Raw genomic sequence first — 52,787 nt, forward strand, 5'->3', positions numbered from 1 at the left:
CGTCCCGGGCGATGCGCTCCTCGGCGAGGATCACGAGGTCGCCGTTCATGCTGGAGCCGTCCTCGAACACGATGCCGGATGCCGGCAGGACCGACCCGGCGAGGGTGGGAACGACGGCGGCGGGCCGGACGGTGGTGCGGACGGGACGGACGCCGCGGGACCGGAGCACGGCCTCGGCCTGGCCGGCGGCGGAGCCGGTGCCGACCAGGATGCCCAGGGGGCGCCGGCCCAGGACCCGGGTGACGTCCTTGACGGCGTCGCCCAGCCGGGCGGCGTCGTCGATCGTGGAGTAGCTCAGGCACCGGGCGGCGCCTTCCACCGGGGCCTCGGCCGGGGCGGACCCGGTGGCGATGACGAGTTCGTCGTAGCTGAATTCCATGCCGTCGGCGGTGGTCACGAGGCGGTTTCCGGCATCGATGTAGCTGGCCGGCTGGCCGAAGCGGACGGACACCTGCGGCAGGACGGCGAGCTCCAGCAGTTCCTCGGGCGCGTCATCGCGGTTGCTGAGCACCGTGATGGCACCGGCAAACGGGGTCCGGGTGAGCTGGCGGACCAGGGCCAGGGCGGCCGGGCCGGCGCCGGCGATGACGATCCTGGGCCGGGCGGCCGTGCTGGCTGTCGTCGGAGAATCGGCGGTGGATGCAGCGGCTGCCTTCGAGGAAGACGTGCCGGAGGTGGGAGACAATGCCGGAGCGGACATGTGCTGGCCCTTTCGCTGGGGTGGCCATCGTGTGGCCGGTGTGCTTGATGAACCCCAGCCTAGGCGCCCGATTTTTCCGGGGTGTTTCCCGGGTGTTGCCTCTTCTGCCCTGTCCGTTCGCCAGTATTTACCGGCCGGTAATGCCGTGCGTCACACCCCGGCGGCGAGCCCTCCGCAGAGACGCCTCCGCCGCCGGCATTAGACCCGGATCCGGTAGCCGCGCTTCACCACGGTTTCGACCAGACGCGTGTCCGGCAGCGCCGACCGCAGCCTGCTGACGGTCATGTCCAGGGCGTGCACGGAGCCGCGCAGTTCCAGCAGGTCCGAGAGCGCTTCGCGGGACAGCACGGCCCCGCCGGCGCCGATCAGCGCGCGCAGCAGCAGCAGGGGCGCGGGCGCCATGTCGACGGGTTCGCCGTTGATCCGCAGCGAGCGGCCGCGCAGCTCCACGCTGCCGGAGACGGTGTCCAGCCGGCGGACGTGGTTGAGGGCGAGGTGCTCGCACACCAGCCGAATCAGGGCGCCCATCCGGAACCGTTCCGGGATCAGCGGTTGCAGGCCGGCGTCGATCAGCGGCTGTGCGGTGATGGGACCGACGACGGCGGTTGCCACAGTGGTCTTCAGGCTCTCCACGAGCTGCTTGTAGACGCCCATCTCGTGCGCCGTGCTCCACATCGCATCCACGGCGGGGGCGCTCGTGAAGGTCAGGACATCCAGGTTGCCGCTGCACGCGGCCTCGATGAGCTTGGGCAACCGGTCGGCGCCGTCGGGCTTGACCCAGCGGTACGGGGTGACCGTCAGGACGGTGGCGCCGGACATGCGCAGGCGCTCGAGCTGGCGGACGTCGGTGTAGCCGTGCAGCTGTACCGCGACAGTTTTGCCCCGCACGCCCTCGGCAAGGAGCATGTCCACCAGTGTGGAGGTGGTTTCGTCGCTGCTGATCCCGACGTCGGCGAGCCCGGCCGCACGGACGGCGCCGCGCGCCTTGGGTCCGCGGACGAACATGCGGGTGGAGGACAGGGTTTCCAGCAGCTGTTCGCCAATGCCGAAGGTGTCCGCCGCCTCGCACCAGCGGCGCATGCCGTAGGCGGTGGTGGCGATGCAGAGGTCGGGCCGGGCGGCGATGATCGCCCGGGTGTCCTCGACCAGGCTCTGGTCCTCCCGGACCGGGGCGATCTTCAGCGCCGGGGCGTGGAGCACCTCGGCACCGCGGCGCTCCAGGGCCTCGATGAGGTCCTGGGAGCGGCGGTGCGAGGTGACGCCGATCCGGAAGCCGTCCAGCGGAAGGTCCTTCTCGGACCCATCCTCGGCGATGGCGTTCAGTGCGGTCATGAAAATCCCTACGCTTCCATCAGTGATGCGGCCAGGCGGTCGAGCTCTGCCGCGGCCTCGGCGCAGCCCCGGTTGGCCTCGGCCACCCGGACGACCTCACCGATCACCAGGACGGCGGGGTTGCTGCAGCCGGCGGCCGCGGAGGTAATGGTGCCCAGCTCGGCGATCGTCGTGCGCTGGCCGGGGCGGTACCCGCGCTCGACGACGGCCATCGGCATATCGGCCCGCATCCCGGCCCGGCGGAGCCCGGCGGCGAGGTGGTGCAGGGTGCCGATGCCCATCAGGACCACAATGGTGCCGCCGAGCCCGGCGAGGTGCTTGAGCTCGTTCTCGGTCAGCGGGGCGTGGCCCGACACCACGGTGAACATGTGGCTGACTTCGCGGTGGGTGACGGGGATGCCGGCGGCGGCCGGCACCGAGATGGCGCTCGTGACCCCGGAGACCACGCGGACCGGAACTCCGGCAGCGACGCAGGACGCGACTTCCTCGCCGCCGCGGCCGAAGACATAGGGATCCCCGCCCTTGAGGCGGACCACATTGTTGCCGGCCAGCGCGCTTTCCACCATGAGCTTTTCGATGTCGGCCTGGCTGACCTTGTGGTGGCCGGGTTTCTTGCCCACGTCCACCAGCTCGGCCGAGGTCAGGGACGGCAGTTCCTGGTAGGGGGCGAGCCGGTCGTAGAAGACGACGTCGGCATCGCGCAGCGCCGCCACGGCGGCGACGGTCAGCAGCTCGGTGGTCCCGGGGCCGCCGCCGACCAGCGTCACATGTCCCGCCGGGCCGGCCGCCGGCTCGGCCGCGACCGGAATGCCCGCGGCACGGCAGCGGTCCAGGAGGGGCTCCCAGCCGGGCTGGCCGTCGTCGACCGCTGCCACCAGGAACGGGCGCTCGGGCAGCGGGCCGTCGTTGCCGGCACCCTGCGGGGTGCTGAGGCGGTACACGACGGCGCCGGCGGCTTGATAGCGCCGCACGGCCTGCCGCGCGGCGTGCTCGGAGCCGGTGACGAGGACTTCGCGTCCGGTGAGATCAATGCTGAGCTGCATGACTATACCTCGTTCTCATCAAGCTGTCCCGGGGTGGTGGCACGGACCGGAATGGACGCGCCGATCAGCACTTTCCCTTTTTCCTCTGCCGTGGCGGGGCGCATCTGGCCGCGCGCGTCGGGGACGAAGGTGATGGAATCGTCCTTCTGGTCGGGGGCGTTGACGAAGGAGCGGAAGCGGCGCAGGCGCTCGGGGTCTTTCAGGGTGTCGGCCCATTCGTCGACGTAGGTGTCGACGTGCTTGGCCATGGCGGCCTCGAGGTCTTCGGCGATGCCCAGGGTGTCGTGCACCACCACGTCCTCGACGTGCTTGATGCCGCCGTCGAGATCTTCCTGCCAGCGCGCGGTGCGCTGCAGGCGGTCTGCGGTGCGGATGTAGTACATGAAGTAGCGGTCGATGTACTTGATCAGGGTTTCGTCGTCGAGGTCCTTGGCGAGCAGCTGGGCGTGCGCCGGGGTGGCGCCGCCGTTGCCGCCGACATACAGGTTCCAGCCGTCCGCGGTGGCGATGACGCCGACATCCTTGCCCCGGGCCTCGGCACATTCGCGGGCGCAGCCGGAGACACCCATCTTCAGCTTGTGCGGGCTGCGGAGGCCCCGGTAGCGCAGTTCAAGCTGGATGGCCATGGCCACCGAGTCCTGGACCCCGAAGCGGCACCAGGTGGAGCCGACGCAGGACTTCACGGTGCGCAGGCTCTTGCCGTAGGCCTGGCCGGATTCGAAGCCGGCGTCCACGAGTTCCTTCCAGATTTCCGGGAGCTGCTCCAGCCGGGCGCCGAACATGTCGATCCGCTGGCCGCCGGTGATCTTGGTGTAAAGGCCGTATTTGTCGGCGACGGCGGCGATCACGCCGAGCTTCTTCGGGGTGATCTCGCCGCCGGCGATGCGGGGGACCACCGAGTAGGTGCCATCCTTCTGCATGTTGGCCAGGGCGCGGTCGTTGGTGTCCTGCAGGGTTCCGCGGCCCGCGTCCAGGACGTAGGCGCTGTTCTGGCTGGCCAGGATGTTGGCGATGGTCGGCTTGCAGATGTCGCAGCCCGCGCCGGCGCCGTACTTGGCCATGATCTCCTCGAAAGAAGTCAGCTCCAGGACGCGGATGGCATCGAACAGTTCCTGGCGGGACAGCTCGATGTGCTCGCACAGTGCCTTCGAGACTTCGACGCCGGACTTCGTGAGTTCGCTTTCCAGCAGCTTCTTGAGCATCGGCACGCAGGAACCGCAGCTGGTGCCGGCGCGGGTGCAGCCCTTCAGCTCGCCCAGTTCCTGGACGGGCGCGTTGCCGTCGCAGGCACCGCAGCCGTTGACGGTGTCACGGATGGTTCCGGCCGTCACGTTGTTGCAGGAACAGAGAATGGCATCGTCCGGCAGCTCGGTCTCCGGGGCCTCGCCTCCGCCGGCCGCGGTGAGGTAGGCGCCGGGCTCGGCGGACAGCTCGCGTCCCAGCATGGGGCGCAGGGACGTATAAGGGGCGGCGTCGCCGACGAAGATGCCGCCGAGGAGGGTCTTGGCGTCGTCCGTCGTGACGATTTTCTGGTAGACGCCGCGGGCGGGGTCGGCATAGACGATTTCGAGGGAATGTTCCGTGCGGGCGAAGGCGTCGCCGAAGCTCGCCACGTCGACGCCGGAGAGCTTGAGTTTGGTGGCCGTGTCGAAGCCGGGGAAGGTTGCGTCGCCGCCGTGCAGCCGGTCCGCGACGATTTCGGCCATCGTGTTGGCCGGGGCCACGAGGCCCAGGCACATGCCGCCGAAGTTGGCGACCTCGCCGATCGCCCAGATGCCGGGAACTTCCGTGGAGCAGTCGTCGGAGATGACGACGCCGCCGCGCTGGCCGAGCTGGAACTGCTGCGCTTCGCCCTCAGCGGCGCGGAACAGCTCGTCGCGGGGCCGCACGCCGATCGCGACGATCACGATGTCGGCGTCGATGATCCGGCCGTCGGCCATGAGGACCCCGGTGACCTGGCCGTCGTCGTCGGAGAGGACCTCGGAGGGGAACACGCCGCCGTGGACGGTGAAGCCCTTGGCTTCGATGAGCCGGCCGAGCGCTTGTCCGGCGCCCTCGTCCAGCTGGGTGTTCATGAGCCATGGGGAGCCGTTGATGACGATCGGGGTGGCGCCGAGCTGTTCGGTGCCTGCCGCTGATTCGAGGCCCAGAAGACCGCCGCCGATGGTGACCGCGTTGACCTTGCGGCCGAGCTTCTCGGTGAGGTCCGCGATCGCCTTGTTGATGGACCAGACGTCCTCGAGGGTGCGGTACACGTGGGTGAGTTCGGCGCCCGGGATGGGAAGACGGGCCGCGTCCGAGCCCGTCGCGACGACGAGCTCGTCATAGGGGTAGACGGTTCCGGCCGCGGTCCTGACCGTCTTGCCGGCGGCGTCGATGCTGGTGACGCGCTCGCCGGTCTTGAGGTTGAGGGCCGAGTGGTCCCACATGGAGGCGCTGCCCAGGGTGAGGTCGACGTCGCTGTCCGTGAGTGCCTTGCTCAGTGCGACGCGGTCGTAGGGGAGGTGGGCTTCCTCGGTGAGGACTGTTACGTGCCAGCCATCGAGTCCGCGGGCGTGCATGGCGTCGGCGAAACGGTGAGCCGCGGGGCCGCCGCCGGCCACCACAATACGGCGCGGGGCGGCGCTGGCAGCGCCCTGGTTCGGGTGGCTTGAGGGGTGTCCGGTCACGGTGGGCCTTTCGCATGGGCCGCAGACGGTGCTCTGCAGCTTGTCGTTCCAGACTAGGCAACGGGAATTTCGCTTCAGTTTCCCTTATGTTTCGTGATCTTAACTTCTGCATCACGAATGGATTTCCGGCCGGGTGAGCTCTCTTTTACGCGTTGGACACATCGGGCGCGCCCGGATGAAACACCGCGGGCCTAGCTTGAATATGTGGCCGCAGCAGCGGTTGAGCCCGTAAGGGATGTATCAGAGAGGGGCCGGGATGACCGCCGTACTTGAAACCGCAGTACACGACCTTGAGGGTCAGACCGCAGAGCAGGATGTTGTGTCCGTAGCCGGCTGGCACCGGGTATGCGCCGTGGCGGACCTGGAACCCGCGTGGGGCGAGGCCGCATTGATTTCCGGTCGCCAGGTCGCAATGTTCCGGACCGTGTCCGGTGAGGTTTTTGCCGTCGCCAACGAGGATCCGGCCACCGGGGCGAATGTCATGGCCCGCGGCATCACGGGCTCACGCGGGGACCGCCCGACGGTGGCTTCGCCGTTGCACAAAGAGGTCTACGACCTCGTTACGGGCGAGTGCCTCGGCAGCCCGGAACTGCGCATCGCAACCTTCGGTACCCGGATTGTGGGCGGGTACATTGAGGTTGAGCTCTAGACGCCCAGAGCTCTAGAGGCCCAGGGCCTCACGGACGTCCGCGAGGACGCTGTCCAGCGCGGCGCGGGCCTCGTTCCGTGCCGCCGGTAGTTCGGCGGCCGAGCCGACGCTGCGGATGACTTCGAGGTAGCACTTGAGCTTCGGTTCGGTGCCGCTGGGCCGGATGATGACGCGGCTGAGGTCCTTTGTCAGGTACAGCAGGCCCTCGGTTGGCGGCAGTTGCTCGCTGCCCGCGGCCAGGTCCGTGACGGACTCGACGCCTGAGCCGCCGAACGATTCCGGCGGGCTGACGCGCAGCCGGTTCATCATGGCGTCCAGCAGGCCAAGGTCCGCCACCCGGATGCTCAGCTGGTCGCTCGCGTGGAGCCCGTGCACCAGATAGAGCTCGTCCAGGGTGTCGAAGATGGTCTTGCCCCCGGCCTTTGCCGCCGCCGCGAGTTCGGCGATCAGCACCGCGGCCGAAATTCCGTCCTTGTCGCGCACCAGCGACGGGGCAACGCAATAGCCCAGGGCTTCCTCGTAGCCGTAGACCAGGCCCGGGACGCGCGCAATCCACTTGAAGCCGGTCAGGGTTTCCTCATGGGCGTAGCCTGCCGCGGCCGCGATCCGCGCCAGCAGCCGGGAGGACACGATCGAGTTGGCGAATACGCCGGCCGGTGCCTTGCCGGCGGCGGCCTGCCGCGCCACGATGTGGGCCCCCAGCAGGGCGCCGACCTCATCGCCGCGCAGCATGCGCCACGCGCCGGTGGCCGGGTCCTTCGCCGCCACAGCCGCCCGGTCGGCGTCGGGGTCGTTGGCGATCACGATATCCGCGTCCACGCGCGCCGCCGTCTCCAGGGCCAGGTCAAGGGCTCCGGGCTCTTCCGGGTTGGGGAAGTTCACCGTGGGGAAATCCGGGTCCGGCTGCGCCTGTTCCGTGACGAGCGTGACGTCGGTGAAGCCGGCGGCGTTCAGCACAGCCACCGCCGTTTCCCCGCCCACGCCATGCATGGGGGTCAGGACGATCTTCAGCCCGCGGGCCGGGAAATGCTCCGGGGCCGCAAGGGCCGCGACGGCGGCCTCGTAGTCGGCGGCTATGGAGGACTCCAGCACGGTCCAGCCGTCCGCGGCCAGGGCGATGGTATCCATGGCCCCGACGGCGTCGATCTTCGCCGCAATCAGGGCATCGTAGGGCGCCACGATCTGAGCGCCGCGGCCGCTGTCCTCGACCGTGTGACGGCCCAGATACACCTTGTACCCGTTGTCTTGAGGCGGGTTGTGGCTGGCGGTGACCATGACGCCGCCGTCGCAGTCCAGCGCCCGCACCGCGTAGGCGAGCAGCGGGGTGGGCAGGGCGGCCGGCATGAGGAAGGTTTCGACTCCGGCAGCGGTGAGGATCGCGGCGGTTTCTTCGGCGAAAACATCGGAGTTGTAGCGGGCGTCGAAGCCGACGACGGCGCGCGGCCGGGTGCCGGGGGAGGCCTCCTCGACGGCGCTGGTGAGGAAATCGGTGAAGCCCGCCGCGGCGCGGCGCACCACCACCCGGTTCATCCGGTTCGGGCCGGGGCCGAGTGCCGCCCGGAGTCCGGCGGTGCCAAACTGCAGAGTGCCGCTGAAGCTGTCGGCCAGTTCCTGGCCGGCCACCGCGACGCCCTCGTCGGCGAGGCGGACCAGCTCGGTCAGGGCTGCGGCAGTGGCGGGGTCCGGGTCCTGGTCGGCCCAGTCGCGGGCGTCGCTCAGGAGTCGGGCGAGTTCGGCATCAGAAGACGTCATAGGAACCAAACTATCGCCAATCGTGTGCGTTTCCTCCCCTGACAATCGGGAGTTGGGGTTTCAGTTGCATCACGCCCGGCGCGGAGAGCAGGCAGGACGGCCGGGTCCGGCCGGCCCGGGCGCACTGGCAACGGCCCTTGACACCCAAATTTCCGGACACGTAGCGTCTGGAATATGAAGATGGGCCGTGGAGTGGAGTGGGCGGTGCACAGTTGCGTCAACATGGCATGGACACCGCCGGGCGAGCCCGTGAACAGTGCACGCCTCGCCGAGTTCTATAAGCTCCCCGCCGCCTACCTGAACAAGCAGTTCCAGTCGCTGGTCCGGGCCGGGGTGCTGGACTCGGTCTCGGGACCCCGCGGCGGATTCCTGTTGGCGCGCCGGCCGGAAAACATCACTGTACTGGACATCGTCCTGGCCCTGGAAGGCGCGGACCCAGCCTTCCGGTGTGAAGCGATCCTGGGGAACGTCCCGGAGCCGGCCCTGCAGGAGAACTTCGCGCGGACGTGCCTCATTTCCCAGACCATGCGCCAGGCCGAGCTCGCCTGGCGGCAGGCGCTGGCGCGCCAGAGTATCGCCGGGATAGCGGACTCGATGGAGCGCCGGTTCCCGGCGGACAAGGTGAAGGTCCTGGACTACCTGGCGGCGGAGTAGCCTCGGCTGACAGTCCAGGACCGTGGAGAGGCACGGTCCGTCACCGGAACCGTGCCGCGAACACACGGATCAGAGTTTGGCGATGATCTCCGCCAGGAGCTTGGAAATGCGCGGTCCGGCGGCCTGGCCGGCCTCAAGGACTTCCTCGTGGCTCAGGGGCACGGGGCTGATCCCGGCGGCGAGGTTGGTCACGAGTGAGATCCCGAAGACCTCCATGCCCGCGTGACGGCCGGCAATGGCTTCGAGCGCGGTGGACATGCCGACCAGGGACGCGCCGATCCGCTTGGCGTACTGCACCTCGGCAGGGGTTTCGTAGTGCGGTCCCGTGAACTGCGCATACACGCCCTCGTCCAGCGAGGGGTCAACCTCGCGCGCCAGGCTGCGGATCCGGGAGGAGTACAGGTCCGTCAGGTCCACGAACGTGGCGCCTTCCAGCGGTGAGGTGGCCGTGAGGTTGATGTGGTCGCTGATCAGCACGGGCGTGCCGGGAGCCCAGTCCTCGTTCAGGCCGCCGCAGCCGTTGGTGAGCACGAGGGTCTTGCAGCCGGTGGCCGCGGCGGTGCGCACGCCGTGAACCACCGAGCGGACGCCCTTGCCCTCGTAGTAGTGTGTTCGAGCGCCCAGGACGAGGGCCCGCTTGCCCTCCTTGGTCAGCACCGAGCGGATGGTGCCCACGTGCCCCTCCACCGACGGTGCGGTGAAACCGGGGATTTCGCTGGCGGACAGGGTGGCGGTGGTCTCGCCGATCAGTTCGGCGGCGTCGCCCCAGCCCGATCCGAGGACCAGCGCGACGTCGTGGGAATCGACACCCGTCTCTTCGGCGATGTAGGCGGCGGCGTCTCGCGCGGCGTCGAAGGGGTCCGCGTTCAGGAATTCTGTATAGCTCACTGGTACAAGCTATCGCGTGCCGGGCCCGCTGCCCAGCACCCGCGCCGCCCGGGCGCCATAGCGGGCGGCCGCACCCGCGGCGCCCCGGATTCTTGGTGGCTCCGGTTCGGATGGTGGACAATGGTTGATTGTGACTACGCATCCTGACTTCAGCTCACCCCGTATTGCAATTCTCGGCGGAGGGCCTGGCGGCTACGAAGCCGCCATGGTCGCCGCCTCGCTGGGGGCGCAGGTCACCATCATCGAGCGTGCGGGACTCGGCGGATCCGCGGTGCTGACCGACGTCGTTCCTTCCAAGACCCTCATTGCGACGGCGGACCTGATGACCCGCGTCGGCGAGGCCGGCGAGCTCGGCGTTAAATTCGACCTCGACGGCGGCGACTGCAGCCCGACGATGCGCGCTGACCTCAAGCACATCAACGACCGCCTGCTGCGGCTGGCCCGGAAGCAGTCGGAGGACATCCAGTCCGGGCTGGAACACCAGAACGTCCGCATCCTGATCGGTTCCGGCCGGCTGCTGGACAACCACACCATCGAGGTCCTGACCGCCGACAGCACCGAAACGGTGGAAGCCGACACCATCCTGCTCGCTGTCGGAGCCCACCCCCGCGAGCTGCCCACCGCCCGTCCGGACGGTGAGCGCATCCTGAACTGGGCCCAGATCTACAACATGGACGAACTCCCCGAAGAACTCATCGTGGTCGGTTCAGGTGTGACGGGCGCGGAGTTTGCCTCCGCCTACAACGGGCTGGGCTCCAAGGTCACCCTGATTTCCAGCCGCGACCGGGTGCTCCCGGGCTCGGACACGGACGCCGCCGAGGTCCTCGAGGGCGTCTTTGAACGCCGCGGGCTGAAGGTTCTTTCCCGTGCCCGCGCCGAGACCGTCGAACGCACGGACGACGGCGTCGTGGTCACCCTCGGCGACGGTTCGAAGGTGACCGGCAGCCATTGCCTCGTCTGCGTCGGCTCCATCCCGAACACGGCCGGCATCGGCCTGGAGGAAGCCGGCGTCGCGCTCACCGAGAGCGGCCACATCAAGGTCGACGGCGTCTCGCGCACCACGGCGCCGAACATCTACGCCGCCGGTGACTGCACCGGCGTCCTCGCGCTGGCGTCCGTGGCCGCCATGCAGGGACGCATCGCGATCGCGCACTTCCTGGGCGACAGCGTCATGCCGCTCAAGCTGCACCAGGTGGCGTCCAACATTTTCACCTCGCCCGAGATCGCGAACGTGGGCGTCTCCGAGGCTGAGATCGACTCCGGCAAGTACCAGGCCGACGTCATCAAGCTGTCCCTGCGCAGCAACGCCCGCGCCAAGATGCGCAACCACCGCGACGGCTTCGTCAAGATCTTCGCCCGCAAGGGCTCCGGCACAGTGATCGGTGGGGTCGTCGTAGGCCCGAACGCCTCGGAGCTCATCTTCGCGATCTCCCTTGCGGTCACCCAAAAACTGCACGTCGACGACGTCGCCAGCACCTTCACCGTGTACCCGTCGCTGAGCGGCTCCATCTCCGAAGCGGCGCGCCGGCTCCACGTTCACATGTAGCAAAACGGAGGCCGTAGCCATGCAAAGTCCTCGCACCGCTGTTGAGTCCGCGGAACAGAACCCCGGGCTGCCGTCCGGCCCTCAAGAACGGTTTGCCGGCTACGGCGTGATGGGCGTTCCTTTCAGCTCCGGCTACATCCTGGCCCTGCGGCATTTTCCTGCCTCCTCCGTCGGCCCGGGCTACAACTCGGTCTGGATCCGCGATCCTGCCGGCGTCTGGACGATGCACAGCACCACCAATCCCGGGTCCTCATGCCCCCGCTACTTCGGCAGCGCCCTCGGATCGGCGTCGACGGGCGGGATCTCCATCCGGTGGCGTGACGACTACTCTTTCCGCGTGGAAGTCGGAGACGAGGTGGACCTGGGCTGGGACGTGACGCTGGCTGCAACGCCCATCACGCGGCTCATGTCGGCGGTGGCCGGGTCGGTCCCGGAGCAACTGTGGCGCAACCGGACGTTCCTGCGCGCCATGGGGGCTGTTGCCGGCCCGGTGCTCGGGGCCGGGCACATCGGGCTGACGGGCAAGGTGCCCAACGGCCAGGCCTTTGGGGCGCGCCCGCGGCAGATGTGGTTTGTCCGCGAGAGCGAAGCGCACCTGCAGGGGCATAATCTGGGGCAGGCTTCAGCACTGCCCGTCCAGGACAGGCTCGGGGACTTCTGGATCCCGCAGCGAGGCATCTTCATGATCGGCTCGTCAGTGTTCGAGCCGTTCGACCCCGCCACGCACCTCGCCGCGGGGCACTGAACCTTTCTCCTCTAGAACGGGTACGGTGCGATATCCGGCCGAACGGTCAGCCACTGGATTTCCGTGAAGGATTCCATGTTGGCGTGATGCCCGCCGATCCGCGAGCCGTTGCCGGAGTTCTTGACCCCGCCGAAGGGCGAGTTGGCCTCGTCGGATACGGTCTGTTCGTTGATGTGGACCTTGCCGGAGTCGAGCCGGTCGGCGATCGTCATGGCCATGCCGACGTCGCCGAGAATCCCGATGGAGAGCCCGTACTCGTTGTCGTTGGCCAGGGCCACGGCCTCGTCCACGGTGGAGAACTTCATCACCGGCGCCACGGGGCCGAAGATTTCGTCCTTCCACGCCGGGCTGGCGAGATCGAGGTCCGCGAGCACGGTGGGCCGGTAGAAGCGGCCGTCGTGGCTGCCGCCGGCGGCCAGCCGCGCGCCGCCCTGCACCGCATCCTGGACGATCGTGTCCACGCGGTGCAGCTGCTTCTCATCGATCACCGGGCCCAGCGCCACCGTTCCGCTCTTGGGATCGCCCACCGGCAAATGACTGGCCTTCTCGGCAAGGGCGCTGACGTAGTCCTCGTAGATGTCCTCGTGCACAATGTGCCGGCCGGACGCCATGCAGATCTGTCCCTGGTGCATGAAGGAGCCAAATGCGGCGGCCGAGACCGCCTTGGGAAGGTCGACGCCGGGCAGAACGATCATCGCGTTGTTCCCGCCGAGTTCCAGATGGGCGCGCTTGAGCAGCCGGCCGGCGGCTTCGCCCACCTTGCGTCCTGCCGCCGTCGACCCCGTGAAGGCGATGACGCGGACCTCGGGCGCCTCGACGACGGCTGCGCCGATCTCGGCGCCGCCCGGCAGCAGCGACAGCAGGCCGGGCGGAAGGCCGGCTTCCTCGAACACCCGGACCAGGGTGACGCCGCCGCAGACCGCCGTGCGCGGGTCAGGCTTGAGCAGCACGGCGTTGCCGAGGGCCAGGGCCGGGGCGACGGCGCGGATTGAGAGGATGAGCGGGAAGTTGAACGGCGCGATCACCGAGACGACACCGACGGGGCGTCGTCGGGCGAAGGACCAGCGGTTCTCGTTCGAGGTCAGCACGTCGCCGGCCGGGAGCGAGGGCAGCGCCGAGGCGTCGTAGCATTCGTTGGCCGCGATGTGGGTTTCCAGCCCGGCCTTGGGCGGGATGCCGCCCGATTCGCGGACGATCCAGTCCCCGATTTCCGCGGCGTGTTCTTCCCAGAGCTGTCCCGCGCGGCGCAGCACAGCGGCGCGGTCCTCCGGGTTGCGGGCGGCCCAGTCCTTCTGCGCTGTCGCGGCGACGGCAGCGGCTTCGCGGACATCCTCCACGGAGGCCACGCCATAGTGGCCCAGCGTCTCGCCGGTTGCGGGTTCGACGGCGTCGCCGATTCCGCCCCGTCCGGGCCGCCAGCCGTTGAGGTGGATCTTGCCCTCCCAGAGGGCGGAGTCGAGCAGGGACATGTCCTGTCCTTTCGTCGTGGGGTCATGCTTCTGGACCGGCCGGTCGAATCCGAACCGGACCGTGCCTTCGTCCATCTCATGTCGGCGGGCCGCTGCCGTCAAGGGTTCGGGCGTCAAGAGTGCTGGAGTTGGGAGTCCCGTCGCCAAGAGTGCGTGTGCGCCCGGCCCCGGGGGACCTTCGGCCGTATCGCGACGCGGCCCGGCGCGGACACCATGGAACATGGCCAAGATCTATATCCCGTACGGGACCGTTGAAGGACAGACAGCACAGATCGCCGACTACATGGCCGAACTGATCCGGGCGCACGGGCACCAGGCAGAGACGGCGGACCTCAAACATTCCGGCGACACCCTTCCGGGCGGCTACGACGGCGTGATCGTGGCGGCCTCGGTTCACATGGGCAAGCACGAGGGGCACGTCAAGGACTTCGTCAAGAAGAACCGCGCCGAGCTCGAACGGTTGCCCTCCGCCCTGGTTTCGGTGAGCCTGGCCGCCCACGGGGACGAGGAGAACGCGGAGAGCTACGTGGCGAAGTTCGAGGAGGACACGGGCTGGCGGCCCTCGCACGTCGGATTGTTCGCCGGCGCGCTGCTCTACAGCCACTACGGGTTCATCAAGAAGCACATGATGAAGAAGATCGCCAGCGACAAAGGCTCCCCGGACACGGACACCACCCGTGACTACGTCTACACGGAATGGGACGGCGTCCAGCGCTTCACCGAGGACTACCTGGCATGGCTGGCCAAGCTGGGCAGTCAGAAGTAGGACTTTGTTAAGGCGTAGGGCTCAGGAGCGGGCGTAGGGCGGAACAGCGTCGCCGGGCGCGAAGGGCCTGAACCACCGATCGAACGCCAGACTACCGGTGTCGGCGTCGGCACGGTCCTGGCTGTCGGCGTCGTCGTCGGGGTAGAGCGCGTCGCTGTCCGCGTCCTCCAGGAGGACTTCCTCGACGTCGGCCCGCCAGCCCTCCGGAAGGTCCAGTTCGTAGATGTCCTCGGTGATTTCAGCCTGGTCGAGGAGGCAGCGGACGGCGAGTTCCGCGGCGAGGCAGCCCGGCGCGGTCCAGCCCCGGACCAGGGATGCGGTGACATCCGCGGCGACGACGATGAATTTCTGGGTGAACTTCGCGTCGTAGCTGCCCGCGAACTGCGGCGGCAGCGAGGACAGGACCGAGGTCCCGGCGATATCGGCAGGCGTGACAACGTCCAGGGTGCCGAGCGTTCCGAGATCGCGGAACAGTTGGTCAATGAGGATGCTCGACGAATTCCACAGGAGTCCGGCCAGCAGGCGGGTCTGGCGCACGGATTTCTGACGGTCCTCCGGCGGGACGGCGGCCATTTCCTCCAGGTCTTCGGGATCGAATTGGAGCCGCTGTTCGGCCGTCATGTCGTCCGGGTGCGGATCGAGTCCGAGCAGTTCCAGGCTCAGCCCGGTGAGTTTTTCGGCGTCGGCCAGTAGTTCTTCGGTGATGTCGTCGTCGTCGGCGCTCATGCCCCCGATGCTACCTGCCGTTTGTTCCTGGCCCGATTCGCGTTACGCGGCAGGGGCTTGCCGGGTTCTAGGCGGCGGCTGCCCGGGGATGCTCTGACGTCGAGCTTTCCATCCGGACCGCGGCAAGGTAGCTGATTCCCGCGATCAGGGGGACCACGCTGGCCGCGGTGAGCGATGCCAGCGGCCCGGACCGCGCGATGAGCGTGATCAGGAGCGGCAGCACGCCCAGGGCCACGAGCAGCCAGCCGGCCAGCGCGGTGCGTTTCAGGCCGAGCACGGCGGCCGGGAACGCCAGCGCGACGACGCTGACGGCTATGACAGGTCCGTTGTCACTGAGGAAGCTGCGCAGGGCCGCCGGGTCGAAGGCGAGCCAGATGCAGGCGGCGATGAAGGCGGAGGACAGGGCGAGCAGCAGGGGAGAGGTCACCGCCGGCCAGAACCACGCCGCGACCGCGAGGATGAGCATCGGCGCCACCCAGGCGAGCGTTATCAGCGTTCCCGCTGTTCCGCCAGGATCCTGCATGGCGTCGCCACCGATGAAGATTCCCGCGAGGACCGTGAACACGGCCATGACGGCCGCCCCAGTCCGTGTCAGCGCCGTGGCGCGCCGCTGTGGATCCTTTTCACGTGCAAACACAACACCCATCACGACGGCGACCACAACAATCGCGCCGAGCGCCAAAATGACCGGAACGTTCATGGGATGCCTCCTGCAGACGAACGGGGCTTACGTCCATTGGATTCCTGCCCCAGCGGCTGTGCCAAGGGGAGAAAGGCCCGTTTCGCTGGGGCCCGGTTGCTCCGGACTGGTCGCACTGAAGTTCGGGCTGCCAGAGTTTTATTCGATCCACGCAAACTCGGCGCACCGTGGAGCGCGTTCTAGCAGACATGCATGCTGAGCACTCGTGTTGCCAGTGTTACCCGTGTGGTTATACTCATGCTTGGGGGCGCCTTAGCCGGTGTATGTCGGAAGCGTTCAGCAGTCACAAAACTATCTGCCAACGAACCGACAGGAGGTACGGGGAACCGTGCCAGCATTGAAACGATCAATCTTCCGTAAAGCGGCGGCCGCTGCCGTCCTATCCGTTGCCCTGGGAGCCGGAACGCTCGCCGCGGCGGCCCCGGCCAGCGCCGCAACCTGTGGATCGGAATTCATTTTCTGCCCCTCGTCATGTGCTGAAACTACCGCGAGTTGCACAGCCGGCGTGTCCACCGTGTATGTCGCTCCAGGAACAATCCTGGGGGCGAACACGTATGGCTGGCCCAAGGGCACCAAGCTGGAATACCGCTGGTTCCTGAACGGCGAAGTCTTTGCGGGCGGCTGGAATGCAACCACTAAGGTCTGGGGGCCGCCGGGCAGGGACAGCAAAGGCGACAAGTACGTCGTGCGCGTCAAGGGCACGTTGGCGGGCAAGGTCAGCTATCGGTTCAGCAGGACGTACGTCGTCCGCTACTAACCACCACGCGCAGAAGACCCCGTCAGTCATCACGACTGGCGGGTTTCTGCGTTCTGGTCAGGCCGCGCCCAACGCCTCAAAGGCACGCTTGCAAGGCCCGCAGACAATGTAGACGCCGTGTGTCGTCTGGGCAACGGAGCGGCGACCTTGCTAATGCTGCTCAATGTAGTTCGACGGTATCGGCCACTCTCCGGGTGCCGAGTCTTTAGGGCGCTGCGGCGGCCGCCTTGAACGGTGTCTGAGCAATTTCCGGGCTGGCCGATTTGAAGGCAAAAGCGCCCCCGGCAACTGCCGGGGCGCCCGCGTTTGTCGGGGGTTACGGCGCCAACAAGCGGCAGACGTCGGTCACAGTGCCCGTGCCGGAGAACAAAGTCTTTTGGACGCACTGTACCGGGCGTGGAGTGGGATGTACCTCGTCCGCAGGGTGATCCGTGGGTTCATGAATGCGCTTCACAGCATCCGGGGGCATTCATGTTCCTCTTCGGGGGAATGGCGACAGCCAGCTCCAAGTAGGCCGGCCGGCTCTACAGACGGTTAAACTCCTGCTGCCACAGTGCCTTATCCCATCTCTCCTGCAGCTTTCGGTCCATGGTCCATTTACTCTCCCATGTGTCGAAGTTGGCTTTGAAGGTGGGCACGTAGTAATTGGAGCCCTTGCGGCGGGTTCTCTTCTTGAGTCTCAGCAAGAGGCCGAGCAGGATCCACACTGCGGTGAGAATTACGACCAGGAAGAATATCGTCTCCACGGGCAACCAGTCCTCGAAGGGGTTTAGTGCCTCCAGTTTAATCCAACTAGTGACGGATAACGAAGCGTGCCCCTTCCCACCGGCAGTGCCACTGCCCGTACCGCTGTCGCACAGACAAGAGTTCTGTTTGCCGGTAGGGAATGATTGCCGGAAATGGCTCCTGAGGCGGAGAATCCTCTCTTGGCCGGATGCTTAGCGCATCCACCTTGCAGAGCGAGCGCCTCATTGCGCCGGTACTGCAGTGTGTCTGAACAATGCCGGGGCTTCCGTGCCGTGGCCGACAACTCCCATGCGGGTGATCAGGGAGTAAAACCCCTTTCTCCGGGCGTGTCGCGCGTGTAATAGTGTCGTTATGTTCATTTTCGTGCTATTGGCGATCGTGCTACTGGTCTTGTTTTGGCAATACATCTTGGCGGGGCTCGGCCTCTGGGTGCTCGTGCTCCTTATGCGCGCCGTGATCAACTGGACGGTGGCCGACCCGACGCCGGGCTACCGCCGGAAGCCCGTTCAGACCCGGCCCGTGGCCAAGCCTGTCCAGACCCGGCCTATGCCCGCGCTGAAGCCTGCCCGCGAGCTGCCCGCGCCGGACTATCTGCCCAGGTGGACTGCCAGCCGCCGGCTGGACGCCGGCCGCGAGCATGCCCAGTGGCAGAAGATGTTCGACAACACGGCGCGCTAGAACCTCGCCGAACCGGTCTCCGGGGCTTCAGAACCTCGGTCCCGTCCAGCGATGCCTCGCGGGTACCGCTGGCGGAAAACGCGCGGCTAAAGTTCGCCGCCATGCTAGCCTTTTGCGCGTTCAAAGCGTGACGTCGTCCCCGCGGTCAGGCAACCGCCCCCTGAAAGTGGGCCTCGATGATTCCTTTGATGTCGTCGTGGCAGCCGCCGCAGCCCGTGCCGGCACGGGTCGCCGCGGAAACCTCGGGCACTGTGGAGCAGCCGTCGGAGGCCGCGGCGGCAATGGCCGTTCCGCTGACGCCGGCGCACCGGCAGACCGTCCGGGCAGGGTCGGCGGCTCCGGGCGAGGCGAGCTGGTCCGGCCCGTCCAGGCGCAGCAGCAGCGAGCGGTCAGCGGGGAGTTCGGCGCCGCGCTCGAACAGCTGCACGAGCTCGGCCGAAGTGCGGGGCATACCTACGGCCACGAGACCCTCAAGGACGCCGGCGCGGGTGGTCATCTTCACGTAGCGGCCGTGCTCCGGATCGGCCCACTGGGCAATCTGCAGCCGGGCGCGGCCGTTCACTGCTCCCGCGGTGAGGGCTTCCTCGTCCCACGGTTCGGCGGACACATCCCCGGCCACGGCCATGTTCATGCCGCGGGCCTTGAGCACGATCACGCCCGGCAACTCCGCGGCAAGCGCCGGCAATGATTCCGCCTCGGCAGGAGCGCCGGACGCCAGCAGGGTCAGATACTCGGCGAGCCATTCGGCCTGCCGCCAGCCCGGGCCCACCAACCCGGACGGACCGCGCGCGGTCCGGCACTCCACGCATTCGGGGTCCGGGCAACGGACTTCCGCGCAGTCGCCGATCGCAAAAATGTGGGGCTCATGGTGGGCGCGGAGCTTGTGGTCCACCAGGATTCCGGCGGCCGTGGAGAGGCCGCAGCCTTGGGCCAGTTCGGTCCGCGGCCGGACGCCGCAGGAGAGGACCAGGAGGTCGCCGTCGATCGCGGAACCGTCATCCAAAAGCAGCGCGGAGAAACCGCCGTCGGGGGCGTTGTGCTCGACGCCGGTGGAGCGGGCATTGCCGGCCACCCGCACGCCGCAGTTCCGCAGCGAAGCCGCGAGCACGGCGCCACCGCCGCGGTCGATGTTCCGGCCCAGGGGATGCGGGCCGTTGTGCACTACGGTGACCGTGGCGCCTTCCTCGGCCGCAGCCAGTGCGGTCTCCAGGCCCAGGACGCCGCCGCCCAGGACCACCACGCGCTTGCCGCCGGCCACCGCCGAGTGGAGCACGGACGCGTCGCGGAGATCGCGCAGGGCCGTCACGCCCGGCGGCAGCACCGGGGCGGCCGGGTCCGGGTTGAGCCCGGTGAGGTTCGGGATGACCGGCCGGGAACCGGTGGCGAAGACCAGCCGGTCGTAGCCCGGGGTGGATCCGTCGGTGAGGACAACCTGCTGGCGGGCGCGGTCCACGCGCCGGACGCGGACGCCCAGACGGACGTCGACGCCGTCGGCCACCAGCGCGGCCGGGTCCGCGAGGGCCAGGGCGGCCTGCGTGGTCCGTCCGACGCCGAGATCCGCCACGAGGACCCGGTTGTACGCGGCCTCGGACTCTTCGCCGATTACCGTCAGGTGCGCGATACCGCTGCGCACGGCAGGCAGCAGCTCGTCGATCAGCCGCGCGGCGACAGGCCCGAAGCCCACCACTACAATCCGCTCAGTCATGAGGTCTCCTCTGCTTGAAGAACGCGGGCTTGAACACCGCTGTGATCACCGGCCGGGACGTCCCCGGACACTGCCGGGCGAATCCACACTTTGCTGGTCTTGAACTCAGGCATCCCGGAAATGGGGTCCGTGGCCGCCTCGGTGAGCCGGTTGGCGCTCTCGAGTTCCGGGAAGTGGAACGGCAGGAACACCGTCTCCGGGCGGATGTCCGTGCTGAGCTCGGCACGGCAGCTGACCTCGCCGCGCTCGTTGGAAATCGAGACGTAGTCGCCGTCTGCGATGCCCTGGGCGGCGGCCGCGGCGGGGTGCAGCTGCAGCCGCGCCTCCGGCCGGGCCTCGACCAGCGCGGCCACCCGGCGGGTCTGCGCCCCTGACTGGTAGTGCTCCATGAGACGGCCGGTGATCAGCGTCATCGGCTTGCCCAAATGATCAGCGCTGCCGCGCTCCGCCGCGGAAGCGGGCGTGGATCCCCGAGAAACAGAACGACGCCGGGGCATCACCGCCGTAAAGACGGCTCGCCCGTCCGCATGGGCAAAAGCGTCCAGGAAGAGTCGCGGCGTGCCGGTGCTACCCGACGGGTACGGCCAGTAGGCGGCCTCGCCGCGGTCCAGCATGGCGTAGTCGATTCCGGAGTAGTCGGCCAGGCCGCCGGAGGACGCGAGCCGGAGTTCCTCGAACACCGTCTCCGGGTCCTCGCTGAAGGTGGAGGGTGCGTGCAGGAGCTCGGCCAGCCGGGTCATGATCCACAGCTCGCTGCGGACACCGGGCGGGGGAGTGAGGGCCCGGCGGCGGCGGAGCACTCGGCCTTCGAGGTTGGTGAGGGTTCCCTCTTCCTCGGCCCACTGGGTCACGGGCAGGACCAGGTCCGCCTCGGCGGCGGTCTCAGAGAGGAAGAAGTCGCACACCACGAGGAAGTCCAGGCTGCGCAGGCCCTCGATCACGGCGTTGGCGTCCGGGGCGGACACCGCCACGTTTGCGCCGTGCACGAAGAGGCACCGGACGCCGTCGGGCTGTCCCAGGGACTTCAGGAGCTGGACGGCGGGGAGGCCGGGACCGGGGATCAGGGTTTCGGGCACACCCCAGACCTTTGCCATGTAGGCGCGGGCGGCGGGGTCGGTGATTTTCCGGTAGCCGGGGAGCTGGTCGGCCTTCTGGCCGTGTTCCCGGCCGCCCTGGCCGTTGCCCTGGCCGGTGAGCGTGCCGTAGCCGCTGCGCGCGGAGCCCGGCAGGCCCAGCAGTAGCGAGAGGTTGATGGCGGCCGTGGCGGTATCAGTGCCGTCGATGTGCTGTTCGACGCCGCGGCCGGTGAGGATGTAGCTGCCGCCCTTGCGGGCGCCGTCGGCCAGCCGGCGGGCGGTGTCGCGGATCAGTCCGGCCGGGACGCCGGTGATCGACTGGACCCGTTCCGGCCAGAAGCTTCCGACGCTGCGGGCCACGGCGTCGTAGCCGGCGGTCCGTTCCACGATGAACGCGGTGTCGGCCAGGCCCTCGTGGATCACCACGTGGGAGATGCCCAGGAGGAGGGCGAGGTCGGTGCCCGGCAGGGGCTGCAGGTGCAGGCCGCCGCCGTCGGAGGTAAACGCGGCGGTGGCGGAGCGCCGGGGGTCGACGACGATCAGCCCGCCGGCGTCGCGTGCGCCTTGCAGGTGCTGGACGAAGGGCGGCATGGTCTCGGCGACGTTGGAGCCGAGCATCAGGATAGTGCTGGCGGCGTCGAGGTCCGCGAGCGGGAACGGCAGCCCGCGGTCCAGGCCGAAGGCGCGCATGCCGGCCGCGGCCGCGGAGGACATGCAGAACCGTCCGTTGTAGTCGATCCGCGAGGTGCCCAGGGCCAGCCGGGCGAATTTGCCGAGCTGGTAGGCCTTCTCATTGGTGAGGCCGCCGCCGCCGAAGACTCCGACGGCGTCCGCTCCGTGTTCGGCGCGGGCCTTCTTCACGGCGGAGACGATCCGCATGAGGGCTTCGTCCCAGCTGACCGGGCGGTGGACGCCGTCGTCGTCCTTCAGCAACGGTTCCGTGACGCGGCCCGGGTGGTCCAGCAGTGACGCGGAGGTCCAGCCCTTGCGGCACAGGCCGCCGCGGTTGGTGGGGAAGTCCCGGCCGGTCACAGTGAGGAGAGGCCCGTTTGCGGGTGACACAGCGGCGGCGGGTGCCGGCGCCGGTGCGGCGTCAACGGGGTCTGACCCCGGCTGGGGAGCCGGGGTCAGAGCCGCTGGAGAGGTGAGCGTCATGGCGCACTGCAGGGCGCAGTAGGGGCAGTGCGTGTCGGCGCCGGTGGTCATGTTAGACGTGTCCCATCGCGTTTCGGTTGGCGTTGCGGATGTAGCAGAACCAGCAGACGGCCAGCATCAGGACGTAGGCCCCGACGAATCCGTAGAAGGCCGAGGTGTAGGAGCCGCTGGCGGTGTTGGAGGCGTTGAGCACCTGCGGGATGATGAATCCGCCGTAGGCACCGATGGCCGAGATCAGGCCGAGGGCCGAGGACGCGAGCCGCTGGGTGGTGTGCGTGCTCGCCCCGGAGCGGGCGGCCCGGCTGGAGGTGGCGAAGATGATCGGGATCATGCGGTAGGTGGCGCCGTTCCCGAAACCGCTCGCGGTGAACAGGAGCAGGAACAGGAACAGGAAGAGCCAGAAGTTCTTCATGGGCAGCGTCCAGAGCATGGTCAGGGTGATGACGGCCATGGCGGCGAAGGCTGCGACGGTCATGCGGGCCCCGCCCATCCGGTCCGCCATGCGTCCGCCGTAGGGGCGGGCCAGGGAACCGACCAGCGGGCCGAGGAAGGCCAGGGACAGGGCCACGGTGCCGACGGAGATCGAGGAGAATGCCGGGAAGTAGTCCTTGATGAGCTTGGGGAAGACGCCGGCGAAGCCGATGAACGAGCCGAAGGTGCCGATGTACAGCAGCGCCATGATCCACAGGTGCGGTTCCTTGAGCGCGGCCAGCGAACCCGCGACGTCGCCCTTGGCGCTGGTGAGGTTGTTCATGTACTTCCAGGCGCCGAAGGCGGCCAGCAGGATCAGAGGAACCCACATGAACCCGGCGACGGGCAGGTTCACGGTGCCGGCTGCCAGCAGGGTGATAGCGATCGGCACGGCCAGCTGTGCGACGGCGGCGCCGAGGTTTCCTCCGGCGGCGTTCAGGCCCAGGGCCCAGCCCTTTTCCCGGGCCGGGTAGAAGAAGGTGATGTTCGCCATCGAGCTGGCGAAGTTGCCGCCGCCGAATCCGGCCAGGGCTGCCACGAAGAGCATGACGCCGAACGGGGTGGCCGGGTTGGCGACGCACAGGCCCAGTCCGATCGTCGGGATCAGCAGCAACAGTGCGGAGACGATGGTCCAGTTGCGGCCGCCGAAGCGCGGCACCATGAAGGTGTAGGGGATCCGCAGCGTGGCGCCCACGAGGCTTGGCATGGAGATCAGCCAGAAGATCTCGTTGGTGGAGAACTTGAAGCCTGCGGCGGGAAGCTGGACCACCACGATCGACCACAGCTGCCAGACCACGAATCCCAGGAACTCGGCGAAGATGGACCAGTTCAGGTTGCGACGGGCGATCGAGCGGCCGGCCGATTCCCACTGTTCCTTGTTTTCCGCATCCCAGTTGGCGATCCAGCGGCCGGGCCGGTGCTCGAGGGTAAGGGTGTCGGCAGTGCGGGCGGCGCCGGCATCTGCGGTGCCGATTTCGGCGGTGCGTTCAGCAGTCACTTAGGAGACCTCCTTGGGGGGTGTTGTCCTTCAACGGTAGGTACGCCGCGTTTCAGGGACGGTCGCGGTTTATTAACGTGCTGTGACGTTTGCCTATCGGGGCTTATGTGACGGTGTGAGAAACGCTGTGACGACCACCACGTGAGACGAACCAAAATGTCCAAATAGTGGAACGTTTGTCCATTGGGTGGACGATGGGAACTATTATCAGACATATACGAATCCCTAGCCGGCGGCCCGGGGCATCGGGCCCTGGGGAACATCCGTCCGGTCATCATGAAAGCGTTACTACATGTCCTCCACTGCAACCTCCGCGGAGCATGGGTCTGCCAAGCAGGTGAACTCGCGCGGCCGCGTGATCGTCGCCAGCCTGATCGGCACCACCGTCGAGTTCTACGACTTCTACGTGTACGCCACCGCCGCCGTGCTGGTCTTCCCGAAGCTCTTCTTCCCGGGGCAGAACGAGACCACGCAGCTCCTGGCATCCTTCGCCGTGTTCGGCGTCGCGTTCATCGCCCGGCCGCTCGGCTCGATCGTCTTCGGCCACTTCGGTGACAAGTTCGGCCGCAAGGGCACGCTCGTGGCCTCGCTGCTGACGATGGGCATTGCCACCTTCCTGATCGGCTGCCTCCCGACGGCGACCGTTCCCGGCTGGACCTTCTGGGCTCCGGCCCTGCTCGTCGTGTTGCGCTTCGCCCAGGGCCTTGCCCTTGGCGGGGAGTGGAGCGGCGCGGCGCTGCTCGCCACCGAGAACGCCCCGGCAAACAAGCGTGCCATCTACGGCACGTTCCCGCAGTTGGGTGCGCCCATCGGCTTCATCATCGCCAATGTGCTCTTCCTGATCTTCAGCTACACCCTGACCCCGGCGGCATTCGAGGCGTGGGGCTGGCGCGTGCCGTTCCTGGCCAGCGCCGTAATGGTGATCATCGGCCTCTACGTCCGGCTCAAGCTGATCGAAACCCCCGCCTTCACCAAGGTCCTCGAATCCAAAGAGGTCGCCAAGCTGCCGCTGGCACGGGTCTTCAAGACCAGCTGGCGCCCGCTGATCCTCGGCACGTTCATCATGCTCGCAACCTATGTGCTCTTCTACCTGATGACCACATTCACGCTGACCTACGGGACCCGGGCGGCCAGCCTGGACGCGGCGAAGGCCGCCGCCGTAAAGGCCGGCAAGCCGATGACCGATGCCGCCGCCGCGGCATTCGTGCCGGGTCTGGGCTACACCCGGAACGACTTCCTCTGGATGCTGATCGCCGGTGTCGTGTTCTTCGGCATCTTCACGCTGGTCTCCGGCCCGCTGGCCGAGAAATTCGGCCGCCGCAAGATGCTGATCGCCGTGACCTTCGGCATCCTCGCCTTCGGCCTGCTGTTCGTTCCGCTGTTCAGCGCCGGCTTCGTGGGCGCCATGGCACTGCTGGTCATCGGCTTCTCGCTTATGGGCCTGACATTCGGCCCCATGGGCGCGCTCCTGCCGGAGTTGTTCCCGACCAACGTCCGCTACACCGGCTCCGCGATCAGCTACAACGTCTCCAGCATCCTTGGCGCGGCCGTGGCTCCGTTCATCGCCGTCTGGCTCTGGGAACTGGCGGGCGGCAGCACCGTGCTGGTGGGCGTCTACCTCGCCTCCATGGCCGTGCTGACACTGATCGCCCTGTTCGTGAGCAAGGAAACCCGGGACCTCGACTACGAGAACAACGTAGCCTGACGTTCCAGGCCTGCCGCTGACGGAAATGCCCGGTGTGTTCGCTGAACACGCCGGGCATTTCCGCGTCCGGCACTTCCTTATCTCGTCGGTCCGTACCTGGTGACTGCCGGCGGGACTAGCTCGCGTAGCGCTCGACGAAGTTCCGGAGGATTTTCATCGGTTCGGTGGCCGCGAACTGCCGGGCGTCCTCCATCAGCATCTCGGCCGATTCCGGCGGGAAGTATCCGGCATGGCGATAGATGTCGATCCTGGTGATCAGCCCCTCGGCGTCGAGTTCAGGATGGAACTGGGTGGCGTAGAGGTTGGTCTTGATCCGGAACATGTGCACCGGGCAGGCGGCCGAACTGGCCAGGAGCACCGCGTGGGCAGGCAGGACGGTGCAGGCTTCCTTGTGGCCGGTGAAGGCCGTGAAGCTCTCCGGCAGCCCGCGCAGGAGGGGATCCGCGAGCCCCTCCTCCGTCAGCTTGATGGTGACGCCGCCCAGGCCTTCACCGTACGTCCGGTCGATCACGGCGCCCTGGTGCCGGCCCAACGTGCCCACCCCGTAGCAGGCGCCCAGGAACGGGAAATCCTCAGCGACGACCCTGTCCAACAGCGCGGCGAGCTCACGCTCCACCCGGTGCTGGGTGTCGGTCTTATGCTCGGAAGGGTCGCTGGAGGTGAACGGGCTCCCGCCCACAATCACTCCGGAGTAGCGCGACAGCTCCAGCTCAAGCAGCGGTCCGGCTTCCATCCGGACGCGGTGCAGCTGCCCGGGTTCCAGTCCGCCGTAGCGCAGGTAGGCCCGGTATTCGTCCTCGGCGGCCTCGTCCTCGGCACGGGAGGCGAGGAGCAGAAATGGCTTCACAGACCAAGTTTGCACGGGCGGGACGCGGGGGCGCCAGAGGCGCGCCTGCGTCCCGCCCGGGGGATGCTGAGGGCCGAAGCTACTCGGCCGCGCCGTCCTCGATCAGGGCGATGATGGCGCCGGCGGAGACCGTCTCGCCGGCAGCGGCGGAGAGGCCGATGACGATGCCGGCGCGGTGCGCGGTGAGCGGCTGCTCCATCTTCATCGCTTCGAGCACGACGACGAGATCGCCTTCAGCGACGGCGTCGCCCTCGGCGACGGCCACCTTCACGATGGTGCCCTGCATGGGCGAGGTCAGCGCGTTGCCGCTCGCGGCCACGGCTGCGCCGCCGCTGCGGAGGCGCTTCTTGGCCTTGGCCGGCTTGGCGCCGGCCGTGGTGCTGACCGAGCCGAGTGATGCGGGCAGGACGACTTCCAGGCGCTTGCCGCCGACCTCGACGACGACGCGCTGGCGGTCGCCGGCGTCGGCCGCTTCAGCCTCGGTGCCGGTGGGGGCCCAGGCGGGAATGTCGTTGACGAAGGCGGTCTCGATCCAGCGGGTGTGGACCTTGAAGGGGCCCTCGGCCGGTGCGAAGTCCGGGTTGGAAACCACCGCGAGGTCGAACGGGATGACGGTGGGGATGCCTTCCACCACCATCTCCTCGAGCGCGCGCCGGGACCGCTGCAGGGCCTGGGTGCGGGTGGCGCCGGTGACGATCAGCTTGGAGAGCATGGAGTCGAAGTTGCCGCTGATGACATCGCCCTGCTCCACGCCGGAATCGATGCGGACGCCGGGGCCGGTCGGGTTCTTGAGCGTCGTGATGGTGCCGGGGGCGGGCATGAAGTTCCGGCCCGGGTCCTCGCCGGTGATGCGGAATTCAATCGAGTGGCCGCGGACTTCCGGGTCCCCGTAGCCGAGCTCCTCGCCGCGGGCCAGCCGGAACTGTTCGCGCACGAGGTCGATCCCGGTGACCTCCTCGGAGACACAGTGCTCTACCTGCAGGCGGGTGTTGACCTCAAGGAAGGAGATGGTGCCGTCCTGGCCGACGAGGAACTCGCACGTGCCCGCGCCGAGGTAGCCGGCCTCTTTCAGGATGGCCTTGGACGATTCGTAGAGGCGCCGGTTCTGCTTCTCCGTCAGGAAGGGGGCCGGGGCCTCCTCGACGAGCTTCTGGTTGCGGCGCTGGAGCGAGCAGTCGCGGGTGGAGACGACCACAACGTTGCCGTAGGCGTCGGCGAGGCACTGGGTTTCGACGTGCCTCGGGGCGTCCAGGAAGCGCTCAATGAAGCACTCGCCGCGGCCGAAGGCGGCGGTGGCCTCGCGCACGGCGGATTCGAAGAGTTCGGGGATTTCCTCGCGGGTGCGGGCCACCTTGATGCCGCGTCCGCCGCCGCCGAAGGCCGCCTTGATGGCGACGGGCAGGCCGAACTTGTCCACGAAGTCGAGGATTTCCTCGGCGGAATTGACCGGATCGGCGGTCCCGGGAACCTGCGGGGCGCCGACCTTCTCGGCGATGTGGCGGGCCTGGACCTTGTCGCCCAGGGCGGAGATCGCCTCGGGGGAGGGCCCGATCCACGTGATGCCGGCGTCAATCACCTTGGCGGCGAAGTCGGCGTTTTCGGCCAGGAAGCCGTACCCCGGGTGGATGGCGTCCGCGCCGGACTGGCGGGCGACGTCGATGATCTTGTCCATTACGAGGTAGGACTCAGCGGCGGTGTTGCCACCCAGCGCGTAAGCCTCGTCGGCGAGCCGGGCGTGCAGCGCGTCGCGGTCAGGATCCGCGTACACGGCCACCGAGGCGATGCCCTCATCGCGCGCGGCGCGGATGATGCGCACCGCAATTTCTCCGCGGTTGGCGATCAGCACTTTGCTGAGCGGGCGGGTGCCCTCTGCTGTAAGTGACTGCGTTGATCCCGGCACGGTGGTTGCGGACTGCTCCGAATTTGCTGACAAGGCGTCTCCTTCTTTCCTTCAGGGAGCCTAGCGCGGTTTTGAGGGTTCCGCCGATATTACTTGCGGATTCCGCGCGTAAACGGCCCTTCCTTTGTAGGGTTGCCACAAAGGGCGGCGAATTGGCTCATTCCGCCGTCGCTGGCCGTCCCTCTGCTCTCACTCGGCACGGACGTCCGCCGGGTCAACCGCGCCGCCCGTCCAGAGCTCGGTGATGCCCACATTTGCCTGGCTGAGCAACGCGCGGAGCGTGGAAATGGAAAGCCCGACGACGGTGTGGGGGTCGCCGTCGACCTTCCGGATGAACGCCCCGCCGTAGCCGTCGATCGTGAAGGAGCCGGCACACTGGAGCGGCTCGCCGGTGGCGATATAGGTCTCGATCTCCTCGGCGCTCATGTCCATGAAGTGCACCTCGGCCGAGGACACCGAGCCCAGCGTGGCGCCGGAGCCCCGGGCGGTCAAGTCCCCGCCGCCGTCATCTGTGTTTCCGCCGTCGGTGTCGCGGCAGTCCACGAGCCAGTGGCCCGTGTGCAGGACGCCCATGCTGCCGCTCATGCGGAGCATGCGCTCACGGGCGACGTCGGCGGTGTAGGGCTTGCCGTGGGCCTCGCCGTCGAACTCGAAGACCGAATCGCAGCCGATGACGAGGGCGCCGTCGGCCTCCGGCAGCGACGCGACGGCCTCGGCCTTGGCCCGGGCGAGCAAGAGGGCGGTGTCATGCGGGTCCGTCACGCCGTAGCGGGCCTGGACGGCGTCCTCGTCCACGTCGGAGACAAGAACCTCGTGCCGGATCCCGGCGTGGCTGAGCAGCTTGGTGCGGGCGGGGGACTGAGAGGCAAGAATGAGGCGGGTCACGGATCCAGCCTAATCCACCGCAGCTCAGCAACGCGGAGTCACTTACGGCCCATCCGGAGGCCTCCAGGGGCGCCAGGTAGCGCCGTCTGTTGGCCCTCGGCCGGGGCGAAAGACTCTGGCTGCGGATACTTGCTCATGGTGTGGTTGCCTCGGGACACTACAGAGAATCGAGCAGCCCATGACCGGATGGCTAGTGGCAAGCGTTGGCACCGTTGGGGACGGAACATATTTTGGCTGGGACGGCTTCACCATCCAGTCGGGAAACCTGATAGTGATCGTCGTGATGATCATCCTGTTTGTCCTGGCCCTGGTCCTGCCTTTTCCTGGCGGGAAGCGGCGGAAATGACCGCCCAGGCGACACCGGGGCCTGGCACGCCGGTCGAGGAACCTGACGCCCACACCTGGACGGGCAGAGCCCGCCGGTGGCTCCTTAAGAAGCTTCCTCCGGACAAGCTCTTGCCCGAGGACCAGCCGAGCTATGTGGCATCCTGGGCGTACGTCTTCGGCATGGGGGCGATCGCTTCACTGCTGTGGATCGTCATTTCGGGGATCGTGCTGGGACTGAACGGACCCCAGTGGTACCACGTTTCATCGCTGGGGAACTTCGTCAACAGCACCCATCTGTGGAGCGTGGAGCTCTTCTTCATCTTCATGGTGGTGCACCTGTGGCTGAAATTCTGGATGGCGGCCTGGCGCGGGGGCCGGGTCCTGACCTGGATCACCGGCGTGATCTCCTTTGTCGTTTCCATCGTGGCGGCCTTCACCGGATATCTGCTCCAGACGAACTTCGATTCCCAGTGGATTGCCTTCGAAGCCAAGGACGCGCTGAACGCGGTCGGAGTAGGCGCCTGGTTCAACGTCGCCAACGTCGGGCAGCTCTTCACCTGGCACATCACACTGCTGCCCCTGGCCGTCGGCGCCGTGGTGATCCTGCATGTCCTGCTGGTACGGGTCCACGGCGTTGTCCCTCCGCTTGAGGCCGCGGAGTCCGACGCCCAGCTGCTTCACAACCGTCCCGAGCCCGCGGAACCTCCGGAGCCTACCGCACCACCGGAGACCGCGGAATCCGGGGGCGCAGTGCGATGACCAGGAAAACCAACAGCATCTCTTGGCGGAAGACGGACGACGCTGCCAGCCGGCCCTGGACGGGCAGCGTCCGCGAATATGACCTCATCAAGGAACTGATCATCGGTGTTGTGGTGGTCGGGCTGCTCGTGCTTGGCGTATCCGCCCTTTTCGGGTCCCCTGATGAGCCCAGCGTCAGCTTGAAAGCGTGGGCCACGGCCGCCCCGGCGGATTTCGTTGGCACCGCGGCAAAAGAACTGGCCGGTACCAGCGATTCTGCGGGGTACGGCCCGCCCTACAACTCGACTCCAGGTGCGTCGCAGACGATCGGCCCCGTGGACCTGCAGAGCCTCTCCGGCGTCCGCCTTCCCGTAGACACCGCCAATGACTTCGTGATCGTCCCGCTGGCGACGCTGCCGTCTCCGCCGGCAGACCTGGCACGTTGGATGGCGGCCACGGATCAGCAGCGCTCAGGCTGGGCAGCCGCCTATTCCGACGCCCTCGCCGCCGCGCCCGATAACGACCCCGCCAAGGTAGCCGACGGCGATTACGGCCCGGTCCCCGCGCTGACCGGCGCGTTGCTCGACATGGCGCGCCAAGGCAATTTGGACGGCGTGCTGCAGAACGGCGGAAACTTCTACAACACGGACTACACGCGCAGCCTCCTGTTCCTGGGGGACGGCAGCTACTTCCCGGGTCTCGCGGCAAGCCAACACCTCTCCGGGGATCAGTGGGGCGTGATGAACGAAACCGGCGATACGCCGGGGCAGTCCTGGTTGTGGCTCTTCTCGCTCCTTTACCAGGTGGAACCGTTCAAGTCCGCCCCGAATGCCGATGCGCTGGTGGTCGTCACAATGTTCGTGCTCACGGCATTGCTGACCCTGCTGCCGTTCATCCCCGGTCTGAGGTCGCTGCCGCGTTGGATCCCCCTTCACCGCTTGGTCTGGAAGGACTACTACCGCAATCGCTGAGTGACCCCGCGTTGCTCTAGCGGGCGGCGAATACCGTCGTACCGCGCTGGCGAACGTCAGCGCGCTGCGACCTCTTCAGACTCGGCTTCGGGCTCGGCCTCAGTCGAGGCCGACGCAGCACGTGCCGGCTGGTGGAGCTTGGCGCCCTCGACGTCGACGTCCGGCAGGATCCGGTCCAGCCAGCGGGGAAGCCACCAGGCCTTCTCGCCGAGCAGGTACATCACGGCGGGGACAATCGTCATGCGGACCACGAACGCGTCCACCAGCACGCCGAAAGCCATGGCAAAGCCCAACGGCCGGACCATGTTCAGGTGCGAGAAGATGAAGCCGGAGAACACGCTGACCATGATGATGGCGGCGGCGGTGACCACGGACGCGGCATGGCTAAAGCCGGTGCGGACCGCGTGCTTGGCCGATTCACCATGCATGAACGACTCGCGCATGCCCGAGGTAATGAAAACCTGATAGTCCATGGCCAGGCCGAACAGCACGCCGATCAGGATGATCGGCAGGAAGCTCAGCACGGCACCCGGATTCTCGACGCCGAACACGCCCCCCAACCAGCCCCACTGGTAGACGGCGACGACGGCACCGAACGCGGCGGCGAGCGAGAGCAGGAAACCGCCGGTGGCCAGCAGCGGCACCCAGATAGAGCGGAACACGAGCAGCAGGAGCATCAGCGAGAGGCCCACCACGATTGCCAGGTACGGCGGCAGCGCGTCACCGAGCTTGGTGGACACGTCGACGTTGCCGGCGGTCTGCCCGGTGAGCCCGATGCTGACCCCGGTGGAGTCCTTGATCTGGGCCTTTTCGGCCCGGAGTTCGGAGACCACCTGGACGGTGCTCGCGCTGGCCGGACCCTCGTTCGGGATGACCTGAAATACGGCGGTGCGGCGGTCCTCGCTCAGGGCCAGGGGCACGGCGGCGGTAACGTTCTCGGTCTTGCGCAGGATGTCCGCGACGTCGAACTGCTTGGCCGTGGCGTCGGTTTCGCTGAGTCCTTCGGGGAGGTCGCCCACCACGATGATCGGGCCCGTCATGCCCTCGCCAAAGCTTCGCTTGGTCACGTCATAGGCCTTGAAGGCTGGCGAGGCGACCGGCTCGGAGCTGGCATCGGGCAGGGCAAGCCGCAGTTGGCTCGCCGGCAGCGCCACGATGCCCAGCAGCAGGACGCCGGCCAGCAGGGTCAGGACCGGGTGCCGGGTGACGAGGCCACCCCAGCCGTGGGTGCTGCGGCGTTCGTCGCGGGCCCGGTCCTCGGTCTCGTGGCCCGGGGCGGCGTTGTGCTTCTCTGCCTTGGCCCAGGCTCGCTTGGAGATCAGTTTCCGGCCCACAAGGGAGAGGACAGCGGGCGTCAGGGTCAAGGCAACGACGACGGCGACGGCTACCGTCGCGGCGGCCGAGAGACCCATGACGGCCAGGAACGGAAGGCCGGGGACCACGAGGGCTGCGAGGGCGATGATGACAGTAAGGCCAGCGAAGAGCACAGCGTTGCCGGACGTGCCGGTGGCCAGCGCCACGGATTCCTCGGGGTCCATACCACCGAGCAGCTGGCCGCGGTGGCGGTTGACGATGAACAGGGAGTAGTCGATCCCGACGGCAAGGCCGAGCATCAGCGCCAGCATCGGGGAGATGGAGCTCATATCCATGGCACCGCTGAGGGCGAAGGTGCCGCCCACACCGACGGCGACGCCGACGATGGCCATCAGCAGCGGAAGCCCGGCAGCGATCAGGGTTCCGAGCATGATGATCAGGACCAGGGCTGCCACCGCGATGCCGAGAATTTCGGCGGTGCCGAAGATCTCGGAAATGTCCTCGCTGATCTCCTTGCTGGGCAGGGCGGTCACATTGGCGGCGGAAACCTCCTTGACGATGTTCTGGACTTCCTGCCGGACCTCAGGCTTGAGGCCGTTGATGGAGGTCTTGAACTGGATCTGCGCGATCGCGGCCTTGCCGTCCTCGGAGACGAAGCGCAGGCCCTTCGATGCCTCCAGCTGACGTGTGCCCAGGGCCAGCTTTGCCTGGCCGGCTTCCAGTTCCTTGGTGCCGGCGTCGAGTCTTGCCTGACCTTCGGCGAGGGCCGCCTTCTGCTGGCCGAGCTGCGCCTCGATGACGGCGGCCGGCATGCCGGCCGCCGTCATCTGCTGCTCGGCAGCGTCCAGCTTGGCCTTTCCTGCGGCCAACTCGGCCGCGGCCTGGTCCAGCCGGGCTTTGCCGGCAGCGGACTGCTCCTTGCCCGCGGCGAGGTCGGCGGCGGCCTTGTCCAGTTGCGCCTGGGTGGCAAACGGGTCAACTGTCCCCTGGACATCGGGTAGCGTCTTCAGCTTTGCCAGCGCAGCCGTGACCGCTTCCTTTCCGGCCTGGCTGAACTGGGCATCGTTGGCTTCGAACACGACGCTCGCGGAGCCGCCGGAGGACGAGGGAAGCTCGCTCTTGAGCTTGTCCGCCATCTGCTGGGTTTCGGTGCCGGGAATCTGGAAGTTATTGGACAGGGTGCCGTGGAAGGCGGCTGCCGCACCACCGACGGCCACCATGATGGCGAGCCAGAGGGAGATGACGAGCCAGCGGTGACGGTAGGAGAACTTGCCGAGACGGTAAAGCAATAGGGCCATGTCAGTGCCGATCTGGGGAAGGGGTGGCGGGGGAGTGGGATGCGAAACCGGAGCCCAGCAGGCCCATCGATTCGATCAGGAGCTGGCGCAGGACGGACAGGGAATCCGGGCTGAGGTCGCCGCCGCAACGGGCGAACCACACGTCCAGGGCTGCTTTGCCGCAGGAGATGACCGAACCGGCGAGGGCACGCAGATAGAGTTCGTCGATGTCGTGGCCGGCCGTCCGGGCAAAGCGTTCGCGGGCGGCCTCGATGATTTGTTCGGTGCAGTGGTCCCAGGCTTCCAGTTCGGAGCGGCTGAGCTGGGGATTGGTCTGGCCCAGGCTGTAGATCTCGGCTACCGGTGCAACCGTCATGGGATCGGCCAGTTCAACGAGGGCTGCCCGCGCCGAGTCCAGGATGGGTTCGTCGGCCGGACGCAACCGGAACTGCTGGAGCGCCGTGTCCAGAAATCCGAATGTCACCGAGGCCAGCGCCGCCTCGGTGCTGCCGAAGTAGTTGAAGAAGGTGCGGCGGGATATCCCGGCGGCGTCGGCAATGTCCTCCACCGTGAAGTTTCCGGGCCCCCGCGACCGGAGCAGGTCTAGTGCGGCATCAGTGATGGCCTGCCGGGTGGCCGCCTTATTTAGTTCGCGGCGTGACGGGACGCCGGGTTCACCGGATGCGGCAGCCTGGCCGCCGGCAGAGGATGGTAGTGAAGACACGCCCTTACACTACGTGCATGTTTGCACTCTGGGCAAGTATTTTCAGGGCTTGAGGCTCAGGGTTTGAGTTCGCCGGCCGCGTCGCCGGAACCGGTCAGGTAGATCGACTGGCCCGTCGCTCCGGGCTCGTTGTGTGAGAGTGGAATGGCAAAGACGGCCGTGCCGTACGCGCAGATCTCCGTCCAGTTGGGCCCGATCGCTGACGTGTCGAAGCGCATGGCGACGATGGCGTTGGCGCCGCGCTGCTCGGCTTCGGAGACCATCCGGGCCATGACCTGCTGCCGACTGTCGTAGAGGGCCCGGGTCATTTCCCGCACCTCGCCGCCGCCCAAGGAACGGAAGCCCGCCATGACCTGGGCGGTGACGTCCCGGGAGCGGACGGTCAGGCCCATGACTTCGCCGAAGACGGCGTCGATCCGGTGGCCCGGGATGTCATTCGATGTGACGATCAGCATGCCCAGAGCCTATCCACTTTTGGGGCCTGAGCGAGGGCAGCCATGCAGCGGGATTCACGTCTGCGCCAGGGCCGGGATCCGTTGCCGGATTCACAGCAGGATTCACAGGAACCTGAAAGCTGGGAGACAGCTATCTCTGCTCAGGCGGGTGCAGACTGGAAACGCTGGCGGTACCGACTTCCCAAGGAGAGCCGTCAGCAACAAAAAGCCGTCACCGCGCGGCAGATCCAGGAGACACACATGTCACGCACAACCAAAATCGCGCTCGGCCTTGGGGCCGCGGCGGTGGCACTCGGCGCCGGGCTCGGAGTCGCCGGGATGGCCTCTGCCACGACGACGCCGAGCCCCACCCCGTCCCCCAGCTCCAGCGCCCCGGGTGGCACCTTTTCCGACGGGCACGGCATGCACGGCGGGCGCCGCGGCCATGGACCTGCGGGCGCCGAGCTCGGCACCCGTGTCAAGGACCTCGCCGCCAAACTCGGCGTTGACGAGGCCAAGGTCACCGACGCCCTGAAGGCCTTCCGCGACGCGAACAAGCCGACCACCCCGCCGGCCGAAGGGCAGAAGCCGGACCGCGCCGCGATGGAGAAGGCATTGGCCGCATCCCTGGCGAAGTCCCTTGGCATCGATGAAGCCAAGGTCACGGCCGCCCTGGAGGAAATCCGGACCGCGGAGCAGGCCCAGCACGCCGCCGCGCTGAAGCCCCGGCTGGACCAGGCCGTCAAGGACGGCACCCTGACCCAGGCTGAAGCGGATGCCGTCACCAAGGCGGCGGAAAAGGGCGTGATCGGCGGGCGCTAAGGGCCAGCCCCCTCTAGCCCGTTCAACGGCAGAAACGGCGAAGTCCCCGGGAAATTCCGGGGACTTCGCCGTCGCACTTTTGCCTGTCCGACCGGACCGGCTAGGCCGTGGCGTCCGCCAGTTCGCGCTCCGCCGTCGGCCGCGCTGAGGCCGGATCAGCAGCCGGCGCGGCCACAGCGTCGGCGGAAGCGTCGGTGAGGTCGTCGCTGAACGGATCGCCGTTCCGCGGCGCGTTGTAGAGGGTCTCGTCCAGGATGCCCTGGCGCTTGGCCACGATTGCAGGGATCAGGGCCTGGCCGGCCACGTTGACGGCGGTGCGGCCCATGTCCAGGATCGGGTCGATCGCCAGCAGGAGCCCGACGCCGGCCAGCGGCAGTCCCAGCGTGGAAAGCGTCAGCGTCAGCATCACCACGGCGCCGGTGGTGCCGGCGGTCGCGGCCGAGCCGAGCACGGACACCAGCGCGATCAGCAGGTACTGGGTGAAATCAAGCTGGATGCCGAAGAACTGGGCCACGAAGATCGCAGCGACGGCGGGGTAGATCGCGGCGCAGCCGTCCATCTTGGTGGTCGCGCCCAGCGGCACCGCGAAGGAGGCATAGGCGCGCGGGACGCCCAGGCTCCGTTCGGCCACCCGCTGGGTCAGCGGCAGCGTGCCGATCGAGGAGCGGGAGACGAAGGCCAGCTGCACGGCGGGCCACACGCCGGAGAAGTACTGCTTGACGGACAGGCCGTGGCTGCGGATCAGGACGGGGTAGACCACGAACAGCACGAGCGCCAGGCCGATGTAGATGGCCACCGTGAACTTGCCGAGCGAGCCGATCGTGTCCCAGCCGTAGACGGCCACGGCGTTGCCGATCAGGCCGACGGTGCCGATCGGCGCGATCCGGATGATCCACCAGAGGACCTTCTGGATGACGGCGAGGGCGGAGGCATTGAGGTTCAGGAACGGCTCGGCGGCCTTCCCCACCTTGAGTGCGGCGATTCCGACGGCGATCGCGATCACGAGGATCTGGAGCACGTTGAAACTGACCGCGGTGGTGGCCACGCCGTCAGTGACGGTCGTCGTTGCTCCCAGGCCGAGGAAGTTCTTGGGGAAGAGCCCGGTGAGGAAGGCCCACCAGTCGCCGGACTTGCCGGCGTACTTAGCTTCCTGGTTGATGCCGGTGCCGGCCCCGGGCTGCAGCAACACGCCGAGTCCTATCCCGATCAGCACGGCGATCAGCGAGGTGATGGCGAACCAGAGCAGCGTGTTCCAGGCGAGCCGGGCAGCGTTCGAGACCGCGCGCATGTTGGAAATGGAGCTGACGACGGCGGTGAAGATGAGGGGAACGACGGCGGTCTGCAGCAGCGAGACGTAGCTCGAACCGATGGTCTGCAGGGTGGTGCCGAGGGCATTGGGGTTCGCCTTGGTGCTGCCTGTGTACTTGGCGAGAAGGCCAAGGCCGAGGCCCACGATCAGCGCGGCGATGATCTGGAAACCGAACGAGCCGGCCCATTTGGGTAGCTGGAACCCGGTCTTTCCAGCGGGTGCGGGGGTGCTTGTCTGAATGCTCACCGGAACACGCTAGGACCAGCGCCGATAGCACGGCGAAAGGATGTTGAGAAATATTACGCGGCAAGTTTTTAGGTCCGGTCGCGCAATCCCAGGAAATACGCCGTAAGACTACCCGATTGTGAAGTTATTCCAACCTCCGGTGTGGCCTTTATCTCCCCTCGGGGACGGTGGGGTGTCCGAGCGAGCACGCCTGGGCCCACGCCATCTCCCTGGCCGAGCTTGCCAGGCCAGGGAGATGGCGGGAGGATGGCTGCTCCCGGGAACCGCCCTACCCCAGCAGCGCGCGCTTGAGGGTGTCGAGGCCCACCGAGCCGATGTTCAGGGCCTTGGTGTGGAACGCCTTGAGGTCGAAGCCGGGGCGGGATTCAAGCTCGGCCCGGATCTGCTCCCACAGCCGCTGGCCCACCTTGTAGGAGGGTGCCTGTCCCGGCCAGCCGAGGTAGCGGGTGAACTCGAACTTCAGCTGCCCCTCGCTGATCGGCAGGTTGGCGCGGAGGAAGTCAAAGCCGTTCTCCGGGGTCCAGGTGCCCGACCCCCAACGCTCGGGCACCTCCAACTCCAGGTGCACTCCGATGTCGAACACCACGCGGGCGGCCCGCATGCGCTGCATGTCGAGCATGCCCATGTGGTCGCCCGGATCCTTCAGGTAGCCCAGTTCCTGCATGAGCTTCTCCGCATAGAGGGCCCAGCCTTCGCCGTGGCCCGAGGTCCAGCACACGCTCCGGCGCCACTTGTTCAGCAGCTCGCGGCGGTAGGTGGCGGTGGCGACCTGCAGATGGTGGCCGGGCACTCCCTCGTGGTAGACGGTGGTGGTTTCGGCCCAGGTAGTGAAGGTGTCCTCACCGGCAGGCACGGACCACCACATCCGGCCCGGACGGCTGAAGTCCTCCGAGGGGCCGGTGTAGTAGATGCCGCCTTCATCGGTGGGGGCGATCTTGCACTCCAGCGTCTTCATAACGTCCGGGATCTCGAAGTGGACGCCGGCGAGCTCCGCCACGGCCTTGTCGGAGAGTTCCTGCATCCAGGCCTGGAGGGCGTCGGTGCCCTTGAGCTGGCGGGCGGGATCGTTGTTCAGGATCTCCTTGGCTTCCTCGATCGTGGCGCCGGGCCGGATTTCCCCGGCCACCCGTTCCTGTTCGGCGATCAGGCGGTCCAGTTCCTGCACGCCCCACGCGTAGGTTTCCTCCAGATCCACGGTCGCGCCGAGGAAGGACCGTGAGGCCAGCGCATAGCGGCTGCGCCCGACGGCGTCCTTGGCCGGGGCGACGGGCAGGAGTTCGGACTCGAGGAATCCCGCTAGCCGGGCGTAGGCCACCCGGGCGGCCGCCGTGCCGGCGTCGAGCTTGGACTGCAGTTCCGGCGGGAGCGGGCCGTCCGCAGTCGTGGCGCCGGCCGTGAGGTTCGCGAAGAAACCGTCGTCGGCTGCGTGTTTGGTGGCCTGCTCGATCACGATCGATACCTGGCGGGCTGCGGCCACCTTGCCGTCCTGCATCGCCGAGCGCAACGATTCGATGTAGCCGTCGATCGCGGCGGGGACATTGTGGGCCCGGCCGGCGATGTGGTCCCACTGATCGGCCGTATCCGTCGGCATGAGGTCGAAGATCGCGCGGATGTCCTGCGACGGCGAGGCGATGTTGTTCAGGTCGGCCGCGTCCCAGCCCGATTCGTGGATTTCCAGCTGCAGGCCCAGCCGCTCCCGCATGGCGTCGAGGGTGACGGCGTCGACGTCGTCCACCGGCTCCAGACCGTCCAGCGCCGCGAGTGCCTCGCGCGCCGCGGCCGCGAATTCCTCGTGTCCGGCGGGGGAGAAGTCCGGGTATTCGGTCTCGTGCCCGGGCAGGCCGAGCTCGGTGCCGAAGCTCGGGTTAAGCCGGATGAGGGTGTCCGTGTAGGCGTCGGCGACGGCGTCAATAGCTGTCTGCTGGCGCGCGGGGGCCGAGTTGTCTGAGGCTATGGTTTCGGTAGTCACCCGACGAGACTAGCCCGGCCGTCGCGGTTATGAAAGACTCGCTGAACTTTTTTCGGTGGCGGCCCAGCCGGGCCGCTTAGCCGAACGGCTAGCCGAGGCTGCGGCGCCAGGCGTCCGGACCCGGCTTGGGTGCGAGCCGCAGCTGCTGCCGGCGGACCCAGTGCCGGACGCCGGGAGCTTCCGGTGCCGCCTGCGGGGCCTGCCCCATGGACAGCACGACGGCGGTCAGCGCCGCCAGCTCCTCTGGCGTCGGCTCGCCCTTGACGACGGAAAGCAGTGCCGGCGACGCATCGCTGCCCGGCTGCTCAACCGGTTCCAGCGGTTCAGCGGGTTCGTGCACGGGGGTCACAGCGGGATGTTCCCGTGCTTCTTGGCGGGCAGGGCGGCCCGTTTGTCCCGGAGGGCGCGCAGCCCCTTGATGATCTGCACCCGGGTCTCGGACGGGGCAATGACCGAGTCCACGTAGCCCAGCTGGGCCGCCTGGTAGGGGTTGAGCAGCTCTTCCTCATACTGGCGGATCACCTCGGCACGCTTGGCCTCGACGTCGCCGCCGGCCTCGGCCACCGCGGCGAGTTCACGGCGGTACAGGATGTTGACCGCGCCCTGGGCGCCCATGACGCCGATCTGGGCGGTGGGCCAGGCGAGGTTGAGGTCCGCGCCGAGCTTCTTGGAGCCCATCACGATGTAGGCCCCGCCGTAGGCCTTGCGGGTGATGACGGTCAGCTTGGGCACGGTGGCTTCGGCGTAGGCGTAGAGCAGCTTCGCGCCGCGACGGATGATGCCCTGGAACTCCTGGTCCTTGCCCGGCAGGAAGCCCGGGACGTCCACCAGGGTGATGATGGGGATGTTGAAGGCGTCGCAGTGCCGGACGAAGCGGGCGGCCTTTTCCGACGCGGCGATATCCAGGGTGCCGGCGAACTGCATGGGCTGGTTGGCAACGATGCCGACCGTGTGGCCCTCCACACGGCCGTAGCCGATGATCACGTTCGGGGCGTAGAGGGACTGCATCTCCAGGAAGTGGGCGTCGTCCACGATCTGTTCGATGACCTTGCGCATGTCGTAGGGCTGGTTGGCCGAGTCCGGGATCAGGGTATCGAGGGCGAGGTCGTCGTCGTCGATCTCCAGCTCCTGCTGGTGGTCGAGTACCGGGGCCTCGGCGAGGTTGTTGGAGGGCAGGAAGTCCAGCAGTTCGCGGACGAACTCCACAGCGTCGGTCTCGTCGGAGGCCAGGTAGGTCGAGGTGCCGGTGTTGGCGTTGTGCTGGCGCGCGCCGCCCAGGGTCTCCATGTCCACGTCTTCACCCGTGACCGTCTTGATGACGTCCGGGCCGGTGATGAACATGTGCGAGGTCTTGTCCACCATGACCACGTAGTCGGTCAGGGCGGGGGAGTAGGCCGCACCGCCGGCCGAGGGGCCCATGATGAGGGAGATCTGCGGGACCACTCCGGAGGCGTGGACGTTGTTGCGGAAGATGTCCGCGAACATCGCCAGGGAGGCGACGCCCTCCTGGATGCGGGCACCGCCGCCGTCGAGGATGCCGACCACCGGGCAGCCGTTGCGCAGTGCAAATTCCTGGACCTTGACGATCTTCTCGCCGTTGACCTGGCTCAGCGAGCCGCCGTAGACGGAGAAGTCCTGGCTGTAGACGGCCACCGGGCGGCCGTCCACCGTGCCGTAGCCGGAGACGAGGCCGTCACCCAGCGGCTTTTTCTTCTCCATGCCGAACGCGGTGGAGCGGTGCACGGCCAACGCGTCGAACTCGACGAACGAGCCGGCATCCAGCAGGAGGTCGATGCGCTCGCGGGCGGTTTTCTTGCCGCGTGCGTGCTGCTTGACTACCGCCTCCGGGCCGGAGGGCTGCTCGGCACGGGCCTGGCGGTCGCGGAAATCTGCAAGCTTTCCCGCAGTCGTGGTCAGATCGTGGCTCATCAAGTGTCTCCGGCTCTGTCGCTAGGTTGTTCGGTGCCCGGCCCGCTGGCTCCTTTGGCTGGAATCCACAAAAGCAGGGCTCTGCTGGCAAGTCTAGTGACGGTATTGGCCGGTGCCGCTGTAGGGAACCTACAATTTTCGCGCCGCAACGCTCCCGCGCCTCCTTGTTACCGGCCAGTAACATTGGTCGGCTAGAGTGTGCTCATGACTTCAAGCAATGATGCTTCGGGCGCCGCTGCAGGGCCGTACCAGGCCGCCGGTTCCCTTCAGGACCGCACCATCCTCATCTCCGGGGGCAGCCGCGGCATCGGGCTGGCCATCGCGCTCCGCGCGGCCCGGGACGGCGCCAACATCGTCCTGATGGCCAAGACCGGACAGCCCCACGCCAAGCTGGAGGGCACCGTCTACACGGCCGCCGAACAGATCGAGGCCGCCGGCGGGCGGGCGTTGCCGCTGGTGGGCGATGTCCGCAACGACGCCGACGTCGCCGGCGCGGTTGCCGCCGCCGTCGAACGCTTCGGCGGGATCGACATCGTGATCAACAACGCCTCGGCGATCGACCTGTCCAAGACCGACGCCCTGGACATGAAGCGCTACGACCTCATGCAGGACATCAACGTCCGCGGCACCTTCCTGATGAGCAAGCTGGCCCTGCCCGCGCTGCGCGAGTCAGAGGCCGGGCAGATCCTGACGCTCTCGCCGCCGCTGAACCTGGATCCCAAATGGGCCGGGATGCATTTGGCCTACACCATGGCCAAATACGGCATGAGCCTAACCACTCTGGGCCTGGCCGAGGAACTCAAGGTGGACGGCATCAGCGTCAACTCGCTCTGGCCCTGCACCTTGATCGACACCGCCGCGATCCGCAACATGCCCGGCGGCGACATGATCGTCAAAGGCGCCCGCGGCCCGGAGATCATGGCCGACGCGGCCCACGCCGTGCTGACTGCCAGCAACGCGATCCCGGAATCCGGCAGCTGGAGCGGCAACTTCTACACCGACGAGCAGGTTCTCGCGGCGGCCGGAGTGAAGGACTTCAGCCCGTACAGCCTCGGCGCGCCAGAGGGCAGGCTGGTCCCGGACATCTTCCTCTGAGCTTGCTGAGTGTTTTCGGCGGCATCCCCCGCGGAAATTCCGCTCGTTTGCGGACCCGACGCCGGGAATCTCCGGCGTGTCGGGCCGACACGCCGCCCGCGCCGGCTAAAGGTGGGGAGTGCCAGCGGAGGTACGTGAGTGAACGCGGCCGGAGCCGGGGCGCACTTTCCTCGGTAGGATTCAAGGATGGAAGCCGTGCAGGAAACCCCGGACCGTCCACCGCTGGACCTCAACGCCCTGAGCGATGAGGCTTTCCTGTCCGCCAACGGGATTCCGCGCCTGACAGTGGTGGAGACCACCGGCTCCACCAACGCCGATCTCCTCCGCGGCGTGACCGAGGATCCCGGCGCCTGGCCGGACCTGTCGGTGCTCACCGCCGAATACCAGACCGCTGCGCGCGGCCGGCTCGACCGGCACTGGGAGGCCCCGGCCCGCAGCTCCGTCTCCGTCTCGCTCGTGCTGCGTCCGGTCAACGCGACCGGCCGGCCGCTGCCGACCCACAGCTACTCGTGGCTCTCCCTGCTCGCGGCCCTTGCCCTGCGGGAAGCCCTGACGGAAACCGCGGGCATTCCCGCGGAACTCAAGTGGCCCAACGACGTCCTGGTGCGCGGCAAGAAGATCGCCGGAATCCTGGCCCAGCTTGGCTCGCTCGGCGGCGTCGGCACGCCGCCGGTCATCCTCGGCACCGGTCTGAATGTCACCGTCACGGAGCCGGAACTCCCGGTGCCCACCGCCACGTCCGTGCTGCTGGAGAACCCGGACACGGTGGACCGGACAGAACTCCTGAAGAGCTACCTGTCCCGCTTCGCCACCTTGTACCGCAGCTTCTGCAACGCCGACGGCGACCCCGCCGCCGGGATGGCTGGCGGCCCTTCGTTGCACAAGAGGGTGGAACACCTGCTGACGACCCTCGGCAAGCAGGTCCGCGCCCAGCTGCCCGGCGACCACGAGATCATCGGCCACGCCACGCGCCTGGACGAATACGGTTCGCTCCTGGTGGTTGACGCGACGGGCCATGAACATGTGGTGACCGCCGGGGACGTCGTGCACTTGAGGCCGTGGAACCCGGCCGCAGCAGACGGACAGGGTGGAGGCGGCCGCGGCGGAGCAGAAAGCGGTTATGCGTAAAGTGCTCCTGCCGGGTGAGCAAGTGATTGTTGTAACCCGGCCCCAGCCCAGGATGCTGATTGTCCCGGCGCTGTTGTTCATTGTGGTGCCGGCACTGGCCGCGTACGCCTGCGCCTGGGTCGTCAAAGGCGGCCCGGCGAAGCTTGTGCCCCTCATCCCCCAGGAATGGACGCCCTGGCTGATCGCCGTGTGCCTGGGGCTGGCGGCGTGGGTGCTGCTCGGTTATTGCCTCCCGCGGGTCATCACATGGCAGGCCACGCGCTACATCCTGACCAGCCAGCGCTTAGTTACCCGCTACGGCATGTTACGGCGGCGCGATCAGCAGATCCCGCTCGCCGCAGTCCGCCATGTGGCCATTGAGCAATCGTTGTTGCAGCGCCTATTGCGCTCCGGGAATATATCCTTGGAGACCGGGTACCCCTTGGGAACCAAGGTTCCCGACGTTCCAGAGGTCGCGACATTCCGAAACTTCATTCTTGACGCCATCGGCGATCTCCCCAGGGGCGACGCCTTCGGGGCCGAGGGCACGACGAACAACCCGGGCGAGGACTTGCCGTGGGAGATGAGAGAAGGTGGAAGAGATGAACGCTGAGAACGTCCACCAGGACACCGACCTCGCCGCCCCGGATTTGCCCCGGGAACCGGAAGACGTCATCTCGGAGCCGGCAGCCGTCACCCCGGCGTCAACGCCTGAGGCCACCCACGACGCCGGCTCCGGACCCGGTGCCGCCGGCATCGACGACGCTCCCGCCGTCGTAGAGCCCGCCGACGCCGACGCCAGCGCGCACGTTGACCCGGCCGTCGAACCGGCCGCGGCCGATGCCGCTGAACCCGTCGCTCCGCCCACCGGAACCATGTCCGCCGAACGGCTCGCCGCCAAGGCCCTCGAAGCCCGTCTGCTGGGCGGCGAACGCAAGCTCAAACGCCGTGAAGTCGCCGCCGGTGCCGGGCTTTCGCTGCTGTCCGCCCGGAAACTCTGGCGCGCCCTCGGCTTTCCCAACCTCGGTGATGAAGACGTCGCGTTCACCGAACGCGACCAGTCCGCCCTGTCCACGATCGTGGACCTGGTGCGTGCCGGCAAGCTCACGGAGGAAGCCGCCATTTCCATCACGCGGGCCATCGGCCAGATGACGGACCGGATGGTGGTGTGGCAGATCGAGGCCCTCGTCGAGGACATGGTCCAGAAGCAGGGAGTGCCGGATGCCGTGGCCCGCAAGCGCCTTGTCAGCGAGCTGCCGAACCTCATTGACGCCCTTGAGGAGATGCTCGTCTACTCCTGGCGCCGCCAGCTCAACGCCGGCGTCCAGCGCCTGGCCGTCCGGGCAGAAGCCGGGCTGCAGTCCAGCGAAGAGGGCCGCGAAGGCGACGAGGACGACGCGCCGCTGCCCCTGGCGCGGGCCGTAGGCTTCGCGGACCTGGTGTCCTACACCAGCCTGTCCCGGCGGATGAATGAGAAGACGCTCGCCCAGCTGGTGCAGCGCTTCGAGAACAAATGCGCCGAGATCATCTCCGTCGGCGGCGGCCGGCTGGTCAAGACGGTGGGCGACGAAGTCCTCTACATCGCCGAAACACCAGCGGCCGGCGCCGAGATTTCGCTGGCCCTGTCCCGGGCCTTCACGGAGGACGAGATCCTGCCGCAGGCCCGCGTGGCGATGGTCTGGGGCCGAATCCTGTCACGCCTGGGGGACATCTACGGACCCACCGTCAACCTCGCCGCCCGCCTGACCGCCCTCGCAGATCCCGGCACCGTGCTGGTGGATTCCATGACCGCGGCCGCCCTGGACGACGACGAACGCTTCGTCCTGGTGCCCCGCCCGGCCGAGGACGTCCGCGGCTTCGGCGAAATCCACCCGGTACAGCTGCAGCCCGGCAGCGGCCGCGGCCTCGTCCTGGACTGAACGCAGGACTAAGCGCAGCGCTAATCACCCGCCACGCGCAGGACTAAGGGCACGGGCTTCTCAGTTGTGCGGCGCATATGCAATAGTCGGACCGGCAGCTGCCACCCGGCCGGGTGTGTGACCGCCGCCAACTTTCGCGAGCACCACTTCAGCTAGGACGGCCATGAACCCTACCTCAGACGCCCCGCTTCCCGCTTCGGACGGGGCGCGGGGACCGCGCCTGCGCTGGGGCTGCGGCACGGACCGGGGCCTGCGCCGTGAGATGAACGAGGACTCCTTCATTGCCGCCGAGCCCGTCTTCGCGGTGGCCGACGGCATGGGCGGCCACGAGGCAGGCGAAGTCGCCAGCAGCATTTGCGTGCGCACCCTGGCGGAGCTTCCGCAGGTGAAGACCGGCAGCCGGGACGCAACGGCAGGCCTCGTCCAGGACTATCTGCTCATAGCTGACGAGGGCATCCGCCAGGCCACGGACTCCCGCGCCGGAACCACGCTCTCCGGCGTCATAGTGGTGGAGCAGCCGGACGGCCCGTACTGGCTGGTCCTGAACATCGGCGATTCCCGCACCTACCGGTACAGCCACGGCGGCCTCACCCAAGTCAGTGTGGACCACTCTGAAGTGCAGGAACTGGTGGCCGCCGGCCAGATCACCGAAGCCGAGGCCGCCGTCCATCCGCGCCGGCATGTGGTGACGCGCGCGCTGGGCACCGGAGACGAATCCGAGGCCGACTACTGGCTGATGCCGCTCGAGGACGGTGACCGGATGCTGGTGTGCTCGGACGGGCTCAACGGGGAACTGAGCGACGAGCGGATTGCCGGCATCCTTGGATCCGAGCCGGACCCCCAGGCGGCGGTCGACGAACTGATCCAGGCCGCCCTGCGGAGCGGCGGACGGGACAACGTCACCGCGATTGTGGTCGATGCCCGGACCGCCGTCGGGGATACGCCCGTCTGACCGGCGGGCTGCCGGCCGGACAGACTGCTGATCGGACAATGGCAATGATCTAGGGCAGGATAGGTCTGTGAGCACAGGAAAGACCGCAGCAGAGACTGAAAAAGCAGCCGACGAAGCCCAGGGGCACGTCACGGATCCTGAACGCCCCGAGGGGGAGCAGGTCCCGTCCGGGGATGTCCGCGCGGAGTACGAAGACCTCGTGGAGGAGGTCCGCAAACATCGTTTTGCGTACTACCAGGAGGACGCGCCGATCATCTCCGACGCCGAGTTTGACGAGCTCTACCGGCGGCTGGAAACCCTCGAGGCCATGCATCCGGAGCTTGTGGCCAACGATTCGCCCACGCAGGAAGTGGGCGGCGAGGTGTCCGCCGCGTTTGCCGCCGTCGAACACCTGCAGCGCATGTACAGCCTGGAAGACGTCTTTTCCCTCGAGGAGCTTGAGGCCTGGATTGCCAAGGCCGAGGCGTCCATCGCCAAGATCGGCAACGGCGGCAACCCGCCGGCGTGGCTCACCGAACTGAAGATCGACGGCCTGGCCGTCAACCTGCTTTACCGCGACGGCGTGCTGGTCCGGGCCGCCACCCGCGGCGACGGCACCACCGGCGAGGACATCACGCACAACGTCCTGACCATCAAGGAAATCCCGCAACAGCTCAGCGGCACGGGCTTCCCGGCGGAAATGGAAGTCCGCGGCGAAGTCTTTATCCCGTCCAAGGCCTTCGCGGAGTTCAACGAGGCCCTGATCGAGGCCGGCAAGGCGCCGCTGGCCAACCCGCGCAACGCCGCCGCCGGATCGCTGCGGCAGAAGGACCCGGCGGAAACCGCCAAACGGCCGCTGCGGATGTACGTCCACGGCATCGGCGCCCGCGAGGGACTCCAGACGGTCAGCCAGTCAGACACCTACCGCCAGTTGGCCGAATGGGGCCTGCCCACCAGCCCGTACTTCGAGGTCCTCGCCGGGCTGCAGGACGTGCTGGACTTCATCAAGCGCTACGGCGACAAACGGCATAGCCTGACGCACGAGATCGACGGCATCGTGGTCAAGGTGGACGACTTCGCCACGCAGCGCGCCCTGGGCTACACCTCCCGCGTGCCGCGCTGGGCCGTGGCATACAAATACCCGCCGGAGGAAGTGCACACCAAGCTGCTGGACATCGCCGTCAACGTCGGCCGCACCGGCCGGGTCACCCCCTACGGGATCATGGAACCGGTCAAGGTCGCCGGCTCCACCGTGGAAATGGCCACCCTGCACAACCAGGAAGTGGTCAAGGCCAAAGGCGTGAAGATCGGCGACATCGTGGTGCTGCGCAAGGCCGGAGACGTCATTCCGGAAATTGTGGGCCCGGTCTTGGCGCTCCGCGACCAGCAGGACCCGCCCGTCCGCGACTTCATAATGCCCACAGAATGCCCGGCCTGCGGCACGCCGCTGGCCCCCGGGAAGGAAGGGGACGTGGACATCCGCTGCCCCAACTCCCGATCCTGCCCGGCGCAGCTGCGTGAACGCGTCTTCCACCTCGCCGGCCGCGGCGCCTTCGACATCGAGGCCCTCGGCTGGGAAGCCGCGATCGCCCTGACCCAGCCCGCCGAGCCCGAAACGCCGCCGCTGACCACCGAGGCGACACTGTTCGAGCTCACCCCGGAGCAGCTCGCGGACGTCCGCGTCCGCCGGGAGAAGCGCTCCAAAGGCGTGGCCACCGGCGAATTCGAACTCGTTCCCTACTTCTATACCAAAGCCACCACCAAGACCCCGTCCAAGCCCACGGCCACCACGGACAAGCTCTTCCGCGAACTTGAGAAGGCCAAGTCCCAGCCGCTGTGGCGCGTCCTGGTGGCGCTGTCCATAAGGCACGTCGGCCCGCGCGCCTCCCGCGCCCTCGCCACCGCGTTTGGCAGCATGGACGCCATCCGGCAGGCCTCCGAGGAAGAGCTCGCGAGCGTGGACGGCGTGGGCCCGGTGATTGCCCAGGCATTGACGGAATGGTTCGCCGAGGACTGGCACCGCGACATCGTGGACCGCTGGGCCGCCGCCGGTGTCCGGATGGCCGACGAGCGCGACGAGTCCACACCCCGGACCCTGGAGGGGCTGACCGTCGTGGTCACCGGAAGCCTCGAGGGTTTCAGCCGTGACGAGGCCAAGGAGGCCATCCTGATCCGTGGCGGCAAGGCGGCGGGCTCGGTCTCCAAGAACACCAGCTACGTGGTGGCTGGCGATAACGCAGGCACCAAACTGGACAAGGCAGAACAGCTCGGTGTTCCGGTCCTGGACGAGGACGGCTTCCGGGCCCTGCTGGCCAACGGCCCGGCCGGTGCGGCCGACAGCGACACGGATCCGGAGCTTGACCCGGACCTTGACTCGGAAGACGACGACGGCGACGCCCCCGGCGTCGACTCGGCGGCGGCTCAATGAGCTCCCACCCCTCCGTCCCGCCCGATGCCGAGCCCGGCACGGCGGCGCTGCTGGAACTGGCCAAATCGGCTGCAGCTGCGGGTGCCGCGGTCCTGGCCACCCGGAAGGCCGCCGCCCTCGACGTCAGCAACAAGGGCGACTCGGGAGACTGGGTGACGGCCTTCGATCTCGCCGCCGAAGCCGCCGTCCGGGACGTCATCACCGCCGCCCGGCCGCACGACATCATCACGGGGGAGGAGGGCGGGACGGTCCTGCCGACGGAGCCCAGCGGCTACCGCTGGTCCATCGATCCCCTCGACGGCACCACTAATTTCATCCGCAACATCGTCTACTACGCCACCTCCGTGGCGGTGGCCGACCCCGACGGCGTCTGGCTGGCCGGCGTCGTCAGCGCCCCGGCGCTGGGCCGCACATACTTCGCCTCCCGGGGCGAGGGGGCCTGGCTCGAGGAGCAGGGCCGGCTGACTGCCCTGCTCGGTCCTGTCCCCGGGCGCACCGGACAGATCCTGGCGACGGGCTTCAGCTACGATGCCGGGGTCCGGGCCGAACAGGCCGGCGGCCTGGGCGGCCTGATGGACGGCTTCGCGGACATGCGCCGCCTGGGCTCGGCGGCGCTGGACCTGTGCCTCGTGGCGGACGGCACCCACGACGCCTACGGCGAACGCGGGCTCAACGAGCACGACTTCGCCGCCGGCGCGCTGATCGCGGAGGAGGCGGGCTGCTGGGTGCGGCGGCCTCGGCTCACCAGCCCGCTGGCCGGCGGGCCGTCCGACGACGAGCGTCTGGCAGCCTGGACGTGCGCCGGTTCGCTGGAACTCTCCGGTAAGTTTCCGCTCTGACGGGTGCTCCTCATGCCCGGTCCCGGCAATAGTGATAGTTCAGTCACGGAAACAGCCCTTGCGCACGTAGCCGGTGTCGGCCGCCCGTACCATTGACAGGTGCCTTCGCAGATCCTCATTCGCCCCGCCGTTCCGGCCGACTTCGACGCCATAGCGCGCATCACCCGGGACGCCTACTTGGCGGCGGGCTACTTTGAGAGCGCAGACCACCCGTACATGCGGCAGATCCAGGACGTCACCACGCGGGCGGCGGACGCGACGATCTGGGTGGCCGAGCGCGACGGCCGCATCCTCGGATCCGTGACACTGGCGGTCGCGGGGGAACCCTATGCGGACATCGCCCGGAGCGACGAGCTCGAGTTCCGCATGCTCGTGGTGGACCCGGCTGTCCAGCGCAGCGGCGCCGGCAAGGCCATGGTCCACGCCATCATCGAACACGCAAGGTCCCTGCCGGGAATCCACGCCGTGGCCCTCACTACGGGCATCAGCTGGGAAAGCGCCCACGGCCTCTACCGCAAGACCGGCTTCGTCCGGGCACCGGACCGTGACTGGCTGGTGCCCGGCACGGACATCAAACTCCTCGTCTACCGCCAGGCCCTCTGACACAAAAGCGCGCGTTTTATCGGCCTGCCGGCCATCCGCCCTAGAGTTGTGCCGATCCCTGCGGCAACTGCGAAAGGCACCCCCATGCGCAAAACCTTCGGCACCGGCTCCACCTGGGAACAGACGCTCGGCTATTCCCGGGCCGTCCAGGTGGACAACACCCTTTACATCTCCGCCACCGCCGCGAGCGGCGAGGACGGCATCGTGGGCGAGGACTTCTACACCCAGACCAGCTACATCCTGCAAAAGCTCGGGGCAGTGCTGGCCGAGGCCGGTTTCGGCTTTGAGGACGTGGTGCAGTCCAAGCTGTACCTGACGGACATCAGCAAGTGGGAAGAGGCCGGCCGCGCCCATGGCGAGGTCTTCGGCGACATCCGCCCGACGCTCTCCCTGGTCCACGTGCTGCCGTTCCTGGACCCGAAGATGCTCGTCGAGATCGAACTCGTCGCCCGGAAGAGCGCCAACTAGAAGCGTTGCTCGTGCCCGGGCCGGGCGGAGCTCTGGCGGAACGGCCGGACTTGGGGTAAGACTGGCGCATGACCAGGGCGCACGGACAGGGCCCCAGCCGGGTCCCCATTTTCGGCCAGCTCCGTTCCTATGACCGGGCGTGGCTGCGTGGCGATCTGATCGCCGGCGTCACCGTCGCCGCCCTGATTGTCCCGAAGAACCTAGGGTACGCCGGCATCGCGGGGATTCCGCTGCAGAACGGCCTGTACGCGGCTGCCGCGGGCGCGCTCATGTACGGGATCTTCGGCAGCTGCCGGCAAATTTCGATGGGTCCCAGCTCGGGTCTGGCGGCGGTGGCCGCGAGCGCCGTGCTCGCGGCAGGCATTACCAACGACGTCGATATCGCCTCGTTCGTCGCCGGTATCACCCTTGCCTCAGGGGTCCTGTTCCTGCTCCTTGCCGTCCTCAAGATGGGCTGGATCGCGCAGTTCCTGTCCCGGGCAGTGGTCACTGGCTTCCTCTTCGGTGCGGCGATCGACGTCGTGATCGGGGAGCTCCCCAAGCTCACCGGGACCGAGGTCACCGGTTCCAATCCGATCCAGGAACTGTGGTCCTGGCTGGGGACGCTCGGCGAGGCGCACCAGGCGACCGTGATCGTCGGTGTGATCGCTCTGGCCGTCGTCTTTGGACTCAAGGCAATCGCTCCCAAGGTCCCCGGCGCCCTGGTGCTCGTGGTGGGCGGACTGCTCGCGGCGGCATTGTTTGATCTCGGCGCCAAGGGCGTGGCGCTGGTGGGTGACGTTCCCCGGGGGCTGCCGGCGCTGAAGATCCCGGACGGCCAGCTCATGTGGGACCACGCGGGCACGGTCGCGGTCGCTGCCGTGGCGTTGGTCCTGATCGGCTTCTCCCAGACCGCGGGCGATGCGCGCGCGTTCGCCGCCAAGCACCGCTACCAGATCGACATCAACCAGGAATCGACGGCGCAGTCATTCTCCAACCTGGCCGCGGGCGTGTTCCAGGGGATGCCGGTCTCGACAAGCCTCTCAGCGAGCTCGCTGAACGACCACTCCGGAGCGAAGACCGGGCTCGCCTCCCTCACCTCGGGTGTCACGGTCCTGCTCACACTGCTGTTCCTGGCGCCGCTCTTTTCCAACCTGCCCAAGCCCGTGCTGGCGGCTCTGATCATCGAGGCCGTCGTCATGGGCATGATGAACGTGCCGGAGATGCGGCGGCTGGCCCGGGTACAAAAGGTGGACTTCTGGATCGCGGTCGCTGCGATCCTCGGAACCCTGGTGTTCGGCGTACTCGCGGGAGTCATCATCGGCATCGGACTCTCGCTGATCTGGCTGGTCGCGGTGGCCACCCACCCGGCGATGCCGTCTCTTGGCCGGGAACCGGGCACGCAGGTCTTCCGCGAAGCCGACGGGCACCCCGGCGACGAGATCCTGCCCGGCGTGGCCGTGATCCGGTTCGACGGCGGCCTGTTCTTCGCCACCGCCGACGCCCTGGAGGATCGCCTGCGCGACGTCATCCATGCAAAACCGGAACTGACCGGGATCGTGATCGACTGCGGGGGGATCAACTTCGTCGATTCCCAAGGCGCGGCAAAGATGGCGGACGTCGTGACCCTGGCCCGGGACGCCGGCGTCAACCTGCGCCTCACCCGCCTGAAGCCGGCGGTACGGGCCATTCTCGAACGCGACGGCGTGATCGAACTCATCGGGGCGGACAAGATCCACGGCAACATCCACAGGGCAGTCGAGGCGGAACAAGCGGCCGCAGAACGGGGCCGGGCGGACACCGGCTAGAACCGACGCGGGGTTCGTTGCGGTCCATCGCGGCGGCCCTGCTGGGCCGTAGGTGACTCCGCGTTGCTTTGCGGAGGCCTAGAGGCCGGTTCCGGCGGGGAGTCCGTAGCGGTGCTCGGGCCGCCCGGTGGTGCCGTAGCGCAGCTGGATGTCGACGGCGCCGTCGTCCGCGAGCGAGGACAGGTACCGCTGGGCGGTCGCCCGTGACACCCCCACCCGGGCAGCGACGTCGGCGGCCGAATACTGCTCACCGGGAACCAGGGATTCGAGCACCGCGGCCTCGGTGGCGGACCGGGGCCGCGCGGAGGGGGCGACCTCGCCCGCGATCAAGGCCCGCTTGGCGCGGTCCACCGTCTCCTGGTTGACGGATCCCGGCTGGGCCAGGATACGGCGGTAACGGGCATACGAGCGCAGCTGCTGGGACAGGGCTTCGGCCGTGAAGGGCTTGAGCAGGTAGCCCAGGGCGCCGCGGCGGAATGCGAGCCGGAGCGAGGCCGTGTCCGAGGCGGCGCTGAGCATCACGGTGTCCACGTCCAGCTGGTGCAACAGGTCCAGCCCGGAAGCATCCGGCAGGTAGACGTCCAGCAGCACAAGATCCGGGCGCAGGCTGTGGATGGCCTGCAGCGCCTGCGACGCCGAACCGGCCGGAGGCAGCGCGAGGAAACCGGCCACGGAATCCACATAGGCGGCGTGCAGCTTGGCGACGTGGAAATCGTCGTCGACTATCAGCACCCTGAAATCCTCAGACATCGGTGTCCTTTCCGGTTGGTTCTGTTGTCCCGGGCAGGGTGGCGACGAACACGGCGCCCGGGCCGCCGGGGGAGCCGGGGTCCAGCACCCGGACGTCGCCGCCGCGCCGGCGCGCGAGCTGCCGGGACAACGCCAGCCCCAGCCCCTGCCCTGCGCCCCCCCTGGCGGATATACACATAACCGAGCCCGCGGGCCCGGTGGCGATGGGGTGTGGCGGGGTGGGGGTGAATAAAAATCG

At 67.8% G+C, this 52,787-nt stretch carries 46 protein-coding genes and 1 pseudogene (1 of these 47 cut by a window edge); 22 read left to right on the forward strand and 25 right to left on the reverse strand.

The window, feature by feature from the left end; translation table 11 throughout:
* The 4 genes from C9424_RS06495 to nirB form a co-directional block, all read right to left on the reverse strand.
* Positions 1-700 carry the 5' portion of an FAD-dependent oxidoreductase gene (locus C9424_RS06495; protein ID WP_116766072.1) on the reverse strand. 221 nt of this gene lie to the left of the window's left edge, so the window shows 700 of its 921 coding nt (coding positions 1-700); its start codon is at positions 698-700; the stop codon falls past the left edge of the window.
* A gap of 198 nt (positions 701-898) precedes the next feature.
* The gene (locus C9424_RS06500) at positions 899-2,032 is read right to left on the reverse strand and encodes a uroporphyrinogen-III synthase (protein ID WP_116766073.1); all 1,134 of its coding nucleotides are present in this window, start codon (positions 2,030-2,032) and stop codon (positions 899-901) included.
* A gap of 8 nt (positions 2,033-2,040) precedes the next feature.
* Complete coding sequence (gene cobA / locus C9424_RS06505; RefSeq protein WP_116766074.1) at positions 2,041-3,075, reverse strand: uroporphyrinogen-III C-methyltransferase; 1,035 nt, start codon at positions 3,073-3,075, stop codon at positions 2,041-2,043.
* Between the two features lie 2 nt (positions 3,076-3,077).
* Positions 3,078-5,744: a nitrite reductase large subunit NirB gene (nirB, locus tag C9424_RS06510; RefSeq protein WP_116766075.1), complete on the reverse strand. Its 2,667-nt coding sequence runs from the start codon at positions 5,742-5,744 to the stop codon at positions 3,078-3,080.
* A 256-nt stretch (positions 5,745-6,000) separates the two neighbouring features.
* On the opposite strand from nirB, the gene nirD reads away from it, so the two are divergent.
* Positions 6,001-6,393 (forward strand): nitrite reductase small subunit NirD, encoded by a 393-nt coding sequence (nirD, locus tag C9424_RS06515; RefSeq protein WP_116766076.1) that lies wholly within the window; start codon positions 6,001-6,003, stop codon positions 6,391-6,393.
* Positions 6,394-6,405: 12 nt separating this feature from the next.
* Here nirD and C9424_RS06520 read toward each other — a convergent pair whose 3' ends face one another.
* Complete coding sequence (locus C9424_RS06520; RefSeq protein WP_116766077.1) at positions 6,406-8,145, reverse strand: phospho-sugar mutase; 1,740 nt, start codon at positions 8,143-8,145, stop codon at positions 6,406-6,408.
* A gap of 174 nt (positions 8,146-8,319) precedes the next feature.
* On the opposite strand from C9424_RS06520, the gene C9424_RS06525 reads away from it, so the two are divergent.
* Complete coding sequence (locus C9424_RS06525) at positions 8,320-8,799, forward strand: RrF2 family transcriptional regulator (protein ID WP_116766078.1); 480 nt, start codon at positions 8,320-8,322, stop codon at positions 8,797-8,799.
* 69 nt (positions 8,800-8,868) lie between these two features.
* On the opposite strand, the gene C9424_RS06530 is transcribed toward C9424_RS06525, so the two are convergent.
* Positions 8,869-9,687: a purine-nucleoside phosphorylase gene (locus C9424_RS06530; RefSeq protein ID WP_116766079.1), complete on the reverse strand. Its 819-nt coding sequence runs from the start codon at positions 9,685-9,687 to the stop codon at positions 8,869-8,871.
* A gap of 130 nt (positions 9,688-9,817) precedes the next feature.
* On the opposite strand from C9424_RS06530, the gene C9424_RS06535 reads away from it, so the two are divergent.
* On the forward strand, positions 9,818-11,233 hold the full coding sequence (locus C9424_RS06535) for an NAD(P)H-quinone dehydrogenase (protein ID WP_116766126.1): 1,416 nt from the start codon (positions 9,818-9,820) through the stop codon (positions 11,231-11,233).
* A gap of 19 nt (positions 11,234-11,252) precedes the next feature.
* Positions 11,253-11,978 (forward strand): hypothetical protein, encoded by a 726-nt coding sequence (locus tag C9424_RS06540; protein ID WP_116766080.1) that lies wholly within the window; start codon positions 11,253-11,255, stop codon positions 11,976-11,978.
* Between the two features lie 11 nt (positions 11,979-11,989).
* Here the strand turns inward: C9424_RS06540 and C9424_RS06545 are convergent, their stop codons facing one another.
* Positions 11,990-13,447, reverse strand: a complete 1,458-nt coding sequence (locus C9424_RS06545; RefSeq protein WP_116766127.1) for a benzaldehyde dehydrogenase — start codon at positions 13,445-13,447, stop codon at positions 11,990-11,992.
* A 220-nt stretch (positions 13,448-13,667) separates the two neighbouring features.
* Between C9424_RS06545 and C9424_RS06550 the strand changes: the two genes are divergently transcribed.
* Positions 13,668-14,213, forward strand: a complete 546-nt coding sequence (locus C9424_RS06550; RefSeq protein ID WP_116766081.1) for a flavodoxin domain-containing protein — start codon at positions 13,668-13,670, stop codon at positions 14,211-14,213.
* Positions 14,214-14,234: 21 nt separating this feature from the next.
* Here the strand turns inward: C9424_RS06550 and C9424_RS06555 are convergent, their stop codons facing one another.
* Together C9424_RS06555 and C9424_RS06560 are read right to left on the reverse strand one after the other, a co-directional pair.
* Positions 14,235-14,939 (reverse strand): hypothetical protein, encoded by a 705-nt coding sequence (locus tag C9424_RS06555; RefSeq protein WP_116766082.1) that lies wholly within the window; start codon positions 14,937-14,939, stop codon positions 14,235-14,237.
* Between the two features lie 67 nt (positions 14,940-15,006).
* Positions 15,007-15,639: a hypothetical protein gene (locus tag C9424_RS06560; RefSeq protein ID WP_116766083.1), complete on the reverse strand. Its 633-nt coding sequence runs from the start codon at positions 15,637-15,639 to the stop codon at positions 15,007-15,009.
* A gap of 505 nt (positions 15,640-16,144) precedes the next feature.
* On the opposite strand from C9424_RS06560, the gene C9424_RS06565 reads away from it, so the two are divergent.
* The gene (locus C9424_RS06565) at positions 16,145-16,396 is read left to right on the forward strand and encodes a hypothetical protein (protein WP_116766084.1); all 252 of its coding nucleotides are present in this window, start codon (positions 16,145-16,147) and stop codon (positions 16,394-16,396) included.
* Between the two features lie 524 nt (positions 16,397-16,920).
* On the opposite strand, the gene C9424_RS06570 is transcribed toward C9424_RS06565, so the two are convergent.
* Positions 16,921-17,142 carry a hypothetical protein gene (locus tag C9424_RS06570; protein WP_116766085.1) on the reverse strand — a complete coding sequence of 74 codons (222 nt, stop codon included), beginning with the start codon at positions 17,140-17,142 and terminating at the stop codon, positions 16,921-16,923.
* 352 nt (positions 17,143-17,494) lie between these two features.
* On the opposite strand from C9424_RS06570, the gene C9424_RS06575 reads away from it, so the two are divergent.
* On the forward strand, positions 17,495-17,821 hold the full coding sequence (locus tag C9424_RS06575; protein WP_116766086.1) for a hypothetical protein: 327 nt from the start codon (positions 17,495-17,497) through the stop codon (positions 17,819-17,821).
* A gap of 145 nt (positions 17,822-17,966) precedes the next feature.
* On the opposite strand, the gene C9424_RS06580 is transcribed toward C9424_RS06575, so the two are convergent.
* The 3 genes from C9424_RS06580 to C9424_RS06590 are packed head-to-tail and all read right to left on the reverse strand — an operon-like array spanning position 17,967 to position 23,201.
* Positions 17,967-19,526: an FAD-dependent oxidoreductase gene (locus C9424_RS06580; RefSeq protein WP_116766087.1), complete on the reverse strand. Its 1,560-nt coding sequence runs from the start codon at positions 19,524-19,526 to the stop codon at positions 17,967-17,969.
* Positions 19,523-21,808: a molybdopterin oxidoreductase family protein gene (locus tag C9424_RS06585; RefSeq protein WP_116766088.1), complete on the reverse strand. Its 2,286-nt coding sequence runs from the start codon at positions 21,806-21,808 to the stop codon at positions 19,523-19,525. Before C9424_RS06585 ends, C9424_RS06580 begins: the two co-directional genes overlap by 4 nt.
* A 1-nt stretch (position 21,809) precedes the next feature.
* The gene (locus tag C9424_RS06590) at positions 21,810-23,201 is read right to left on the reverse strand and encodes an MFS transporter (protein WP_116766128.1); all 1,392 of its coding nucleotides are present in this window, start codon (positions 23,199-23,201) and stop codon (positions 21,810-21,812) included.
* 316 nt (positions 23,202-23,517) lie between these two features.
* Here C9424_RS06590 and C9424_RS06595 point away from each other — a divergent pair, with 316 nt between their 5' ends.
* Positions 23,518-24,930 carry an MFS transporter gene (locus C9424_RS06595; protein ID WP_116766089.1) on the forward strand — a complete coding sequence of 471 codons (1,413 nt, stop codon included), beginning with the start codon at positions 23,518-23,520 and terminating at the stop codon, positions 24,928-24,930.
* A 115-nt stretch (positions 24,931-25,045) separates the two neighbouring features.
* Here C9424_RS06595 and C9424_RS06600 read toward each other — a convergent pair whose 3' ends face one another.
* The 3 genes from C9424_RS06600 to C9424_RS06610 all read right to left on the reverse strand — a co-directional run bounded on the left by C9424_RS06600 (position 25,046) and on the right by C9424_RS06610 (position 28,562).
* Positions 25,046-25,777: a glutamine amidotransferase gene (locus C9424_RS06600; protein ID WP_116766090.1), complete on the reverse strand. Its 732-nt coding sequence runs from the start codon at positions 25,775-25,777 to the stop codon at positions 25,046-25,048.
* 79 nt (positions 25,778-25,856) lie between these two features.
* Positions 25,857-27,710, reverse strand: coding sequence for an acetyl/propionyl/methylcrotonyl-CoA carboxylase subunit alpha (locus C9424_RS06605; RefSeq protein WP_442862015.1), 1,854 nt, complete (start codon positions 27,708-27,710; stop codon positions 25,857-25,859).
* A 156-nt stretch (positions 27,711-27,866) separates the two neighbouring features.
* On the reverse strand, positions 27,867-28,562 hold the full coding sequence (locus C9424_RS06610; RefSeq protein WP_116766091.1) for a Maf family protein: 696 nt from the start codon (positions 28,560-28,562) through the stop codon (positions 27,867-27,869).
* A 178-nt stretch (positions 28,563-28,740) separates the two neighbouring features.
* Here C9424_RS06610 and C9424_RS21400 point away from each other — a divergent pair, with 178 nt between their 5' ends.
* Genes C9424_RS21400 through C9424_RS06620 form a run of 3 tightly spaced genes read left to right on the forward strand, consistent with a single transcriptional unit; the run spans position 28,741 to position 30,598 of the window.
* Positions 28,741-28,908 (forward strand): hypothetical protein, encoded by a 168-nt coding sequence (locus tag C9424_RS21400; RefSeq protein WP_161958199.1) that lies wholly within the window; start codon positions 28,741-28,743, stop codon positions 28,906-28,908.
* The gene (locus C9424_RS06615) at positions 28,905-29,648 is read left to right on the forward strand and encodes a cytochrome b N-terminal domain-containing protein (protein WP_116766092.1); all 744 of its coding nucleotides are present in this window, start codon (positions 28,905-28,907) and stop codon (positions 29,646-29,648) included. The genes C9424_RS21400 and C9424_RS06615 overlap by 4 nt, the downstream gene beginning before the upstream one ends.
* Entirely contained in the window at positions 29,645-30,598 is a 954-nt protein-coding gene (locus C9424_RS06620) for a hypothetical protein (protein ID WP_237563324.1), read from the forward strand. The genes C9424_RS06615 and C9424_RS06620 overlap by 4 nt, the downstream gene beginning before the upstream one ends.
* 56 nt (positions 30,599-30,654) lie before the next feature.
* On the opposite strand, the gene C9424_RS06625 is transcribed toward C9424_RS06620, so the two are convergent.
* From C9424_RS06625 to C9424_RS06635, 3 genes are read right to left on the reverse strand one after another with little or no spacing between them, the layout of a single operon-like run.
* Positions 30,655-33,210, reverse strand: coding sequence for an MMPL family transporter (locus C9424_RS06625; RefSeq protein WP_116766093.1), 2,556 nt, complete (start codon positions 33,208-33,210; stop codon positions 30,655-30,657).
* A gap of 1 nt (position 33,211) precedes the next feature.
* Positions 33,212-33,913: a TetR/AcrR family transcriptional regulator gene (locus tag C9424_RS06630; protein WP_116766094.1), complete on the reverse strand. Its 702-nt coding sequence runs from the start codon at positions 33,911-33,913 to the stop codon at positions 33,212-33,214.
* Between the two features lie 56 nt (positions 33,914-33,969).
* Positions 33,970-34,368 carry a YbjQ family protein gene (locus tag C9424_RS06635; RefSeq protein WP_116766095.1) on the reverse strand — a complete coding sequence of 133 codons (399 nt, stop codon included), beginning with the start codon at positions 34,366-34,368 and terminating at the stop codon, positions 33,970-33,972.
* 240 nt (positions 34,369-34,608) lie between these two features.
* Between C9424_RS06635 and C9424_RS06640 the strand changes: the two genes are divergently transcribed.
* Complete coding sequence (locus C9424_RS06640) at positions 34,609-35,169, forward strand: Clp protease N-terminal domain-containing protein (RefSeq protein ID WP_116766096.1); 561 nt, start codon at positions 34,609-34,611, stop codon at positions 35,167-35,169.
* Between the two features lie 100 nt (positions 35,170-35,269).
* Here C9424_RS06640 and C9424_RS06645 read toward each other — a convergent pair whose 3' ends face one another.
* The 4 genes from C9424_RS06645 to C9424_RS06660 all read right to left on the reverse strand — a co-directional run bounded on the left by C9424_RS06645 (position 35,270) and on the right by C9424_RS06660 (position 40,622).
* On the reverse strand, positions 35,270-36,724 hold the full coding sequence (locus tag C9424_RS06645; protein ID WP_116766097.1) for a dicarboxylate/amino acid:cation symporter: 1,455 nt from the start codon (positions 36,722-36,724) through the stop codon (positions 35,270-35,272).
* A gap of 268 nt (positions 36,725-36,992) precedes the next feature.
* Complete coding sequence (locus C9424_RS06650; protein WP_442862016.1) at positions 36,993-38,693, reverse strand: DUF885 domain-containing protein; 1,701 nt, start codon at positions 38,691-38,693, stop codon at positions 36,993-36,995.
* An 88-nt stretch (positions 38,694-38,781) separates the two neighbouring features.
* Positions 38,782-39,033 carry an acyl-CoA carboxylase subunit epsilon gene (locus tag C9424_RS06655; RefSeq protein ID WP_442862017.1) on the reverse strand — a complete coding sequence of 84 codons (252 nt, stop codon included), beginning with the start codon at positions 39,031-39,033 and terminating at the stop codon, positions 38,782-38,784.
* Between the two features lie 5 nt (positions 39,034-39,038).
* Entirely contained in the window at positions 39,039-40,622 is a 1,584-nt protein-coding gene (locus tag C9424_RS06660; protein ID WP_116766098.1) for an acyl-CoA carboxylase subunit beta, read from the reverse strand.
* A gap of 204 nt (positions 40,623-40,826) precedes the next feature.
* Here C9424_RS06660 and C9424_RS06665 point away from each other — a divergent pair, with 204 nt between their 5' ends.
* The 10 genes from C9424_RS06665 (at position 40,827) to C9424_RS06710 (ending at position 51,799) form a co-directional block, all read left to right on the forward strand.
* Positions 40,827-41,717, forward strand: a complete 891-nt coding sequence (locus C9424_RS06665) for an SDR family oxidoreductase (RefSeq protein ID WP_116766099.1) — start codon at positions 40,827-40,829, stop codon at positions 41,715-41,717.
* 186 nt (positions 41,718-41,903) lie between these two features.
* Complete coding sequence (locus tag C9424_RS06670) at positions 41,904-42,845, forward strand: biotin--[acetyl-CoA-carboxylase] ligase (RefSeq protein WP_116766100.1); 942 nt, start codon at positions 41,904-41,906, stop codon at positions 42,843-42,845.
* The gene (locus C9424_RS06675) at positions 42,838-43,437 is read left to right on the forward strand and encodes a PH domain-containing protein (protein ID WP_116766133.1); all 600 of its coding nucleotides are present in this window, start codon (positions 42,838-42,840) and stop codon (positions 43,435-43,437) included. The genes C9424_RS06670 and C9424_RS06675 overlap by 8 nt, the downstream gene beginning before the upstream one ends.
* A complete protein-coding gene (locus C9424_RS06680) occupies positions 43,427-44,743 on the forward strand; it encodes an adenylate/guanylate cyclase domain-containing protein (RefSeq protein ID WP_116766101.1) in 1,317 nt (438 codons plus the stop codon). Before C9424_RS06675 ends, C9424_RS06680 begins: the two co-directional genes overlap by 11 nt.
* Before the next feature lie 163 nt (positions 44,744-44,906).
* Entirely contained in the window at positions 44,907-45,695 is a 789-nt protein-coding gene (locus tag C9424_RS06685) for a PP2C family protein-serine/threonine phosphatase (RefSeq protein ID WP_116766102.1), read from the forward strand.
* 67 nt (positions 45,696-45,762) lie between these two features.
* On the forward strand, positions 45,763-48,102 hold the full coding sequence (gene ligA / locus C9424_RS06690) for an NAD-dependent DNA ligase LigA (RefSeq protein ID WP_116766103.1): 2,340 nt from the start codon (positions 45,763-45,765) through the stop codon (positions 48,100-48,102).
* On the forward strand, positions 48,099-48,941 hold the full coding sequence (locus tag C9424_RS06695) for an inositol monophosphatase family protein (protein WP_116766104.1): 843 nt from the start codon (positions 48,099-48,101) through the stop codon (positions 48,939-48,941). The genes ligA and C9424_RS06695 overlap by 4 nt, the downstream gene beginning before the upstream one ends.
* Positions 48,942-49,040: 99 nt before the next feature.
* A complete protein-coding gene (locus tag C9424_RS06700; protein WP_116766105.1) occupies positions 49,041-49,544 on the forward strand; it encodes a GNAT family N-acetyltransferase in 504 nt (167 codons plus the stop codon).
* An 84-nt stretch (positions 49,545-49,628) separates the two neighbouring features.
* A complete protein-coding gene (locus C9424_RS06705; RefSeq protein WP_116766106.1) occupies positions 49,629-50,012 on the forward strand; it encodes a RidA family protein in 384 nt (127 codons plus the stop codon).
* A gap of 68 nt (positions 50,013-50,080) precedes the next feature.
* Complete coding sequence (locus C9424_RS06710; protein ID WP_116766107.1) at positions 50,081-51,799, forward strand: SulP family inorganic anion transporter; 1,719 nt, start codon at positions 50,081-50,083, stop codon at positions 51,797-51,799.
* A gap of 78 nt (positions 51,800-51,877) precedes the next feature.
* On the opposite strand, the gene C9424_RS06715 is transcribed toward C9424_RS06710, so the two are convergent.
* On the reverse strand, positions 51,878-52,549 hold the full coding sequence (locus C9424_RS06715; protein WP_116766108.1) for a response regulator: 672 nt from the start codon (positions 52,547-52,549) through the stop codon (positions 51,878-51,880).
* A pseudogene (locus tag C9424_RS21630) lies at positions 52,542-52,787 on the reverse strand (hypothetical protein); the annotation flags it as partial. The pseudogene C9424_RS21630 and the gene C9424_RS06715, both read right to left, overlap by 8 nt.

The organism is Arthrobacter sp. H-02-3, from assembly GCF_003097355.1.
Taxonomy (GTDB): Bacteria; Actinomycetota; Actinomycetes; order Actinomycetales; family Micrococcaceae; genus Arthrobacter; species Arthrobacter humicola.

What these genes read in the sequence shown, in the direction of transcription:
- C9424_RS06500 (WP_116766073.1), bottom strand. Translation starts at nt 2,032, where the DNA reads ATGACCGCACTGAACGCCATCGCCGAGGATGGGTCCGAGAAGGACCTT.
- cobA (WP_116766074.1), bottom strand. Translation starts at nt 3,075, where the DNA reads ATGCAGCTCAGCATTGATCTCACCGGACGCGAAGTCCTCGTCACCGGC.
- nirD (WP_116766076.1), top strand. Translation starts at nt 6,001, where the DNA reads ATGACCGCCGTACTTGAAACCGCAGTACACGACCTTGAGGGTCAGACC.
- C9424_RS06520 (WP_116766077.1), bottom strand. Translation starts at nt 8,145, where the DNA reads ATGACGTCTTCTGATGCCGAACTCGCCCGACTCCTGAGCGACGCCCGC.
- C9424_RS06525 (WP_116766078.1), top strand. Translation starts at nt 8,320, where the DNA reads ATGAAGATGGGCCGTGGAGTGGAGTGGGCGGTGCACAGTTGCGTCAAC.
- C9424_RS06540 (WP_116766080.1), top strand. Translation starts at nt 11,253, where the DNA reads ATGCAAAGTCCTCGCACCGCTGTTGAGTCCGCGGAACAGAACCCCGGG.
- C9424_RS06545 (WP_116766127.1), bottom strand. Translation starts at nt 13,447, where the DNA reads ATGTCCCTGCTCGACTCCGCCCTCTGGGAGGGCAAGATCCACCTCAAC.
- C9424_RS06550 (WP_116766081.1), top strand. Translation starts at nt 13,668, where the DNA reads ATGGCCAAGATCTATATCCCGTACGGGACCGTTGAAGGACAGACAGCA.
- C9424_RS06555 (WP_116766082.1), bottom strand. Translation starts at nt 14,939, where the DNA reads ATGAGCGCCGACGACGACGACATCACCGAAGAACTACTGGCCGACGCC.
- C9424_RS06560 (WP_116766083.1), bottom strand. Translation starts at nt 15,639, where the DNA reads ATGAACGTTCCGGTCATTTTGGCGCTCGGCGCGATTGTTGTGGTCGCC.
- C9424_RS06575 (WP_116766086.1), top strand. Translation starts at nt 17,495, where the DNA reads ATGTTCATTTTCGTGCTATTGGCGATCGTGCTACTGGTCTTGTTTTGG.
- C9424_RS06580 (WP_116766087.1), bottom strand. Translation starts at nt 19,526, where the DNA reads ATGACTGAGCGGATTGTAGTGGTGGGCTTCGGGCCTGTCGCCGCGCGG.
- C9424_RS06585 (WP_116766088.1), bottom strand. Translation starts at nt 21,808, where the DNA reads ATGACCACCGGCGCCGACACGCACTGCCCCTACTGCGCCCTGCAGTGC.
- C9424_RS06595 (WP_116766089.1), top strand. Translation starts at nt 23,518, where the DNA reads ATGTCCTCCACTGCAACCTCCGCGGAGCATGGGTCTGCCAAGCAGGTG.
- C9424_RS21400 (WP_161958199.1), top strand. Translation starts at nt 28,741, where the DNA reads ATGACCGGATGGCTAGTGGCAAGCGTTGGCACCGTTGGGGACGGAACA.
- C9424_RS06615 (WP_116766092.1), top strand. Translation starts at nt 28,905, where the DNA reads ATGACCGCCCAGGCGACACCGGGGCCTGGCACGCCGGTCGAGGAACCT.
- C9424_RS06620 (WP_237563324.1), top strand. Translation starts at nt 29,645, where the DNA reads ATGACCAGGAAAACCAACAGCATCTCTTGGCGGAAGACGGACGACGCT.
- C9424_RS06625 (WP_116766093.1), bottom strand. Translation starts at nt 33,210, where the DNA reads ATGGCCCTATTGCTTTACCGTCTCGGCAAGTTCTCCTACCGTCACCGC.
- C9424_RS06635 (WP_116766095.1), bottom strand. Translation starts at nt 34,368, where the DNA reads ATGCTGATCGTCACATCGAATGACATCCCGGGCCACCGGATCGACGCC.
- C9424_RS06640 (WP_116766096.1), top strand. Translation starts at nt 34,609, where the DNA reads ATGTCACGCACAACCAAAATCGCGCTCGGCCTTGGGGCCGCGGCGGTG.
- C9424_RS06660 (WP_116766098.1), bottom strand. Translation starts at nt 40,622, where the DNA reads ATGAGCCACGATCTGACCACGACTGCGGGAAAGCTTGCAGATTTCCGC.
- C9424_RS06665 (WP_116766099.1), top strand. Translation starts at nt 40,827, where the DNA reads ATGACTTCAAGCAATGATGCTTCGGGCGCCGCTGCAGGGCCGTACCAG.
- C9424_RS06670 (WP_116766100.1), top strand. Translation starts at nt 41,904, where the DNA reads ATGGAAGCCGTGCAGGAAACCCCGGACCGTCCACCGCTGGACCTCAAC.
- C9424_RS06675 (WP_116766133.1), top strand. Translation starts at nt 42,838, where the DNA reads ATGCGTAAAGTGCTCCTGCCGGGTGAGCAAGTGATTGTTGTAACCCGG.
- C9424_RS06680 (WP_116766101.1), top strand. Translation starts at nt 43,427, where the DNA reads ATGAACGCTGAGAACGTCCACCAGGACACCGACCTCGCCGCCCCGGAT.
- C9424_RS06685 (WP_116766102.1), top strand. Translation starts at nt 44,907, where the DNA reads ATGAACCCTACCTCAGACGCCCCGCTTCCCGCTTCGGACGGGGCGCGG.
- C9424_RS06695 (WP_116766104.1), top strand. Translation starts at nt 48,099, where the DNA reads ATGAGCTCCCACCCCTCCGTCCCGCCCGATGCCGAGCCCGGCACGGCG.
- C9424_RS06705 (WP_116766106.1), top strand. Translation starts at nt 49,629, where the DNA reads ATGCGCAAAACCTTCGGCACCGGCTCCACCTGGGAACAGACGCTCGGC.
- C9424_RS06710 (WP_116766107.1), top strand. Translation starts at nt 50,081, where the DNA reads ATGACCAGGGCGCACGGACAGGGCCCCAGCCGGGTCCCCATTTTCGGC.
- C9424_RS06715 (WP_116766108.1), bottom strand. Translation starts at nt 52,549, where the DNA reads ATGTCTGAGGATTTCAGGGTGCTGATAGTCGACGACGATTTCCACGTC.